We start from the raw sequence: 55,406 nt of genomic DNA, 5'->3' as shown, positions 1-55,406 counted from the left end.
CGCTCGAAGTCGGGACATGGTCGCTGGAAGCTATCCAGATCCGCGACTTCGCCAGCGATCGCCATCACACCGTCGACGACACGCCGGCCGGCGGTGGCGCCGGCATGGTGATGCGCGCCGATGTGCTGGCCAAGGCGATCGACCACACCTCGCCGTCCGGCGATCCGCGGCCAAAATTGCTGATGAGCCCGCGCGGCAAGCCGTTGACGCAGGCGCGGGTGCGCGAGCTGGCTGCCGGGCCGGGCGCCGTCATCGTCTGCGGCCGCTTCGAGGGTGTAGACCAGCGATTGATCGAGGCGCGTGGGCTGGAGGAAGTCTCGATCGGCGATTTCATCCTCTCCGGTGGCGAGCCGGCAGCCCTGGTGCTGCTCGATGCCGTGGTCCGGCTGTTGCCCGGTGTGATGGGCAATGCGGTATCAGGCGAGGAAGAAAGTTTTGAGAACGGTCTGCTCGAACATCCGCATTACACGCGACCGCAGGAGTTCGAAGGCAGGCCAATCCCCGACGTGCTGGTTTCCGGCAATCACAAGAAGATCGCCGCCTGGCGCCGCGCAGAGTCCGAGAGGCTGACGAAGGAGCGGCGGCCGGATTTGCTCGCCGCTCAGCCCTTGGCAAAATAGTAGACGGCGAGAAACAGGCCGACGGCGATGACGAAGCCGCGTACTGCGTTTTGCGGCACGCGCTTGGCGATCCAGACGCCGGCATAGCCGCCGAGCGCGCCGCCGGGGATCATGACGATTGCCTGAGGCCAGGCAACAACGCCGCCGGAAACGAAGACCAGTATGGCAACGGCGGCGATGACCACGGCCAGCATGTTCTTCAGCGCGTTCAGCCGGTGATAGTCGCCGGATTGCGTCAGGCCGAGCGTCGCCAGCATCATGACGCCCATGCCGGCGCCGAAGAAGCCGCCATAGATGGCGGTAGCGAACTGCGCCAGCGAACCGGCCAGAGAGCCGACCGTGGCTTCATGCCCAGGCTTCGGCGTTGGTTTCAGCCACGGCCCGGCGGCGAACAAGGCGGTTGCGGCCAGCAGCAGCCACGGCACGAGGGCGCGGAACGACGGATTTGAGAGCGCCAGCAGGATGAGCGCACCAGCCAGCGCGCCCAAAGCCGAGATCAGGCAAAGCAGCAGCGCGCCGCGCCAGAAATGCTTGATGTCGGTCCAGTAAGCCAGCGTCGAGGTGATGTAACCGGGAAACTGCGTTACCGAGGACGTGGCGTTGGCGACGATCGGCGGCAGGCCGGCCAGCGTCATGGCGCCGAAGGTTATGAAGGTGCCGCCGCCGGCAACGGCGTTGACGGCGCCTGACAGAAAACCCGCGAGGAAGAGCAGGACTGCGTCGAAAACAGACATTGTGAGGCCGCCGGACAAGTGTGCTGCTCCCGGATTAGGAAGCTTGAAGGGCCGGCGCAACCCTGCACTGGACGATTGCGTGGTGGCATGCGACCAAAAAAGACAGGGCCAAGGCGTGACAAGTCAGTGAAATAGCTGTATGTGCCCGCCCGTACTGGCGAGAAAAATCTCCCGGACCCGTCAACAATGACGGTGTAGTCGCCCCTGCCCAATGTTTCGAAGACAAGATGTCTCGGGGACAAAGGGCATAGCCGAGCGGTCAATGGAACTGCAAGGCGAGTGTCGGACGCTCTGACTGTCGGAAGAACAAGAAGTGGACTATTGAGATGGATATCATCCGTCAGCTCGAGGCCGAACAGGCCGCCAAGATCGAAGCCAAGCGCAAGCTTCCCGAGTTTCAGCCCGGCGACACCGTGCGCGTCCAGGTCCGCGTGACCGAAGGCACCCGCACCCGCGTCCAGGCCTATGAGGGCGTCGTCATCGCCCGCGCCGGCGCCGGCTTCCAGGAAAATTTCACCGTCCGCAAGATCTCCTACGGCGAAGGCGTCGAGCGCGTTTTCCCGGTCTACTCGCCGATGGTCGAAGGCGTCGAGATCGTGCGCCGCGGCAAGGTGCGCCGCGCCAAGCTCTATTATTTGCGCGACCGTCGCGGCAAGTCGGCCCGTATTTCGGAAAACACCGGCGTGCGCGCCCGCAAGCTGAACGATGAGGAGCGCGACGCGCTGAACGCTGAGAAGGCCCGCATCGAGGCCGAGAAGATCGCCGCCGTGCAGGCGCTGGCAGCCGAGAAGGCCGCGCAGGAAGCCGCCGAGAAGAAGGCCGCCGACGAAGCCGCCAAGGCCGCCGACGAGGCTGCAAAGGCCGCGGAAGCGACCCCGGCCGAATAGATCTCGACCAAGGATTTTGAAAAGGCGGCTTCGGCCGCCTTTTTTCGTTTCACCAGACTGTGAACGATTGCCGGCCGAGAGTTGCGCCACGGCTGTTGACTCGAATTATCTTGTACACTAAATGATCGGATACAAAGCAAATGGAGAACTGACATGGCACTCTACACCACACAGGCTCGCGTCACCGGCGGCCGCGCCGGCCACGGCGAGACCAGCGACGGCCTGCTGAAGGTCGACCTCGCTTTGCCGAAGGAGCTCGGCGGACAGGGTGGCGCCACCAATCCCGAGCAGCTGTTCGCGGTCGGCTATGCCGCCTGCTTCGAAAGCGCCATCCGCTTCGTCGCGCGCAAGCAGAAGCTGCCGCTGGACGATGCGGCGGTGAGCGCCACCGTCAGCCTGCTTCCCAATGGTGAAGGCTTCAAACTTGGTGTCGCACTGGCCGCGGAGACCAAAGGCCTTGATCAGGCGGCGGCGGAAGCGCTTGTATCGGCAGCGCATCAGATTTGCCCCTATTCCAATGCGATCAAAGGCAATATCGAGGTGGCGCTTTCGACCGTGGCGCTTCCGGCAAAGGCAGCATGACGACGAAGACCGAAACCAGGGCCAGCGAAGTCCCGGCGGACACCGCCGGGAGGATCGCCGTTCCGCGCCTCGACCAGCAGCTCTGCTTCGCGCTCTATTCGGCGAGCGGGCTGATGACCAAGCTCTATCGGCCGCTGCTTGACCCGCTCGGCCTGACCTATCCGCAATATTTGGCGATGCTGGCGCTGTGGCAGCATGCGCCGAGCACGGTCGGCGAACTCGGCGAGGCGCTGGGGCTGGATTCGGCGACATTGACGCCTCTGCTCAAGCGGATGGAAGCGGCTGGTCTCGTCACCCGCCGTCGCGATCCGGCCGACGAGCGCCGCGTGCTGGTCGAACCGACTGCCAAGGGCCAGGCGCTGCGCGCCCGCATCAAGGACGTATCCGCAGGCCTTGCCTGCGCCATGCCGCTGGAAGTCGAGGAGCTGAAGTCGCTGCACCGGACCTTGACCGGATTTGTCGCCAAGCTGCGTGAGGCTACGTCACCATCCTGATCCGTCATCTGACGGGTTCCCGTGTCCAGGAGGGGCCTGGTTTGCCGGCGGCGCAATCACGGAATAAATTCCGACCACGGGGCGTTCTAAAACCGCGTTGGTTGAAGGCATTGGAATCCGCTTTCACCGGACGCTGAGCACCGGACCGGCTTGCAAGCCGTCTGCGGACGGCTAAAGTCGCGCCTGGATTTTCATGCGAGCCCGGCTGCAAGCGGGCTTCTCATCCTGGAGCGTGTCATGACCAAATCGAAGCTGCTGCTGGCCGCCCTCGCGGCCTGTTTCCTCGCGCCCGTCGCTGCATGGGCGGCCGATGCGCTGCCCGATCTCGGCGGCAAGAAGGTCGTGGTGGTGACGGAAAACGCCTATCCGCCGTTGCAGTTCATCGACGCCAAGACCGGCAAGCAGATCGGCTGGGAGTATGACGCGATGGACGAAATCGCCAAGCGGCTGAACTTCAAGGTGGAGTACCAGAACACCTCCTGGGACGCGATGATCCAGGCGGTTTCCGACAACCAGTACAACATTGGCATGACCGGCATCACCATCAAGGACGACCGAAAGGAGAAGGTCGATTTCTCCGACCCCTATATGCGTTCGGAGCAGTTCATGCTGGTGCGCGCCGATGAAAGCCGCTTCACCGACGCCAAGACCTTCGCCGCCTTCAAGGACGGGTTGATCGGCGCGCAGGCCGGAACGACGCCGTTCTACACCGCCGTCTACAGCGTGCTCGACGGCAATGAGCAGAACCCGCGCATCAAGCAGTTCGAGACCTTCGGCGCTTCGGTGCAGGCACTGAAATCCGGCGACGTCGATGTCGTCCTGACCGACGGCACCGCCGGCAAAGGCTATGTCGATGCCTCCGGCGGCAAGCTCAAGCTGATCGGCGGCCCGCTCGGCACCGAGGATTTTGGCTTCATCTTCCCGAAGGGCTCGGACCTGGTGAAGCCGGTCAACGCGGCGATCGCGGCGCTGAAGGCCGACGGCACGATCGAGGCGCTCAACAAGAAGTGGTTTCTCGACTACAAGATGGGGCAGTGATGTCCGACTCCTTACCCTCCCCCTTGTGGGGAGGGTCGATCCGCGAAGCGGAGCGGGGTGGGGGTGCCAGCGCCGGCGCTTTGTCACCACCCCCACCCCGGCTCACCAGCTTTGCGATGCAAAGCTTGTTCGCCGACCCTCCCCACAAGGGGGAGGGTGAAGCGCCCTGATGGCCACGCCCCACGCCTCAACCCCAAAATCCGATTTCCCCTGGTGGCTTGCCGCCGCGATCGCGCTCGCCGTCGTCGCTGCGCTCTCCATTGCCGCCAGCGATCTCTACGCCCAGGTTTTTGCCACCGTCGCCAAAGGCATCGGCATCACCATTCTTGTCACCGTGGTCGCCTTCGCGCTGGCTTCCGCCGTCGGGCTCGGCATTGCGCTGATGGGGTTGTCGGGGTCGCGTTGGCTCAAGCAGATCGCTCGTTTCTATGTCGAGATCATCCGCGGCGTGCCGATCCTGGTGCTGTTGTTCTGGATCGCCTTCGCCGGCGCGCCGGCCTTCGTGGCTGCGTGGAATGCGCTGACCGCGCCGCTGCAAAACGCCGGCTATCTCGGCGAGCTTTTGGTGCGCGACGTGTCGCTGTTGTGGCGTGCGATCATGGCGCTGACCATCGGTTATTCCGCCTTCATCTCCGAGGTCTTCCGCGCCGGCATCCAGTCAGTCGAGAAAGGCCAGATCGAGGCTGCCAAGGCGCTCGGGCTGACGCGCACGCAGCGCTTCCGGCTGATCGTGTTCCCACAGGCGATCCGCACCATCCTGCCGCCGCTCGGCAATGACTTCGTTGCCATGGTCAAGGATTCCTCGCTGGTCTCGGTGCTCGGCGTCGCCGACATCACGCAGATGGGCAAGATCTACGCCGCCGGCTCGTTCCGCTTCTTCGAGACCTATTCGATCGTCGCCTATATCTATCTCATCCTCACTGTCAGCCTGTCGCTGGCACTGCGGGGGCTGGAGCAACGACTGCGGCGGGCGCAGCAGGAATAGAAGTCCGACGCGGGCACGGCTACGATCGCGGAGGACAGGATTCCGGAGGATGCAGGCGATGACGATCGACAAGGCCAATGCGGCGCTGGGCACCGTCTATTCGGCCGACACGCCGGAAGGGCTGGCCAAGGCCTATGCGGACTGGGCCGCGACCTATGACAGCGAAACCGCTTCGCTAGGCTATCTGCTGCCGTTCCTGATCACCGCCTGGGTGGCGCGCCATGTGCAGGTGGGCGATGGACCGCTGCTCGACGCCGGCTGCGGCACCGGCCTGTCGGGCCCGTCATTGAAGGCGCTGGGTTATCACGACATTGCCGGGCTCGACCTCTCCGACGACATGCTGAAGATCGCCGGCAGCCGCAATGCCTATGGCGATCTGAAGCAGGCAATGCTCGGCGGGCCGCTGCCCTGGCCAGACGGGCATTTCCGCGCCTTCTTCTCGACTGGCGTGTTCACCATCAGCCATGCGCCGGCGTCCGGCCTGCGCGAGCTTGTCCGCATCACCAGAAAAGGCGGCCACGCCATCTTCACCGTGCGCGACCAGGTGTTTGACAGCGGCGGCTTCCAGGCCGTGTTCGACGGGCTGGAGCGGGCCGGGAAATGGCGGCCGGCCGAGCAAAGCCCATGGTTCCGCTGCTATGCGATCGCCGAGCCGGACGCGCTGGTGAAGACTTTTGTGTTCGAGGTGCTTTGAGCGCCGCCCTCTTCGCCTTCTCTCACAAGGGGAGAAGCGAAAACACGCCGCAATTGCCGAAAAGCCAAAACATTGGTATGAGCCACGCCATGGAAGAGCTTTTTGGCGATCCGGCCTATAAGGGTTTCGTGCTGCAGGACAGAAAACGCCTGCCGTCGCGTTTCTCTTCGCGCATTTCCGGCGCGCTCACCAGCCAACTTAGCTAAGCCGCTTTCGCCGGGCCGAAGGCTTCGGCGCGTCTGCCCTTCCCCTTTTTGCAAATCGACGGATTTACGCACATGAGCGCACCGCGCACCCTCTACGACAAGATTTTCGACGACCATGTCGTCGATCGCCAGGATGATGGCACCTGTCTGCTCTACATCGACCGCCATCTCGTCCATGAAGTGACCAGCCCGCAGGCCTTCGAAGGTCTGCGCATGACCGGCAGAAAAGTCCGGCATCCGGAAAAGACGCTGGCCGTGGTCGATCACAATGTCTCGACCTCGCCCGAGCGCAAGTTCGGCATCAAGAACGAGGAAAGCCGCATCCAGGTTGAGGCCTTGGCCAAGAACGCTAGGGATTTCGGTGTCGAATATTATTCCGAGAACGATATCCGCCAGGGCATCGTCCACATCATCGGGCCGGAGCAGGGCTTCACGCTGCCTGGCATGACGATCGTCTGCGGCGACAGCCACACCTCGACGCATGGCGCCTTCGGCGCACTGGCGCATGGCATCGGCACCTCAGAGGTCGAGCATGTGCTGGCGACGCAGACGCTGATCCAGCGCAAGGCCAAGAACATGCTGGTGCGTGTCGATGGCCAGTTGCCGGAAGGCGTCACCGCCAAGGACATTATCCTCGCCATCATCGGCGAGATCGGCACCGCCGGCGGCACCGGCTATGTCATCGAATATGCCGGTGAGGCGATCCGCGCGCTGTCGATGGAAGGCCGCATGACGATCTGCAACATGTCGATCGAGGGCGGCGCGCGCGCCGGCCTGATCGCGGCCGACGAAACCACCTTCGCCTATGTCAAGGGCAAGCCGCGCGCGCCGAAGGGCGCGTCGTGGGACGCCGCGCTCGAATACTGGAAGACGCTGCAGTCCGACGAGGGCGCGCATTTCGACAAGGTGATCGTGCTCGACGCGGCCAAGCTGCCGCCGATCGTCTCCTGGGGTTCCTCGCCCGAGGACGTCGTTTCGGTGCAGGGCGTCGTTCCCAATCCGGAAGAGATCACGGACGAGAACAAGCGGACGTCAAAGATCCGCGCGCTCGACTATATGGGGCTGACGCCGGGCACGAAGATCACCGACATCACGCTCGACCGCGTCTTCATCGGCTCCTGCACCAATGGCCGCATCGAGGATCTGCGTGCGGTGGCCAAGGTGGTCGAAGGCAAGACGGTGAGTGCGCATGTCGATGCGATGATCGTGCCGGGCTCCGGTCTGGTCAAGGAACAGGCGGAGGCCGAGGGTCTCGACAAGATCTTCATTGCCGCCGGTTTCGACTGGCGCGAGCCGGGCTGCTCGATGTGCCTGGCCATGAACGACGACCGGCTGAAGCCGCATGAGCGCTGCGCCTCGACCTCGAACCGCAATTTCGAAGGCCGGCAGGGCTTCAAGGGCCGCACCCATCTGGTGTCGCCAGCCATGGCGGCGGCGGCGGCGATCGCCGGCCATTTCGTCGACATCCGCGACTGGAAATAGCGCAGACTGGTTCAAGCCTGATCTACCCCGAACGGCAAAACCGTTCGGGGTTTTGTTTAAAGCGCACCGCTCTAAGACCCTTGGGGTATTATGCCCTAGCCGGCACGCCGGATGATTTCATGAAATTCCTCCCGGCTGCCGGGTTCGTCGGCCGCGACCACCAGCGCCAGTTCGCGCTCGTCGAAGATCTTGAACCACTCGTCCCATTCGACCAGCTCGTAGCCGCCTGCGTTGACCGGGCGTTCAGGTTGATCCTGGTCCTGATAGGCGTGCTGGCCGAAGACGAGCCTCAGCAACGGCTGCGTTCCGGTTTCGGGCGATACATCGACGATCGCCGGAAATCCGGCGCGCCCTGCGGCCCATGAGCGAATTGCTTCGTGGTCGGTCAGCGTGATCGTGTCGGCCATGAATAACTTCTCCTTGATTGCTGTCACGAAACGCCTGCCTCAGGTCCCGGTTCCGTGCAGCAGCTTCATGAGTGGCGACTTGCATATTCGTCCCGGCTTAACCGCTTGTTGGGGCTTGCGCTCTAAGGTCTTCCCTGACGTCAAGCGGGGAAGTCACCGTCTTTTGGACACCGGCCTGTTCATAGCGCTGCTCAATCCGACGATCGCGCTGGCGCTCGGCGCGGCGTTCCTCGTGCTGTGGTTCTACCAGCGCCACCGGCCCTATCTGGCTGTGCTCGGCACGAGCTATTGCGTGTCCGGGCCCGGCTTCCTGCTGCAGTATTTCACGCTGCCCGGCGGCATCGTGCTGACCAAGCTGGTCTCCAACCTCTGCTTCACGCTCGCCGCCTGCTGCCTCGTCGGTGCGATCATCTCGCGCTACGGCAGGCGCGTGCCCTATATCGCGATCGGCATTCTGGCGGGTGGCGGGATGGTCGCATTCTGCTGGTTCCTGTTCGTCCAGCCGGACTTAACTTGGCGCATCCTGTCGATCAATTTCGGCTTTGGCGGCCTCAGCGTGCTGGTCGCCGCCGAGCTGCGCGCCGTGCGCAAGAACGGCCCGACGGAAAAAATCCTGTTCGTACTGTCGCTGCTGTCCGGGCTGAACTTCATCGGCCGCACGCTGCTCGTCGTCATCTCGCACGGGCCGTTCACCAGCTATGACGGGTTTTATGGCTCGTCCTACTGGACGACGGCGCTTTTGACGCACGCGCTGCTGTCGTTGCTGATCGCGCTCTGCCTGTTCTCGGCAGCTGCGCTCGACGTGATGAAGGCGCTGAAGACCGAGACGCACACCGATCCGCTGTCTGGCCTGCTCAACCGCAGGGGTTTCGAGGAGCGCGCCTTGCTGGTGCTGCAGCATTGCGCTGTTACCAAGGTGCCGGTCGCGCTGGTGCTGGCCGATCTCGATCACTTCAAGGCGCTCAACGACAAATACGGGCATGCCGCGGGCGACCAGGTGATCGCCGACTTCGCCGCCAAGCTTCGCGCGGCCGCCGGCACGCGTGCGGTTGCCGGCCGCATCGGCGGCGAGGAGTTCGCCGTGCTTCTGTCGCTGAGCGATCTTGCCACGGCGCGGCTGTTTGCCGAAGCCGTGCGCACGCACTATTCGGCCGGCAGTGTCGACGGGTTGCCGCCGGGCACCAGGGTGACCGCGAGCTTCGGCGTCGCGGCACGCACCGGCGACGAAGGGCTGGAGCCGCTGATGCGGCGCGCCGACGAAGCGCTCTACAAGGCCAAGAAGAACGGCCGCGACAGTGTGCGATTGTCCTATGAGCGGGCGGAAACGGTGTTCGTCCCGGATACAGGCAGCGTCGGTTAGCGTCTCGCTTAAACGGCCTCTCGGCCGTGCCGGATCATCAGCGGCAAGGGCTGAGGTTGGGCATTTCGCCATCGGAGAGGCCGTACATATAGGAGCGGCCCTTCACGAACACCGGCGGCTGGTAGCAGCCACGCCTGGAGATGTGATCCGCCTCGTCTTCATAAAGGACTTCCGGTTCCGCTTCCGGCTGCCCGGCGCTGGTGTAGTCGGACAATTTCTTGGCCAGCCTGCCTTGGCCGACAATGATGCGCTTGTAGCCGGCGGCGCTGTCGATGACGAGATTGCCCAGGGAATCGGCATAGACGCGGTCATGATGGCGCGACCAGGCCATTGCCGGGGCGGCGAAGCCGAGACTGGCTGTCGCCAGCACAAGCGCCGCAAGGCGCGCTCTTCCTGAATTCGAAAGCATGGTGTCCTCTCTGCTGTGGACCCGATCGAATCGGAAATTAACCTTTTCTTAACCTTTGTTAAGAGGGCAGGCGCATCCGGCGGCGATCTCTCGCCAAACATGGTTAATATCCGACGGGATGGAAAACCCGGGCGTCATCATTCGGCCATGCTTGCCCGCACCATCGGCCGCGACGCACACAACTACGCTGACGTCGGGTGAGCTTGATCTTGGTGGAACATCGCGGCTAGTTAGCCGCGCAGGAGGACAGCATATGGCGTTACGCCGGACGTTTCGGGTGACGCTGTTGTCGATCCCCTTGCTGACTGCCGCAGCCTGCGTGCCGCAGAACGGCGCGCCGACGGCGGTGAATACCGTACCACCCACTGTCGCGCCCGCGCCGGCTCAGCAGTCCGCCGCACCTGTGGCGCCCCCGGCTTCCGCAACGGCTCCGACAGCACCTGCCGCACCTTCAGCCAAGATCGTCACCGATCTTACCGCGCCGCGGTCTGCTGTCGGCACGGCAACTTACAGATGCGGCAATGGCGGCATGATCACCATCCAGAACCTCGGCACGGCGTTGCGTGTTGTCAGGCCCGACGGCACGACCGAGGAGTTTGCCGCATCACCCGCCAACCAGTCCAGCCGCTACCAGGAAGCCGCGTCGCATGACGCAATCGTGATCGACGCGCGCGAGGCGCTGGTGATGAAGAGGGGCTCGACACCACAGACCTGCAAACGATAGCCTGGCGTCGATTGCAAAGGAAATGCCGCACTGCAGCGAACGGTGCGCCGGCTTTCGACGGCGGCCAAATCGATTGAAGCGAAACAGCAGCCTTTTGTCAGACTAAATGACGTTTTCAAAACGATTTTCCGGCTTTGACGCGGTGCAAAAAGAGCATTAGAAACCGGCTGTCTGAAGTCATATATCGAGGCGGTGAGTGCCGCTTTCCACCGCGGCTCCGGACATCGAACTGGGGCAGCCATGAGCAAATCACCAGCCACCCGAACCGCCAGACGTGAACGGCCGCTCTCGCCGCACCTGACGATTTACCGCCCACCGATCACCATGACGATGTCGATCATTCACCGCATCACTGGCGGGGCGCTGTATTTCGGCACGCTGCTGGTCGCCGCGTGGCTGATGGCGGCGGCGAGTTCGCAAGGCGCTTTCGATTGGATCAACTGGGCCTTCGGCACCTGGCTCGGCCGGCTCATCCTGTTCGGCTACACCTGGGCGCTGATGCACCACATGCTGGGCGGCGTGCGCCATCTCGTCTGGGACACCGGCGCCGGGCTGGAGAAACACACGGCATCGAAGATCGCCTGGGCGACGCTCGCCGGTTCCATCCTGCTCACGCTGCTGATCTGGGTCGCCGGCTACATGGCGCGGGGAACCTTGTGATGAGCGGCACGAACAACAACGATATGCGCACGCCGCTGGCCAAGGTCCGCGGTCTGGGCTCGGCCCGCGAAGGCACCGGGCATTTCTGGCGACAGCGGCTGACGGCCATTGCCAACATCCCGCTGATACTGTTCTTCGTCGGGTTCCTGATCGCGCTCAATGGCGCCGGCTTCGCCGAGGTGCGGGCGGCGCTCGCCAGTCCGTTCGTGGCGCTGGTGTTGGCGCTGGTGCTCGTTTCCGGTCTCACCCATATGCGTGTCGGCATGCAGGTCATTATCGAGGATTACGTGCATGCCGAAGGCATGAAGCTGGCGCTGATCGCACTCAGCACGTTTTTCACCATAGCGGTCGGCGTCGCCTCGATCTTCGCCCTGCTCAAACTGGCATTCGGAGGCTGATTTGGCCAAGGACGCGAAATCGGCCACCGGCTATACCTTTGTCGACCACAAGTTCGACGTGGTGGTCGTCGGCGCCGGCGGCGCCGGCCTGCGCGCCACGCTCGGCATGGCCGAGCAGGGCCTGCGCACGGCCTGCATCACCAAAGTGTTCCCGACCCGCTCGCACACGGTGGCGGCACAAGGCGGCATTGCCGCGTCGCTGTCCAACATGGGTCCGGACTCCTGGCAGTGGCACATGTACGACACCGTCAAGGGTTCGGACTGGCTGGGCGACGTCGACGCCATGGAATATCTGGTGCGCGAGGCACCGGCGGCGGTCTACGAGCTCGAGCATTACGGCGTGCCGTTCTCGCGCACCGAAGAGGGCAAGATCTACCAGCGGCCGTTCGGCGGACACATGATGAATTATGGCGACGGCCCGCCGGTGCAGCGCACCTGTGCTGCCGCCGACCGCACCGGTCACGCCATCCTGCACACGCTCTACGGCCAGTCGCTGAAGAACAATGCACAGTTCTTCATCGAGTATTTTGCGCTCGACCTGATCATGGAACCGGACGGCACCTGCACCGGCGTCGTCGCCTGGAACCTCGACGACGGCACCATCCATCGCTTCTCCGCCAAGATGGTGGTGCTGGCGACCGGCGGATATGGCCGCGCCTATTTCTCGGCGACGTCGGCGCACACCTGTACAGGCGACGGCGGCGGCATGGCGGCACGGGCCGGCTTCCCGCTGCAGGATATGGAGTTCGTGCAGTTTCATCCGACCGGCATCTACGGCGCCGGCTGCCTGATCACCGAAGGCGCGCGCGGCGAGGGCGGCTATCTCGTCAATTCCGAGGGCGAGCGCTTCATGGAGCGCTACGCGCCGTCGGCCAAGGACCTGGCGTCGCGCGACGTCGTCTCGCGTTGCATGACGCTGGAGATCCGCGAAGGCCGCGGGGTCGGCAAGAACAAGGACCATATTTTCCTGCATCTCGACCATCTCGATCCGGCCGTGCTGCATGAGCGGCTGCCGGGCATTTCGGAATCGGCCAGGATTTTCGCCGGCGTCGACCTGACCAAGGAGCCGATCCCGGTGCTGCCGACGGTGCACTACAATATGGGCGGCGTGCCGACCAACTACTGGGGCGAGGTGCTGAACCCGACGGTCGAGAATCCTGACCGGGTGTCACCCGGGCTGATGGCGGTCGGCGAGGCCGGCTGTGCCTCCGTGCACGGCGCCAACCGGCTGGGCTCGAACTCGCTGATCGATCTGGTGGTGTTCGGCCGCGCCGCCGCAATCCGCGCCGGCCAGGTCATCGACCGCAACTCGGCGATCCCTTCGCCCAACGAAGCCTCGGTCGAAAACATCATGGACCGCTTCGACCGGCTGCGCCACGCCAATGGCTCGACGCCAACCGCCGTTCTGCGTGAGAAAATGCAAAAGGCGATGCAGGAAGACGCCGCCGTGTTCCGCACACAGGAGTCGCTCGAAAACGGCTGCAAGCGCATTTCGCAGATATGGACCGAGCTCAAGGACCTGAAAGTCTCCGACCGGTCGATGATCTGGAATTCCGACCTGGTCGAGACGCTGGAGCTGGAAAATCTGATGGCCAACGCCATCACCACGGTCTACGGCGCCGAGGCGCGCAAGGAGAGCCGCGGCGCGCATGCGCGCGAAGATTTTTCGGCCCGAGACGACATTATCTGGCGCAAGCATACGCTGGCCCGGCTAAGCGAGGACGGCCAGGTGAGCCTCAGCTATCGTCCCGTGCACACCGAGCCGCTGGTGGCGGAAAAGGACGGCGGCATCAGTCTTGCTAAGATCGCGCCGAAGGCCAGGGTATACTGACCATGGTGCCGAAGCCCGTCATCCGAAAGGATCTGAGGTAATGGTCGAACTCACGCTTCCCAAGAACTCCAAGGTGCAGCCGGGCAAGACCTGGCCGAAGCCGGAGGGCGCCACCAACCTGCGGGAATACCGCATCTACCGCTGGTCGCCCGACGATGACGAGAACCCGCGCATCGACACCTATTTCGTCGACATGGACGATTGCGGGCCGATGGTGCTCGACGCGCTGCTCTGGATCAAGAACAAGATCGATCCGACGCTTGCCTTGCGCCGCTCATGCCGCGAAGGCATTTGCGGCTCCTGCGCCATGAACATCGATGGCTCCAACACGCTGGCCTGCACCAAGGGCTGCGACGACATTTCCGGCGCCGTCAAGGTCTACCCGCTGCCGCATATGCAGGTGGTCAAGGATCTGGTGCCCGACCTCACCAATTTCTACGCCCAGCACGCCTCGATCCAGCCATGGCTGAAGACAGTGTCGCCAGAGCCGGCCAAGGAATGGCTGCAGAGCCATGAGGATCGCGAAAAGCTCGACGGGCTCTACGAGTGCATCCTGTGCGCCTGCTGCTCGACCTCGTGCCCGAGCTATTGGTGGAACGGCGACCGCTATCTCGGCCCGGCGACGTTGCTGCAGGCCTATCGCTGGCTGATCGACAGCCGCGACGAAGCCACGGGCGAACGGCTCGACGATCTCGAAGACCCGTTCCGGCTCTACCGCTGCCACACCATCATGAACTGCGCCCAGACCTGCCCGAAGGGGCTCAACCCGGCCAAGGCGATTGCCGAGATCAAGAAGATGATGGTGGAGCGGCGGGTTTAGTTGAGGCGAGTTCGCTCGCGGCAATCTCGAACGCGGCGATCCTTCGCGCGCCCCTCTGTCCTGCCGGACATCTCCCCCACGGGTGGGGAGATTGGCCGTCATCGCGGCTTTCGCCAATCTCCAAGGTTGAAGGATGGCGCGCTGTCGGCGAAGCTGCCGATCTCCCCCCGCGTGGGGAGATATCCGGTAGGACAGAGAGGTGGGCGCTGTCTCGCCGGCGCTAGAAAGGATACTCAACCCAATGAGCGAAGAGCTTCCGATCCTTAATCCGGTCGAAGTCCGTGTGCTCGGCTGCCTGATCGAGAAGAAGGAGCTGACGCCGGATGTCTATCCGCTGACGCTGAATGCAGCACTTGCAGCCGCCAACCAGAAGACGGCGCGCGAGCCTGTGATGGCGCTCGAGCCGACAGAGGTGCATCGGACGCTGAAGCTGCTCGAGCAGAAGGGGCTGGTGCGTCAGATGTTCGGCTCGCGCGTCGAGCGCTATGAGCATCAGATGGCGCAGCGCTTCTCGCTGACGAGGCCGCAGACTGCGGTGATCGGCCTGCTTTTGCTGCGCGGGCCGCAGACGGCGCATGAGTTGCTGGCGCGAGCTGAGCGCATGGCGCGGTTTTCGTCGATCGAAGACCTGCGCGCTGAACTCGACATGCTGATCGGCCGCCGACCGCCGCTGATCCAGGAAATACCGCGCGGGCCAGGCCAGCGCGAGGACCGCTACGTGCATCTGCTCGCAGGACCGGTGGACGTCGCGGCGTTATCGGTGCAGCGGAGCGCGCCGGCCTTGCCTGCTTCCGACCTGGAAGCGAGATTGGAGGCTCTGGAGCAGGAAGTCGCAGCCCTTCGCGCCCGGCTTGATGCGCTGGGCGCCTAATAGTTATCCGAGACGTTGGTGGGACAGCACCCCCCTCTGGCCTGCCGGCCATCTCCCCCTCAAGTGGGGAGATCAGATGTCACGCCGGCCTTCGCCAATCACGAACGTCGAAAGAAAGTGCCAGCTACCGAGCTTCCAATCTCCCCGGGAGATGCCCGGCAGGGCAGAGGGGGGCGCGAAGAATCGCTACCCCGGGCAAAATCGGCGGATCACCCCAGCTTCGCGTCGAGCGACACTGCGATGGCCCCCAGCGCCTTCGAAACCGGGCACTCCGCCTTGGCCTTCTCGGCCAGTTCCTTGAACTTCGCCGCATCAATGCCCGGTACCTTGCCGATCAGGGTGATGGCGCTGCCGGTGATGCCGGTGCCGGGCACCAGCGTCACCACCGTCTTGGCGTCGAGCTCGGTGGCGGGCGTGCCGTTCTCGGCCAGGAAATGCGACAGCTGCATGGCGTAGCAGCCGGCGTGTGCCGCCGCGATCAACTCTTCGGGATTGGTGCCGGATTTGCCGCTCTCGTCCTCGAAGCGAGCCTTGAACGAATAGGGCGTGCCCTTCAAGGTGCCGCTCTGGCTGTCGAGCGTGCCCGTGCCCTCCTTCAGATTGCCTTTCCAGACGGCGTTTGCGGTGCGGTCCATAAGATTCTCCTTGATTACAGCGACAGCGCCGGCCACGCGGCGTTCCCTCCAACAATAGCGCGGCGGCAGGGGAAGACCACCGCGCTGTTTCGGCCGGATGCGACGCCGGCGAGCCCTGCAAATCTCTTCTGAAAAATGTGCGTGCAAAAATGTCGACTTGCATCGGCGCCGGCCGTCCTGCGAGCGTCCACGGATTCTCGTGGCGGATGGAGATCCAAGATGAACAATCCGTTTTCTGCCCATTGGAACGACGCCGACAAAAGCGCGCGTTTACGCGAGATCGAGTGCTCGCGATCTTCCGGCTTCGGCCGGCTGCTTGCTGCGGTCGCCGTGATCGGCATTGCGGTCTGCGTGCTCGACCACGCTGCTGCCGGCAAGGATGCCGCCGGCACCGTGATCGCCTATGGGTCGTCACAGCAAGGGAGCTGGAAATGAAATATGTCTGTCTGGTCTACGGCGAGGAAAAGGACCTCCATGCCATGACGCCGGAGCGTCTGGCCAAGCTCGACGCCGATTCGATGGCCTATGACCGGTCATTGGACCAGCAAGGCAAGCTGATCATCGCGCAGGCGCTGCAATCGGTGAAGACGTCGAAGACGGTGCGGCGGCGCCAAGGCAAGCGGCTGATCACTGACGGTCCGTTTGCCGAAACCAAGGAGCAGTTGCTTGGTTTCGTCATGATCGAAGCCGACACTCTCGACAAGGCGCTGAAGATCGCCGGCAAAATTCCGCTGGCTGAAATCGGCACCGTCGAAGTCAGGGCGATCTACGACGTGCCGGGGTCATAGGCGGCGGTGACGTCATGCAGGCCGGCGGATCATATCCGCCGCCTTCTCGGCGATCATCACCACTGGCGAGGCGGTGTTGCCGGAGACGATGCGCGGCATGATCGACGCGTCGATGATCCGCAGCCCCTCGATACCGGTCACGCGCAGGTCCGGGCTGACGACGGCGCGGTCATCGATGCCCATCCGGCAGGTGCCGACCGGGTGGAAGATGGTCGTGGCGATCGAGCCGATCTGGTGCAGCAGGTCCTCGTCCGACTGGTGGGCGAGACCAGGCAGGATTTCTTCCGGATGGAAGCCGGCAAGAGCCTTGGCGGTCATGATGCTGCGCGCCTGGCGCACCGAACGCAGCGCGATCTCGCGGTCGCGCGCCGTAGAGAGGTAGTTCAGCCGGATCTCCGGCTGCACGGCCAGCTCGCGCGTCGTAGCGTGCACCGAGCCGACGCTCTCGGGCCGCAGATTGCAGACCGACATGGTGATTGCCGGGAACGGGTGCAGCGGGTCGCCCAGCCGGTCGGTAGACAAGGGCTGGACGTGGTACTCCAGGTCCGGCGTCGCCATCGACGGATCGGATTTCGAGAACATGCCGAACTGGCTCGGCGCCATCGACATCGGTCCCGAGCGGCCAAAGGCATATTGCAGCGCGATCTTCGCCTTGCCGCTCAGGCTGTTGGCTAGCGTGTTGAGCGTCAGCGCCGACGACACTTTGTAGACAGTGCGGATCTGCAGATGGTCCTGAAGGTTCTCGCCGACATCGGGGCTGGCGTGAACCACATCGATGCCGAGCGCGGCGAGGCGATCCGGCTCGCCGACCCCGGAAAGCTCCAGCAGTTTCGGCGTGTTGATCGAGCCGGCGGTCAGCAGCACCTCGCTCCTGGCCTTTGCCTCGATGGTTTGGCCGCCGACGCGATAACAAACGCCGATAGCACGCTTGCCCTCGAACAACACCGTCTCGACATGCGCGTTGACGACCAGCCTGAGGTTCGGCCGCCGCAGCGCCGGGCGCAAGAATGCCTTGGCTGTGTTCCAGCGCACGCCCTTGCTCTGGTTGACTTCGAAGAAGCCGGACCCCTCATTGTCGCCGTCGTTAAAATCCTCGCGCGGCATGATGCCGAATTCCTTGGCCGCCTCCTGCACGGTGTTCAGGATCGGCCACGACAGGCGTTGCCGCGCCACTTTCCATTCGCCGCGGGAGCCATGCAGCTCGGTCTTGCCGCCATGATGGTCCTCGGATTTGAGGAAGTAGGGCAGCACATCGTCCCAGCCCCAGCCGACATTGCCCATCTGCCGCCAGCCATCGTAGTCCGCCGCCTGTCCCCGCATGTAGATCATGCCGTTGACCGAGGTGCAGCCGCCCAGCACCTTGCCGCGGGGATAGACCAGCGAGCGGCCGTTCAGGCCGGCTTCGGGGGCAGTCTTCATCATCCAGTCGGTGCGCGGATTGCCGATGCAATAGAGATAGCCGACCGGGATATGCACCCAGTGATAATTGTCGCTGCCGCCGGCCTCGAGCAGCAGCACGCGCGTCGCCGGGTTTTCGCTCAGGCGATTGGCCAGCACGCAGCCGGCGGTGCCTGCGCCGACAATGATGTAGTCGTAGTCGCCATCGAGCCGTTGGGTCATTGCGGTGGTTTACTCGGCGGTGTTCTACTCGGTTCTGCGGCGTGTTCGGCCCAGAACGATCGCAGCGTATCGGCAAGGCCGCAATAGGCGCGATAACGCCTGTTGTAATGGTCCTGCATGGCCGGGTTCGGACGGTAGGCGGCGCTTGACCGGGTCATGGCGTCGACGCCGGCCTCATAGTCGGCGAACAGGCCGGCCGCGACCCCGGCGCCGATCGCCGCACCAAGTGCGCCGGTCTCGCGTGCTTCAGGGACGGTGATCGGCACGCCAAGCCCGTCGGCGAAGATCTGCGGCCAGTGCTCGCTGCGCGAACCGCCGCCGGACAGGACCGCTTTGTCGAAGCTGACACCGGCGTCCTTCAGAACATTGATGTGGCGCCGGTGCTCGAACATCACGCCCTCGAACAGCGCGCGCAGCATATGGCCTTCCCTATGCCAGCCGGCGAGGCCGTAGAAGCCGGCGCGGAACTCCGCCCCTTGTCCCGACCCGTAGAGAAACGGGTGGAACATCGGATCGTCCCAGGTTGGCGTCACCGCGCCGACAGCCGCGTTGCAGTGGCCGAACGGATCGTCATGATGGGCACCGCGCTCGATGCGAAGTCAGCGTTATCGCTAAGCGGTTGCATCATTAGTGCCCGTGACGAGCGACCTGAACCCAGGACGTCCGATCTCGGCGTCTGGATGATTAGGGGGCCAGCTCTGTTTTCTCATCAGATACAATTCTTGCGTGTTGAAGCAACGCCGGAGTTCTCCTATCGTCGCCGCAATTTTCGGGGGAATTCGACATGCCTTTCCTGATTGCTATTCTCGGCGTGCTGGGAGCCGGGGCGTTCTGGTGGTATCGCATGAAGGCCATGAACGAAGCCGCGCGCGAGGTCGCCGACGTCGTCGGCCGCGTCCAGGGCAACATAAGGCGCAAGAAGCTGCGCAAGCAGGCGGCGCTGTCGCCGCTGACGGCGATCGACGATCCGGTGGTGGCGGCGGCAACGCTGATCACCGCACTGGCAGCGGAGCACGGCCCGATCCTGCCGAAGCGTGAAACGGTCATCCGCCAGGTGATCTCGCAGATTGCGGACAACCAGAAGAAGACCGATGAAGCCGTCGTCTACGCCAAATGGGCCGCGGCGCAGATCGACGACACGACGATCGTCATCGACAAGCTGGCGCCCTTCCTGCGCGAGCGCCTCGATCCGCATGAGCGCGAAGACCTGCTGCAGATGCTGGATCGTGTTGCCAAGAGCGGCGAGCAGAGTTTCAAGGTCGCCGACCAACGCATGCTGCGACTGCGGCAGAAGCTGGGGTTTGAGGTCAACTGAGAAACAGCCCGGGCGCATGTCATTCTGGATAGCGAGCGTGGTAGGATCGGCTGCCGCTTACCTTATCGGCTCTACGCCTGCCGGCTACCTGGCGGGGAAACTGCTTAAGGGCATCGATATCCGGGAGCACGGCTCCAAGTCCACCGGTGCGACAAATGTATTGCGCACACTCGGGAAATGGCCAGCATTGGTGGTGCTTCTGGTGGACGTGCTGAAAGGGGCGGCAGCGGTCATCTTTGCCCGTTGGTTTTGTTTCTGGTCTTCCGCAACGCCGCCGTCGGCAATATCTGATATGCCCGTTTGGGCTCCTTGGGTTGTATGCCTGGCCGGACTCGCTGTTTTGCTTGGGCATAGCCGTTCGATCTGGCTGAATTTCACCGGCGGCAAATCGGCTGCGACGGGGTTGGGTGTTTTGTTGGCGATGTCCTGGCCTGTGGGTCTAGGCGCGGCGACGGCATTTGCCGTGGTGTTGGCAGTTTCCCGAATTGTGTCCCTGAGTTCGATGCTGGCGGCGCTCACCGCGATCGCCCTCGTCGGCGGCATGGAACAACCATTGCCCTACCGGTTGCTGGTCATCGCCGGCGGCATCTACGTGATCGTGCGCCACCGCGCCAACATTGCGCGGCTGATGTCAGGAGCCGAGCCGCGTCTATGACAAAGCGGCACTCATTCCCGGCCTAAATCGCCTCACCCTTGAGCAGCCGTGGTGTGCCGTTGGACAACCCCGACGCCTGGCGGATGAAGAACTCCTTCAGCCTGGGCATCCGTTCGACAAGGCCGAGGCCTATGTCGCGGAGCTGGCGCAGCGGGCCGATGTCGTTGGAAAACAGCCGGTTCAGCACATCTGTGGTGACGCCCATCTGCACCGTGTCGAAGCGGCGCCATTGCTGGTAGCGCTCGAGCACGTCGAGCGCGCCGATATCCTGTCCCAAGCGATCGGCCTCGACCACCACTTCAGCAAGGGCCGCCACATCCTTGAAGCCGAGATTGAGGCCCTGGCCGGCGATCGGGTGGATGCCGTGCGCGGCGTCGCCGGCAAGCGCGATGCGCGGGGCGACAAAGGCGCGCGCGATGGTCAGGCCGAGCGGCCAGGCGCGCGGCTTGTCGGTGACGCGGATTTCGCCGAGCTTCAGGCCGAAGCGCAATTCAAGCTCCTGCTCGAAGACGAGGTCGTCGCCCGAGACCAGCTTTTCGGCATCCTCGGAACGTTCGACCCAGACCAGCGACGAACGGTTGGTGCCGTCCTCGGTCGGCTTGAGCGGCAGCGTTGCAAACGGGCCGGCCGGCAGAAAATGCTCTTCGGCGCGGCCATTGTGCGGGCGCTCATGCGCCACCGTGCAGACGATGCCGGACTGGCCATATTCCCATTTCACCGTCTTGATGCCGGCCATGTCGCGCAATTTGGAATTGACGCCGTCGGCGGCGACCAGCAGCCGCGCCTCAATCGCCGCGCCGTCGGCCAGATGCACGGTGATGCCGGCGCCATTGCCGTCGAACGATGCGACCGCGACACCTTCGATGATGTCGATGCCGAGCTTTTGCGCGCGGCGGCGCAAGGCGCTGTTCAGGTCCTTGTTGGCGACCATGTGGGCGAACGGTTCGCCCGGCGCGACCTCGCCATCGAAGGTGAGAAACACCGGACGCACCGGATCGGCGGTGCGCGAATCGGTGACGATCATCTCGGTGATCGCCTGCGATTGCCCGACGATTTCCTGCCAGACGCCGAGCTGGTCGAGCATGCGGCAGGCGGCGGCGGCGATCGCCGAGGCGCGGCGGTCCTTCTGCCAGACGCCGGCGGGGGCAGCATCAACGACCGCCACGGCGAGGCCCGGCCGCGCCTGTTTCAGCGACACGGCGGCGGCGAGGCCGACATAGCCGGCGCCAGCGACCAGCACGTCGAGCGGGGTTTTTGCGTCCGGGTTGCGGTTCGCCATGTCAATTCCTTTCGAAGTCTCGACCATCCCCGCCCACTGGGGCATTCCGGCCTTGACTGCCCGCCATTCCTGTCGGAAACCGCCATAGCATCTTACGGCGAGGTCACGAAGCATGACGGCGGCCATGGACGAGCTTCTCAGCATTCTCGACCTCGAGCAGCTGGAACACAATCTGTACCGTGGTCGCAGCCCCAAGCTCGACTGGCAGCGCGTTTTCGGCGGCCAGACCATCGCCCAGGCGCTGGTCGCCGCGCAGCGCACCGTCGAGCCCGAGCGCCACGTGCATTCGCTGCACGGCTATTTCATGCGGCCCGGCGACACCAAGGTGCCGATCGTCTACGAGGTCGACCGCATCCGCGATGGCGGCTCCTTCACCACGCGGCGCGTGGTGGCGATCCAGCACGGCCAGGCGATCTTTTCGCTGGAAGCCTCGTTCCAGCAGGACGAGGTTGGCCTTGAGCATCAGCTGCCGATGCCGCGCGACGTGCCGCCGCCCGACAGCCTGTTGTCGCAGCGCGAATTGCTGGGCAAGTTCGGCGAGGCGGTGCCGGACGGCATCAAGCGCTACTGGGAGCGTGACCGGCCGATCGAGATGAAGCCGGTGATGCTGAAGCATTACACCAGCCGCGAAAAGCTGGAGCCGCAGCAGAACATCTGGATCCGCACCACCGGCCCGGTGCCGGCCGACCGCGGCATCCAGGCGGCGGTGCTTGCTTACCTCTCCGACATGACGCTGCTCGACACCTCGACCTTTGCGCACGACCGCGCCATTTTCGACCGCGACATCCAGGCGGCGAGCCTCGACCATGCGATGTGGTTCCATCGCAGCCATCCGCTCGATGACTGGATCCTGTACACGCAGGACAGCCCGTCGACGCAGGGGTCGCGCGGCTTCACCCGCGGCTCGCTGTTTGCCCGCGACGGCACCCTGATCGCCTCGGTTGCCCAGGAAGGCCTGATCCGGCTGAAGCGGCCGCCTGCGGAATAGGCATTTTCGAAAAATTGCCTACTTTTTAATCAGTGACTGTCCGTTGACAGTGCGCACCGTGGCGCCGGGACTCGAGCGATCCGTTTATTTACAATGAGTTAACACCCTGCTTCCGCAACTGGCACGGAGCTTGAATCCTGTTGGGCACTCTCCGGGCTTTTTGGGATCGGTGAAGGTGTGCAAACGCGGGGGACCGCAACAGCAAAGGGTGAAACCTTATGAAAATCGTGATGGCAATCATCAAGCCGTTCAAGCTCGACGAGGTGCGCGAAGCGCTCACCGCCGTCGGCATCCAGGGCCTGACCGTCACCGAAGTCAAAGGCTACGGGCGTCAGAAGGGACACACGGAAATCTATCGCGGGGCGGAATACGCGGTCAGTTTCCTGCCGAAGATCAAGATCGAAGTCGCGGTTAGCACAGACCTGGTCGACAAGGCCGTCGAAGCCATCACGGCGGCGGCCAAGACCGGCCAGATCGGCGACGGCAAGATCTTCGTCTTCGGCATCGATCAGGCGGTGCGCATCCGTACCGGCGAAACAGACACCGACGCACTTTGAGCGGCGAACACGTATTCCAATGGAGAGTTCAATGAATATACCTTCCACCTTGAAGTCAGTGGCGCGCTCCGCGCTGCTGGGCTCCTTAGCGCTCGGAGCATTGGGCACGGTTGCTGCCTTCGCGCAGGAGGCGGCTCCCGCCGTCGCGGCGGCAGCGCCAGCAGCGCCGGCTTTTACCGTCGACAAGGGCGACACCACGTGGATGATGATTTCCACCGTGCTGGTGCTGTTGATGACCATTCCCGGCCTTGCGCTTTTCTACGGCGGCCTGGTTCGTACCAAGAACATGCTGTCGGTGCTGATGCAGGTCTTCACCATCACCAGCGTGGTCATGATCATCTGGGTCTTCTACGGCTACAGCCTCGCCTTCACCCCGGGCAACGCCTTCGTCGGCGGCCTTTCGAAGATGTTTCTCTCCGGCGTCAACGTATCGACGCTTTCGGAAACCTTCAGCAAGGGCGTCGCCATTCCTGAACTGGTGTTCGTCGTCTTCCAGATGACCTTCGCCTGCATCACGCCCGCCCTGATCGTCGGCGCATTCGCCGAACGCGTCAAATTCTCCGCCTTGATCCTTTTCGTTATCCTATGGGTGACGTTAATCTACTTCCCGATCGCGCACATGGTCTGGTTCTGGGGCGGCCCGAGCGCCTATGCCGACCCGTCCGGCCTGATCTTCAGCTTCGGCGCCATCGACTTCGCCGGCGGCACGGTCGTTCACATCAATGCGGGCATTGCCGGTCTCGTCGGCGCGCTGATGATCGGCAAGCGCATCGGCTACAAGAAGGACATCATGGCGCCGCACTCGATGACGCTGACCATGGTCGGCGCTTCATTGCTGTGGGTCGGCTGGTTCGGCTTCAACGCCGGTTCGAACCTCGAAGCGAACGCCTATGCGGTGCTGGCGATGATCAACACCTTCGTCGCCACGGCGGCGGCGGCGGTGGCCTGGATCGTGCTTGAATCGCTGCTGCGCGGCAAAGCCTCCATGCTCGGCGCTGTTTCGGGCGCGGTCACCGGCCTCGTCGCGATTACGCCGGCTGCAGGTTTTGCCGGCCCGATGGGCGCTATCGTGCTTGGCATCGTTGCCACCTTCGTCTGCTACTTCTTCGTCTCGGTGGTGAAGAACACGTTCGACTATGATGACAGCCTCGATGTCTTCGGCGTCCACTGCGTCGGTGGCATCATCGGTGCGCTAGGCACTGGCATTCTGGTCAATCCCGCCCTCGGCGGCGCCGGCATCGTCGACTATTCGACGGCCGACTTCGCCGCCGGCTATGCCGGCACGGCCACGCAGCTGCTGGCGCAGGGCAAAGGCGTCCTGGTAACCCTGCTGTGGTCGGGCATCGGCAGCGCAATCCTCTACAAGGTCGTCGACTTGATCATCGGTCTGCGTCCGACAGCCGACGCCGAGCGCGAAGGCCTCGACCTGACTTCGCATGGCGAAGCGGCCTACCACTCGTAAGCCTTGCGGGGCGGCCCCGGCCGCCCCGCATTCTCCCATCCCGTCGTGACGCTCCCGAAAGGAGTTCACGCTTTGAGGTCCGGGTCATTCCGGGCCTCTCTTTTTGGCAACCGTGCTGGCAGGCCTCGGTCCCTGCGCAATCACCTTCTAGTGATGGCCGCCGGCGGGGAGACGTCGACCGGATTGGTTCCGAACTGTTGAGACTGCCTACAGTGGAGTGAGCAAGATCGTGGCACCGGCTGCCGTATAGTTAATGCAGCCTTAACCTTCCCCCCGATAGTCTGACATCCGAATCTGCCGGAGTGCGTCATGCGCCCGGCCAGTCCATGACAGACGGGGAACGAAGCATGCGTTCAGGGGCTTCAGCACCGCTCGCGCTGACCGATACGGGGCACGGCATCCAGGCATTCGCGCGGCGCCAGGTTGGGCGGCTGGTCGGCGCCGGCCTGTTTGCGCTGGTCGCCTTTGGCGTCGCGGCGCTGGCGACCTGGAACGTCGCCGATCCCAGCTTCTCGCACGCCACCGACAACATCGTCACCAACGCCATGGGCTATGCGGGCGCGGTATTCTCCGACCTCGCCATGCAGTTCTTCGGCCTTGCCGCGGTCGCCGCCCTGGTGCCGGCGGTGATCTGGGGCTTTCTCCTGTTTTCGGCGCGCGGCGTCGACAGGCTGCCGAAGCGCGGCCTTGCCTGGTTCGGCTTCGCGCTGCTCGCGGCGGCGATGGCCGGCTGCGTGGTGCCGCCCAAGACGTGGCCGTTGCCGACCGGCCTCGGCGGCGTGTTCGGCGACATGGTGCTCAATATTCCGGGCCTGGTCATTGGCGGCTACCCGACCGGCATCGTTGCCAGCGTCATTGCCATGGTGCTCATTGCGCCGGCGCTGTGGCTGTTTGCCTATGGCTCGGCGCTGATTGCGCGCAAGAACGGCTTTGCCGTCATGGAGCGCACCGCGGAGCCCGATCCCCGAGAGGACGATCTGCTCTTCGACGAAGACGAGGACGAGGGCGACGAGGGGATACTGGCGCTCGGCGCCGTTACCCACTGGTGGCTGTCTTTCCGCGCCTGGATGCATCGCCGGGCTGTGCGCCGCCAGCAGGAGCGCGACGAGTTCAAGCCGGAGATGGAGCAGCGCTCCACCGCATGGCGCCGCGCCGCCGAACGGGTCGAATCGGCGGAATTCGCCGAAGCGCGGATGAGCCCGGATGGCCGCGCCCGCGTCGAGCCGGAATTCTTCGCCGCCATGGTCAATGACCGCAGCGTTTCCGTCGATCCGGACGATGACGACGTCCTCGATGCCGGTTTCGACAATGGCGACCAGGAGGTCGAACTCGACGACGAGCCGGTCCAGCGCCGTGCCGCGCCGAACGCCAAGGTGCAAAACTTCCGGTCAGATGCGGCGACCCGCGTCGCCGCACCTGCGCCGCGTCCCGCTCCCGGCGCGCGCGTTCAGCGCGAGGCGCAGACCTCGCTGATCGGCTCGGAAACATTCGAAATGCCGTCGCTGCATTTCCTGTCGGAGCCGAAGAACGTGGTGCGCGACGCCAGCCTGTCCAAGGACGCGCTGGAGCAGAATGCGCGCCTGCTCGAAGGCGTTCTGGAGGATTTCGGCGTCAAGGGCGAGATTATCGCGGTACGGCCCGGCCCGGTGGTCACGCTCTATGAGTTGGAGCCGGCGCCCGGCATCAAATCGTCGCGCGTCATCGGCCTGTCCGACGACATCGCCCGCTCGATGAGCGCGATTGCCTGCCGCGTCGCCGTGGTGCCCGGCCGCAACGCCATCGGCATCGAATTGCCGAATGCCAAGCGCGAGACCGTCTATCTCCGGGAGATCCTGGCCAGCCGCGATTTCGAGACGACCAAGTCCAAGCTGGCGCTGGCGCTGGGCAAGACCATCAATGGCGAGGCGGTGATCGTCGACATCGCCAAGATGCCGCATGTGCTGGTCGCCGGCACCACCGGCTCCGGCAAGTCCGTCGCCATCAACACCATGATCCTGTCGCTGCTCTACAAGCTGACGCCGCAGGACTGCCGGCTGATCATGATCGACCCGAAGATGCTCGAACTCTCCGTCTATGACGGCATCCCGCACCTGCTAACGCCGGTGGTCACCGACCCGAAGAAGGCGGTGGTGGCGTTGAAATGGACCGTGCGCGAGATGGAGGACCGCTACCGCAAGATGTCCAAGGTCGGCGTGCGCAACATCGACGGCTTCAACGCGCGCGTGCAGTTGGCTGAAAAGAAGGGCGAAAAAATCTCGCGCACCGTGCAGACCGGCTTCGACCGCCAGACCGGCGAGGCGATCTACGAGACCGAGAACCTCGATCTCGAGCCGATGCCCTACATCGTCGTCATCATCGACGAGATGGCCGATTTGATGATGGTCGCCGGCAAGGACATCGAAGGCGCGGTGCAGCGCCTGGCACAGATGGCGCGCGCGGCCGGCATCCATGTAATCATGGCGACGCAGCGTCCGTCGGTCGACGTCATCACCGGCACCATCAAGGCCAATTTCCCGACCCGTATCTCCTTTCAGGTGACGTCGAAGATCGACAGCCGCACCATTCTGGGCGAGCAGGGCGCCGAGCAGCTGCTCGGCATGGGCGACATGCTGTACATGGCCGGCGGCGGCCGCATCCAGCGCGTGCACGGCCCGTTCGTCGCCGACGACGAGGTCGAGAAGATCGTCGCCCATCTGAAGCTGCAGGGCGTGCCCGAATATCTCGACGCCATCACCGAGGATGACGGCGAGGACGATGACGAGCCGTCGGGCAAGGGCGGCGCTGGTGGTGGCGGCAACAGCAATTTCGAGGATTCCGACGATCCCTACGACCAGGCGGTCTCGGTCGTGCTGCGCGACGGCAAGGCGTCGACCAGCTATATCCAGCGCCGGCTCGGCATCGGCTACAACCGCGCCGCCTCGATCATCGAGAAGATGGAGAAGGAAGGCATTGTCGGCCCGGCCAACCATGCCGGCAAACGCGAAATCCTGGTGCCGACCGAGGACGACAAGTTCTGATCAGCCGATACGGCCCGGCGGCAACCTTGAACCTTTTGGCGCGTTACAGCGACTGAGCGCTGTCCGGCCCGCCAAACTTAAGTCTAACTGGGGGTCCACGGACTGCAACGAGACACACACCACACGAGAGTGACCGGCATGAAAAACGATCTTTCCGCGATCAGCGATTTCGCTCCAAACCGTCGCCAGTTGCTCGGCCTTGGCCTGATGCTTGCCGGCGCCGCGGCCATCAACGTCGTGCCGGGGTTCCAGCTCCTGGCCTCGGCGCAGGCGGCGGTGCCGCCGACGGCGCAAAAGATCGCCGACCATTTCTCCTCGGTCAAATCGATGAGCGGCGAGTTCGTCCAGTTCGGCCCCAACAACCAGCAGACCGGCGGCAAGTTCTTCCTTGAGCGGCCAGGCAAGATTCGCTTCAACTATGACGGCAAGTCGAATTTCCGGGTGATTTCCGACGGCAAGTCGGTGGTCATCCTCAACAAGCGGCTGAAAACGTCCGATCTCTATCCGTTGTCGAAGACGCCGCTGAAGCTGTTGCTCGACACCAAGATCGACCTCTCGGGGGGCCGCGTCAAATCGATCAAGGAAGAGAGCGACCTCACCACCATCCAGCTTGCCGACAAGTCGGTGTTCGGCAATTCGAAGATCACCATGATGTTCGATCCGAAATCCTATGATCTGCGCCAGTGGACCATCACCGACGCGCAGGGCAAGAACACCACGGTGATGATCTACAACACCAAGGAAGGCGTCAGCTTCCCTGCGGACACCTTTGCCATCGACTATGCGGCGAACCGCGAGCTGAACACCAACCAGCGCTAGATGCGGTGAGGCCGGCCTGCCAATGGCGATCTCCTGCGCTTCCGGTGCTCACGTGGTTTAAGTACGCTCCGCTCCAGTTCTCGGAGACCACCATTTTCGACTCGGCCTGACCTGAATCAGGGCCGCCGCCCGCAAAGGCTGGCTTGTGTTTGTGGCGCTCGGCTGGCAGTAGATCGGCGACCTTGTTCGGATCGCCGCATGCCCTTCTCCATCGCCACCTGGAACATCAACTCCGTGCGCCTGCGCATGCCGATCGTCGAGCGGCTGCTGACGGAGCAGGCGCCCGATGTGCTTTGCCTGCAGGAGACGAAGGTTCCCGACGAGCTGTTTCCGGAAAAGGCGTTCCGCAAGGCCGGCTACGAGCACATCGCATTCCATGGCCAGAAGGGCTATCACGGCGTCGCGACGGTGGCGCGGCGGCCGATCGAGATTGTCGAGAAACGGCGCTTCTGCGAGATCGATGACAGCCGGCATCTGTCGGTCAAGGTGCAGGCCGGCGGCAAGGCAATCCTGGTCCACAATTTCTACGTGCCGGCCGGCGGCGACGAGCCCGATCCGGAGATCAACCGCAAGTTCCGCCACAAGCTCGATTTCGTTGCCGAGATGAACGCCATCCACGCCGCGCATGACCAGGTGTCGGCTTCGATCCTGGTCGGCGACCTCAACATCGCGCCGCAGGAGCACGATGTCTGGTCGCACAAGCAATTGCTCGACGTCGTCAGCCACACGCCGGTCGAGACGCAAAATTTCGACGCGATGCGGATCGCCGGCGACTGGGTCGACCTGATGCGGCTCGACGTGCCGCCAGAGCAGAAGCTCTACACCTGGTGGAGCTATCGCGCGCGGGACTGGGAAGCCTCGAACCGCGGCCGCCGGCTCGACCATGTCTGGTCGTCACCGAACCTGGTGCCGAGCTTTGCCGGCTATGAGATCCTGCGAGAGGCGCGTGGCTGGGAGCGGCCCTCGGACCATGTGCCGGTGATTGCGCGGTTCGACCTGGATTAGGCGGGCCGATATTCAGGTGAGGCCGGCCTGCAAATGGCCGATACCTGCGCTTCCGGTGCTCGCGTACTTTGAGTACGCTCCGCTCCGGTTCTCGGTATCAGCCATTTTCGACTCGGCCTGACCTGAATCTCGACACACCCAAGCGTGAGCGCGGTCGCGGGGACCTACCCGCCAAACCTTGGCGCCAGCTTCTCGATGCGGGCGATCATGGCCTGGAAATCATCGAGGATGCGCTGGTGCAGTTTCACCGCCACCTCGGGATATTCCTCCAGGATGCGGCGAAACATCTTGCGGCTCAACCTTATCACTTCCGAATCGGTCTCGGCCGAGGCGCTGGTCAGCCGTCTTGAGTCGGCGATCAGCGCCAGTTCGCTGAGGATCGTGCCGGGGCCGGCGGTGCCGATCGGGATGCGGTCGCCATCCTGCTCCCGGTAGAGCACGATGCGGCCACTGACCACGATATAGGCCGAGTCGGCTTCGTCATCCTCGCGGTACAGCTTGCGGTCGGCCTGCAGATGGGTGGCTTCGGCGCCGAAGGCGAGCAGGCGCAGCTGTTCCTGCGTGAAACCCTCAAAGAGCTTCACGGCGGACAGGATGCGGATGTCGTCATCCAGCGCCATCTCTAGCTGCGTCCCCGAACGGTCAGTCCAATCCCTCCCTTAGAGCGCCGCGTGTCCAATTGAACGCGCAAAGGACGCTCTAACACTTCAATCTGCGCAGCGGGCCGATCCAGGCTCCCCCAGCCGGATCCTCCCCGAAACAGTCCCGCCCCGACCGCTTATTGAACAATGAAAAGTTTAAGGAACCAGCTTGTAGCCGCCGCTTTCTGTCACAAGAATTTCAGCATTGGAAGGATCGCGCTCGATCTTCTGGCGCAGCCGGTAGACGTGAGTTTCGAGCGTGTGCGTTGTGACGCCGGAATTGTAGCCCCACACTTCCTCGAGCAGGACGTCGCGCGTCACCACCTTCTGGTCGGCTCGATAGAGATATTTGATGATCGAGGCTTCCTTCTCGGTCAGCCGCACCTTGCCGCCGCGCTGGTCGATCAGAAGCTTCTGGCTGGGCTTGAACGTGTAGGGCCCGACCGAAAAGGTGGCGTCTTCGCTCTGCTCGTGCTGGCGCAGTTGTGCGCGTATGCGGGCGAGCAGCACGGCGAAGCGGAACGGCTTGGTGACATAGTCGTTGGCGCCGGCCTCGAGGCCCAGAATTGTGTCGGAATCGGTATCGTGGCCGGTCAGCATGATGATCGGCGCCTTGTAGCCGCCCTTGCGCAGGATCTTCACCGCCTCGCGGCCATCCATGTCGGGCAGCCCGACGTCCATGATGAGCAGGTCGATGAGCCCGCCGCGCGCCGCGGCGACGCCTTTGGCGGCGGTCGCTTCCTGCAAGACGTCGAATTCTTCGTAAAGGGCCAGTTGCTCGACGAGGGTTCCGCGCAGGTCGTCATCGTCGTCAACGATCAGAATGGTACGTGATGTCATGGATCAATCCATTGTTTTGAAAAGAATTTTCAGTTGACCGCCCCCCATTTATGCGGAAGCTGACCGGCGCAACAGTCCGATCACAGTGATTTGTTCCGTGACACGATCATACAAGAAAAAACGCGATCGCAATGCAGCCGGCGCAATTTTGCCGAAAGGGCTGCGTGTGCTGGTGGTTCGGGCGAGGCCGGGCAACCCCAGCCAGGGGATATTGCAGGCCGGCAGCAAGGTGTTTGCCTGCGCGCTCGGACGCGGCGGCATCTCAGCCAACAAGCGCGAAGGCGACGGTGCGACGCCGCTTGGCGAGATGCGGATTTTGTCAGGATATTTTCGGGGCGATCATTTCGCGGCCGGCCGCAAAACCCGGCTGGCGATGGCGCCGATCGGCGCCGATCTCGGCTGGTGCGAGGTGCCGGACGACCGCAACTACAACCGGCCGGTGAAAATCCCCTATGGCGCCAGCCATGAGCGAATGCGGCGCGACGACCGCCTCTATGACGCCTGCCTGGTGCTCGACTGGAACATGGCGCCGCGCCGGCGCGGCCGCGGCAGCGCCATCTTCTTCCATCTGGCGCGCCCAGGCTTCACACCGACGCAAGGCTGCGTGGCGGTGACAGCGCGGACAATGGCGCGGCTGTTGCCGCTGGTGTCGGACCGGACGGTGGTGAGGGTGGTGAGGTAGGGAGTAGGGAGTAGGGAGTAGGGAGTAGGGAGTAGGGAGTAGGGAGTAGGCTGGTGTCGGCGCCGTTTCAATCCTTCACTACTCACTACTCACCATTGCCTAACGCCTTCTCGGCTTCTGCCACCCAGTGTCCAGCAATCCAAGCCGGCCGAGTTCCCGGTCCACGGCCCGCGTCACGTCCTTGCGCTGCGCGCCGACGTCGCGCAACTGGCGATCCGACAGATCCTCCACGTCCTGGCGCGGCAGGTTGATGGCGACTTTCGCCTGGCGAAGCCAGTCCGTTACGGCATGCAACCAGTTCGAGCGAGCTGCTGGCGAGTTCAAAACGAAGATGGACATGATGCGCTCCCGTGTTCCGCCGGATATCAAATCCGGCTTGATGGTGTTTCGATGGATGCATCATGCCGCATTGAAATCCATGAGAGAAACGAGTAGTTCTTTTCGGATCGTGAAGTTTTATTTGAGGATACGTTGATGTCCCGTCTGTTGCCCGGAACGCGCGCGCTGAGGACTCTGGAAGCCGCCGCCCGCCACCTCAATTTCACCCGCGCTGCCGACGAGCTCGGGCTGACGCCGGCGGCGGTCAGCCACCAGATCAAGGAAATCGAGGATCAGCTCGGGCTGGTGCTGTTCACGCGAACCAGTCGTACCATCCGGTTGACCGAGGCAGGTACGGTGCTGTTCGAGGCCTCGATCGATGCGCTCGACCTGCTCAACCGGGCGGTGTCGCGGGCGCGCAAGCTGACGCGCGGCACGGCATTGCTGAAGGTGACGCTCGACGCGCAGTTCGCGTCAAAATGGCTGATGCGGCGCGTCGACGATTTTCGCAAACTTCAGCCCAGTATCGAACTGAGGTTCGACATCGGCTACGAAGTGCGCGATTTCGAACTCGACGACGTCGATGTCGGCATCCGGTTCGGGGTCGGCAAGTATCCGGGGCTTCGCGCCCATCGCCTGTTCGACAACATCCTCATTCCGGTGTGCAGCCCGAGCCTGCTGACCTCCGGCCCGCCGCTGCGCGAACCGCGCGACCTCTTCAACCACACGCTTGCCCATATCGAATGGTCGCGCCAAGGCGTGACATGGCCGAACTGGCGCATGTGGATGGCCGCGGCCGGCATCAACGATTTCGACGACAGCCGGACTATCGTGTTTGGAACCTCTACCGATGCCGTGCAGGCGGCGCTCGACGGCAATGCCGTGGCGCTCGCCGAGTTCGCCATGGTGGCAAACGACCTTTCCCAGGGAAGGCTGGTGCAGCCCTTTGAACTCGGTCTGCGCGTGGGGCCGGAGTTCGGCTACTTCCTGGTCTATCCCGAGAGCACTGCCAACGATCCGCGCATCATCGCTTTCCGCGAATGGATCCTCGACGAAGTCGCCAGGACGCAGACCTGACGACTTCTGCAGGCCTCAGCTGGCGACGACCGGCGCCCCGAACCAGCCGATCACCGCGCCGATGATCAACAGCACGCCGAGCCAGTGGCCGCCGTCGATCAGGGTCAGGTCCCAGCCGAAATTCTCATAGCGATGGTTGGCCATCAGCGTCGTGGCGACGAAACCCAGCCAGAGGACGAAGCCGAAGACCAGCCCTGCGACAAGGACCGGCTCGCCGCCGGTCATCGCGCCGACGACCAAGGCCAAGACCAGCGCCATGATCAGCTCGGCGATGAAGGAGATGATGAAGGGCAATATCGATTTCTTTGACGTTGACGGATCGATCCTGGCCGCCCTCATCCAAGGCTTGCTGAGGGCCGTGTACCAGACGGCGCCAAACAGCCACGCCGCGACGGCCGCGACAACCACCGCCAGCCAGTTCACCACTGAAAAGTCCATAAAGTCCTCCCCTCAAGCATGCAGCCCAAAGCCTGACGGTTCTGGGATAACGACATGCGTATTCTTCAAATCAATGCGCGATGGAACGCCTGTTCGGCAATGCCGTCAAGCGAAGCGCCACACCGTGGTGCGCTTGACCAGGGCGTCCTCCAGCGCCCGCGTCACCGCCACTTCGTAGACTGCGAGCGGCTCCAGTCCCGCCTTCGGCATGTAGGAGCGGCCCGGATCGCCGACGAGGATGTCAGCGCCGCGCGCCTTCAGTGTCGAAAACCACGGCATTAGCGTGTCGGCGAAGGGTTTGTCGTAGAAGACGTCGCCGGCCAGCACCACGTCCCAGCCGGCGTCGGTGCCGATGCAGTCCGTGCCGCAAAACTCGATGGCAACGCCGTTGGACTTGGAATTGAGGCGGACCGCCGTTTCGCAGAACGGGTCGATGTCGGCGGCGATCACGTGCGCCGCACCCGCCTTGGCTGCGGCGATGGCGACAAGGCCGGAGCCGGAGGCGAAGTCGAGCACGCGTTTGCCCCGCACATCCGACGGATTGTCCAGCACGTAGCGGGCAAGGCCCTGACCGCCGGCCCAGGCAAAGGCCCAGAACGGCGGCGGCAGGCCGATTTCGATCAGCTCGTTCTCCGTGCGCTGCCAGAGGTCATGCGCTTCGTCGGCAAGATTGAGGACAATCTCCGGCACATGCGGCGGCGACATAAGCGCCGTGTTGTCGAGAATGAACTTTTTCGCGCTGTTCGGCGTGAGGACCGTCACGGAGCCGGCGTCAGGCCGCCCATGCGGCAGACTTCCTTCCATTCGGCCGGCGTCACCGGCTGTACGGAAAGCCGTCCAAGCCGCACCAGCGCCATCTCGGCAAGCTTCGGATTGGCCTTGACCTGCTCCAGCGTCGGCGGGTTCGGCACGTCCTTGAAGGCGCGGATGTCGACGCATTCCCAGCGCGGATCGTCGGTGGTGCTGTCGGGGTGGGCAAGCCCGCAGACCTCGGCAATGCCGACGACGTTCAGCCCTTCATTGGAGTGATAGAAGAAGCCGAGATCGCCGATCTGCATCGCCTTCATGTTGTTGCGCGCTGCATAGTTGCGCACGCCGTCCCACTGCGTGCCGGCCTTGCCCTTGGCCTTCAGCGCCTCGAAGGAGAAGACCGAAGGTTCGGATTTGAACAGCCAGTAGTTCATGTCTTTGCTCCAACTACTATTTTTTGCGCAATTCCGGACGGAAAACCGTTACACACTTTTTCCTGGGATCGCTCTAGGCGCCGCCGGAACTAACTAGCCGCCGGCTTGTTGAAGGTCCAGTTCCACTGGCGGATTTCGACACTTTCGAACAGCCCGGCCTTGGCATAGGGGTCGGCAGCCGACAGCGCCTGCGCACCGGCGAGATCGGGCGCTTCGACGACGACGAGGCTGCCGTTGGGCTTGCCTTCGGCGTCGAGGAACGGGCCGGCAAAGGCCAGTTTGTTGTCGGCGTTCAGGCCTTCGAGAAAGGCGACGTGGACCGGCCGCGTGTCGACCCGCACCTGTAGGCTGCCGGGCTTGTCCTTGCAAATCAACGCAAACAGCATGTTAAACTCCGGTTTGTTAGGGGATCAGAGGTCGGTTTCGGTCTTCAGCGGCCGGGTCATCAATGCCGTGACAGCCTGCCGAATGGTGATCGTGCCGTCCAGTATCGCCGACACCGCAGCGATGATCGGCGCGTCGATGTGGCGCTCGGTGGCGATGCGGGCGGCGATCGCCGCCGTCGGCACGCCTTCGGCGAGCGGCAGTCCCGACAAGGGCTTACCTTGCCCCAGCGCCAGCCCATAGGCGAAATTGCGCGACTGGGCCGAAGAGCAGGTGAGCAAAAGGTCGCCGAGGCCGGAAAGCCCCATCAGCGTCTCCGGCTTGGCGCCGAAGGACGCGCCGATGCGGCGCAGTTCGACGAAGCCGCGTGTCACCATGGCGGCCTGCGCGCTGGCGCCGAGCCCAGCGCCGGTGACGGCGCCAGCGGCAATGGCGAACACATTCTTCAAAGCGCCGCCGATCTCGACGCCGATCAAATCGTCGCTGGAATAGCAGCGCAGATTCTGCGCCGAAAAGCGCGAGGCAAGCTCGGCCGCCAAGGCGTCGTCGCGTGCAGCAACCACGACAGCGGTGGGCAGACCCCTGGCGACGTCGGCGGCAAAGCTCGGACCGGACAGGGCCGAAACCGGAGTTTCGGGCAGAATCTCACCAACGATCGCCGACAGCAGCGCGCCGGTGTCGCGCTCGATGCCTTTGGCGCAGAGAACCAGCGGGATGCCTTTCGGCATATGGGGCTTTGCCGTCGTCAGCATGGCGCGCAGCGCCTGCGCCGGCGCCACGGCCAGCGCGCAATCGGCATCGGTCAGGGCCGTGCCGATATCGCTCGTCGCCGCAATGCCTGTTTCAATGGCGATGCCGGGGAGATAACGCGGGTTCTCGCCGCGGCGGATCGCGGAAACCGTCTCTTCGTCGCGGGCGTAGAGCCGGACATCGTGACCGGCGCGCAGCATCGCCAGCGCTAGCGCCGTGCCCCAGGCGCCGCCGCCGAGCACGGCGACGCGCCAGCCGGTTCTGTCCCTGCCGCTTGTGTTGCCGGCGCTCATGCTTTTGCTCCGCGCCGGCCGGAGCCGACCATCGGGGCCGAAATGCTGTCCAGCGGCCAGCGCGAACGCGGCACGAAATCGAAGCCGTTCTCTTGCGACAGGCCTGCCCGCAACCGCTCGATCCCGGCCCAGGCGATCATCGCCGCATTGTCGGTGCACAGTTTGAGCGGCGGCGCGACAAAGGCGAAGCCGGCCTCGGCGCACTGCTTCTGCAGCGTCGCCTTGATCGCTCTGTTGGCGGCGACGCCACCGGCAACGACCAGCGCCGGCTTGGCCTTGTCCGGAAATTCGTCACGGAAGCGGGCAAGCGCGCGGGCCACGCGGTCGCCCAGCGCATCGGCTACTGCCGCCTGGAACGAGGCGCAGATGTCGGCGACATCCTGCTCAGTCAGCGGCTGGATGGCGGTCGCCGCCTGGCGCACCGCAGTCTTGAGGCCGGAGAAGGAGAAATCGGGCTGCGCCGAGCCCTTCATCGGCCGCGGAAGGGCAAAGCGCGCCGCATCGCCCGACATTGCCGCCTTTTCGACGTTCGGGCCGCCGGGATAGGGCAGGCCGAGCATTTTGGCCGTCTTGTCGAAAGCTTCGCCGAGCGCGTCGTCGATGGTCGTCGCCCAGCGCTGGTAGTCGCCAACGCCGCGCACGGCGACGATCTGGGTGTGGCCGCCGGAAACCAGCAGCAGCAAATAGGGAAAGTCGAGCCCGTCGGTCAGCCTTGCGGTCAGTGCGTGGCCTTCGAGATGGTTGATGGCGATCAGCGGCTTGCCGGCGGCCGCTGCAATCGCCTTGGCCGTCATCAGGCCGACGATCAGCCCGCCGACCAGGCCGGGGCCCGCAGTGGCGGCAATGGCGTCGATGTCGGCCAGGGCTACGCCCGAATCCGCAAGAGCGGCCTCGACAATGCCGTCCAGCGCCTCGACATGGGCACGCGCGGCGATCTCCGGCACGACGCCGCCGAAGGCGGCGTGCTCCTCGATCTGGCTGAGCACGATGTTGGACGCAATCACCGGCACGGAATCGCCGTCCAGCGTCACCACGCTGGCGGCGGTCTCGTCGCAACTCGTCTCAATGCCCAGAACGCGGATCAATTCGTCGCTGTCTCCAGAGATTGTGTCGCCGGACTTTCCTAGTTAGTAGAGGCGGGCCTCGTTAGGGAGAGCGCCGGAAACGCAAAGCCAGCCGGGGGTTATCACGGACCGCGCGCCATGCAAACTTTGAAAATAGGAACACGCGGCAGCCCGCTGGCGCTCGCCCAGGCGCATGAGACGCAGGCGCGGCTGATGGAAGCGCATGGCATGCCGGCGGAAGCCTTCGAGGTCGTCGTCATTTCGACCAGCGGCGACCGCATCCAGGACCGGCCGCTGTCGGAAGCCGGCGGCAAGGGGCTGTTCACCAAGGAAATCGAAGAGGCGCTGCTGGCCGGCACGATCGATATCGCCGTGCATTCCTCCAAGGACATGCCGACAGTGCTGCCGGTCGGGCTGGAGCTGTCCGCCTTCCTGCCGCGCGAGGATGCGCGGGACGCCTTCATCGGCAAGGCGGTGGAGCGCATTGTTGATTTGCCGCAAGGCGCCAAGGTCGGGTCGTCTTCGCTCAGGCGTCAGGCGCTGATCCGGCGCATGCGGCCGGACCTAGACGTGGTCATGTTCCGCGGCAATGTGCAGACCAGGCTGCGCAAGCTGGAGGAAGGCGTCGCCGAAGGCACGATCCTCGCTTATGCCGGGCTGAAGCGGCTCGGGCTCGGCCATGTCGTCACCGATCTGATGCCGCTCGATGCTTTTCCGCCGGCGCCGGGACAAGGCGCAATCGGCATCGAAACCCGCATCGGCGACAGCGAGGTCGAAAAGATGCTGGTGGCCATCCATGATGTGTCGACAGGCCAGGCGCTGGCCTGTGAGCGCGCCTTCCTGGCGGCGCTCGACGGCTCCTGCCGCACGCCGATCGCCGGCTATGCGACGATATCGGGCGGCAGGCTGGTTTTCGCCGGGCTGATCATTTCGCCCGATGGCACGCAATCGCATGAGGTCAAGGCCGAAGGCTTGGCGCTGGATGCCGCTGACATCGGCACGGACGCGGCCAGGATGGTGCGGGTCAAAGCGGGCGAAACCTTCTTCGACGGCTGGGTCTGATATGCGTGTCCTGGTGACGCGGCCGCAACCTGGGGCGTCGCGAACCATGCGGCGGCTGCAGGAATTGGGATTTGAGCCGCTCCTTCTGCCGCTGACCGGAACGGTGACACTGCGGGTTGGCGCCGATGCTGCGAGCGACAATGCCGTGGCCGTCGCTGTGACCAGCGCAAATGCGGTGCGGCATGCGCCGAAAGAACTCATTCGTGCGCTCGCCGCCTTGCCTTGCCATGCCGTCGGACGCAGGACGGCTGAAGCGGCACGTTCGACAGGGTTCTTGTCGGTCAGCGAAGGGGCGGGCGACGCCGAGCGGCTGGCCGAGGCGATTGCTGCCGGCCTTTCCGGCAAGGCGGTCGTCTATCTCACAGGGCGCGTGCGGTTTCCGGCCTTCGAGGCGCGGCTGCGAAAGGCCGGCGTCGAGGTCCGCACCGTCGAAACCTACGACACGATTTCGCTCGATTATTCCGATGCTGAAATCCGTACACGCCTGTCCGATCAGGCTGTCGACGCGGTGCTGCTCTATTCAGCCAAGGCGGCGGCAGCGTTGCAGGCCTTGGCCAGCCGGGCGGAACTGCGCGATCTCTTTGAAAACATGCAGGCTTTTGCGCTCTCCGAGCGCGTGGCAGCGGCGTTTGACAATGCCGCCGGCAAAAAAATACGCATTGCGCGGGAACCGCAGGAGGAGGCGCTGCTTGAGCTGTTGCACCGCGGCGACTGAGCGCCGTGTCATCACGCCGCCCCTTTTCACCTGATGATGATGTGCTAGACCATTTTTCAAACCATCACGCGCCGTCGGGCGCCCAGATGAAGCAGGATTGCGGAGCCCAGGCATGGTCAAGACGCCGAAGATGCGACATTCGAAAAGCCACCGCGAGCCGGTGACCATCGAACTCGAACCCGGCGCTGTCTCGCGCATTGCCGATGCGGATGCCGCCAAGACGGATGTCGCCAACTCGGACGACGTCGAGGCCCCGGCAGGGTCGGTTGCGGCTGAGGATGCCGCCGCCATGGCCAATGCGCAGCCGGAGACGCCTGACGAGCCCGTTCATGCCGATCAGGCCGATCTCGAGCCGTGGGAGCACTCCGATGCCGCGGCGCAGGCCGCTCCCGAAAGCGCCGATGCGAAGGCGTCCACCCAGGCGGAGCAGCCTTACCCCACCGCTTCGGATGCGCCACCGCGCGCCAGAACCTCCGACTACAGTTTCGAGGATGCCTCGCCCAAGCCGGGTGCACCCAAGGAAACCCCAAGGACAGCCGGGAACCAGCCCATGGCCGCGCAACCGAAGCGCACGAACGGCATTGCCGCCGGCATCATCGGCGGTGTCATCGCGCTGGCTGCCGCCGGGGGGCTGCAGTTTGCCGGCGTGCTTGGCGCTCCGGGCTCAGGGGCGGGCACGGTCTCGCTCGACGGCGTCAATGGCGAGATCGCTTCGCTGAAGCGCGAAATCGCCGACCTCAGGGAAGCCAGCGGCAATGGCGCCGCAACGGCCAAGGTCGACGGTCTGTCTTCGGCGCTGGATCAGGTCAAGGCCGATGTCGCATCGCTGAAATCGGCGGTCGAAAGGGGCGGCGCCGGCGACAATGCCGGGCTTGCCTCGCTTGGCGACAAGGTCAAGCAGATCGAGACCGCGGTTGCCGCCCTTGGCCAGACCGGTGGTGCAGCGCCCGTCGATCTCGCGCCGCTCAATGAAAGACTGGCGGGCCTCGACGCACTGGTGAAATCGGCCGGTGAGGCAGCCAAGACGCAGGAAGGCAAGATCGCCGCGCTGGAGCAGTCGGTGACGCAGCTCGCCGGCAAGGTCGATGCGCAGGCCTCGCAGCCAAAGATCGCGATGGCCATCGCCGCTTCGGCCTTGAAGGCGGCGCTTGACCGCGGCGCGCCGTTCGCCGCCGAGTTGGAGACCTTCGCGGCGATCTCGCCCGATGCACCGCAGATTGCAGCGCTGCGCCCCTACGCTGAAAAGGGCGTCCCGACCCGCACCGAGATCGCCGGCGAGGCCGACGCCGCGGCCAGTGCGATGGTCGCGGCGGCAACGCCGGTCGATGAAAATGCCGGCTTCTTCCAGAACCTTTTGTCGAGCGCCGAATCGCTGGTCAAGGTCCGGCCGATCGGCGCCGTCGAAGGCGCCGGCGCGCCGGAAACCGTGGCGCGCATCGAAGTGGCGGTCAATCAGGGCGACTACGCCAAGGCGCTCAGCGAATACGCAACGCTGCCGGATGCGGTCAAGGCTGCTGGCGCCTACTTTGCCGGCAAACTGAAGGCGCGCATCGACGTCGAGACGCAGGTCGACGCGCTGATTGCAGGTGCGATGAAGGCATGAGGACGACACGATGATCCGCATTCTCATCTTTCTCGCCGCCGTCTTCGCGCTCGGCCTCGGCTTTGCCTGGCTGGCCGATCGTCCCGGCGAGATGGTCGTCACCTTCAACGGTTACCAATACCAGGTCAGCCTGATGGTGGCGGCGGTGGCGATCGTTGCCGTCGTCGCAGCGGTGATGATCGTCTGGTGGCTGATCAAGTCGCTGTGGAACAGCCCGTACACGATCTCGCGCTATTTCCGCGTCCGCCGCCGCGACCGTGGCTATCAGGCGCTGTCGACCGGCATGATCGCAGCCGGCGCCGGCGATGGCGCGCTGGCCCGCAAGAAGTCCAAGGAAGCCGCCAAACTGATCCGCTCCGACCAGGAGCCGCTGATCCAGCTGCTCGAAGCGCAAGCCTCGCTGCTCGAAGGCGACCATGAGGGCGCGCGCGAAAAATTCGAGGCGATGCTCGACGATCCCGAAATGCGGCTGCTTGGCCTGCGCGGGCTCTATCTCGAAGCCGAGCGGCTCGGCGACCGCAACGCGGCGCGTCACTATGCCGGGCGCGCCGCTTCCGTCGCGCCGCAACTGGCTTGGGCCGCCGAATCGACGCTGGAGGATCTGACCGGGCGCGGCGACTGGGACGGCGCGCTGAAGCTGGTGGAGGCGCAGAAGTCGACCAGGCAGATCGAACGCGACGCCGCCAATCGCCGCCGCGCTGTGCTGTTGACCGCCAAGGCGCAGGCGCTGACCGATAGCGACCCCAATGCAGCCAAGACAGCGGCACTCGAGGCCAACAAGCTCGCGCCCGATTTCGCACCGGCCGCGGTTGCAGCCGCCAATCTTCTGTTCAAACAGAACGATGTGCGCAAAGGCTCGAAGATCCTTGAGGCAGCCTGGAAGGCGGAGCCGCATCCCGAGATCGCCGAGCTCTACACCCATGCAAGGCCGGGAGATGCCGTGGTCGATCGTCTCAACCGGGCGAAGAAGCTGCAGGAGCTGAAGCGCAACAATGCCGAATCGTCGATGACGGTGGCGCGCGCCGCGCTCGATGCGCAGGATTTTTCCACCGCCCGCCGCGAGGCGGAAGCGGCGATCCGCATGGATCGCCGGGAAGGCGCTTACCTGCTGCTGGCCGATATCGAGGAGGCAGAGACCGGCGACCAGGGCAAGATCAGGCAATTGCTGTCCAAGGCGGTCAGGGCGCCGCGCGATCCGGCCTGGGTCGCCGACGGCGTCGTCTCCGAACGCTGGGCGCCGGTGTCGCCGGTCAGCGGCAAGCTCGACGCTTTCGCCTGGCGCGCACCGATGGAGCGGCTGGGCCAGCTCATCGACAGCCATGAAGACGAAGCCGATGTGCCGGTGCTTGCGGCACCCGCCAAGCCGGCAAAGGAAGCCGAAGTGATCGATCATCCCGCCGTTGCCAAGACGATCAGCGAGGCGCCGACCGAGCCGAAGCCCGCTGTGGGCGACGACCAGGTCACGCCGGTCACCGCCGCCGCTTTCGCCGCAATACCAAACGACGCCGAACCCGTCGAACCTGCCGAGGAACTGGCTCGGCTGCCCGACGACCCCGGCGTCGACCCCGATGACGAAGCGGAGAAGTCACCGCGCCGCTTCCGCCTGTTTTGATCCCTGAAGCATGATCCCAAAAAGTGGATACCGGTTTTTGGAAAAGATCATGCTCCAATAATGTGAAGTGAGTACCATGTTCGAACGCGTCCTGGCCTTTCTGAAAGACCTGCCCTCCGGGGCTGGGGCTCGCGCGAATGCGGACGATCCGCGCGTTGCGGCGTCGGCTTTGCTCTATCATGTGATGAATGCCGACGGCGTGCGCCAGGATGTCGAGTGGGAGCGGTTCAAGCAGGTGCTGGCTGACAGCTATTCGATCAGCGGCGACGAACTCGATGCGCTGGCTGCCGCCGGCGAGCGCGCCGACAATGAGGCGATCGACCTCTATGCCTTCACCAGCGTCTTGAAGCGCCATCTCGACGCCGAGGCTCGCAAGGCTTTCATCGGCCTGATGTGGGAAATCGTCTATGCCGACGGCGAACTGCATGAGTTGGAGGACAACACCGTCTGGCGCGTTGCCGAACTGATCGGTGTCGAGCGCCAGGATCGCGTCGAGGCGCGCCGCAAGGCGGCGGCCGCCGCGCCCGGCGCCAGCGGAACGTCGAGCGACGAATAGGATTCCGCCTTTCCATGCCGCCCAGACCGAGCTCGAAACCAAAAATCCTGATCGTGCTGCATCAGGAGACTTCGAGCCCCGGCCGGGTTGGCCACATGCTGCTCGAGGAAGGTTTCGACCTCGACATCCGCCGGCCGCCTCTCGGCGACAGCCTGCCGGAGACGCTGGAGGGACACGCCGGCGCCGTGGTGTTCGGCGGGCCGATGAGCGCCAATGACGAAGATGAGTTCGTCCGCCGCGAGACCAACTGGCTCAATGTTCCGCTAAAGGAGAACCGGCCCTTCCTCGGCATCTGCCTTGGCGCGCAGATGCTGGCCAACCATCTCGGCGGCAAGGTCGAGGGGCATGGCGAGGGGCTGGTCGAGATCGGCTGGTATCCGCTGAAGCCGACCGAAGCCGGCAAGAAGCTGCTGCCCTGGCCTGACATGGTCTACCAGTTTCACCGCGAAGGCTTTTCGCTGCCCAGGGATGCGACGCTGCTGGCGACGGCGGAAACCTACCCCAACCAGGCGTTTCGCTATGGCGACAATGCCTGGGGCATCCAGTTCCATGGCGAACTGACCAGGATGATGATGCAGCGCTGGGTGGTGCGCGGCGCACATCGTTTCGAACTGCCCGGAGCGCAGCCCGGCCGCGACCATCTCGGCGGCCGGCTGATCTGGGATATGCACCTCAAGCGCTGGCTGAGCGAGTTTTTGAGCCTGATCTTCGGAAAGCCTACTGAGGGATAGAGCAAATCCAACTACTATGAACGGCCTAGCTTGCCCAAAGACGACTTACCTCTGGGAGGCGTGTACGATGGATCCGGGACCTTAGCCCGTTCCCGCAGATTTGGATTGCGCCCCAAACACTCCGATGGATCGAAAAACTCCGTGGCGCATTTAAGCTTCGGCTAATAACGGCCCCAGGAGAGAACCAATGAAGAAGACGCTGCTCATTTTGAGCCTACTCATTCCGCTCGCGGCATGCTCCCGCACCGAACAAGGCGCTGCCGTCGGTGGTTTGGGTGGCGCAGCTGTAGGCGCAGCAGTGGCCGGCGACCCGGTAAAAGGGGCCGTTGTTGGAGGTGCGGTCGGAGCGCTGGCCGGGGCGGTCATCGGGCACGCCAGCGAAGCCGGCCAGTGCAGATATCGCGGTCGGAACGGTCGAGTTTACGTTGCTCAGTGCCCGGACGGCTACTGATCTCAAAGGCGCGTGATCTCTTTCGATCACGCGCCTGCTCGGGGTAGGATAACTGAATGGCATATAACAGCAAAAGACTGCTGGCTTTCTGGTTCGCCGTTGTCAGCGCTGTCGCGATAAACGCCGAACTTTCGACCGCGGCCTTGGCCGCACCTGTAGAAGCGAAGACGATTGCCGATCACTTCTCATCGGTAAAGTCCATGTCCGGGGACTTTGTCCAGTCGGGCCCAAGAGCGGAAAGGACCAAAGGGAAATTTTTCCTCCAGCGGCCGGGCAAGATCCGGTTCAACTATGCAGGCCAATCAGGGGTCAGCGTAATTGCAGATGGAAAATCCTTGGTGGTCTATAACAAGAAGCTCAAGACATCGCGGCTTTATGCTCTCTCGAAGACGCCGCTCAAGCTGCTCCTCGACAATCAGGTCAACTTTTCCGGCAATCGCCTCAAAAGTATCAGGGACGATGGCGCCCAGGTGATCATCAGGCTGGCCGACAAGTCGGCCTTCGGCAATTCGAATATCACTATGGTGTTTGACAGGGAATCGCTCGATCTACGCAGATGGACCCTGACTGACGAGAGGGGCCTTACCTCGACAGTCACCATATCCAACGTGAAGCAGGGCGTTCGCGCTCCTGCGGGCACCTTCACTATCAACTATGCTGCAAACCGTGAATTCAACACCAAAACGAAATAGTCGGCAGCGCCACGAACTGCCCGTGTAACACTACTCGGCGGCCGTCTCGGACGGCACCTCTGCCGGTGCCGAAGACTCGGCCTCGGCATGCGGCTTGCGCCGTGAGAACAGCGACCTGAGCGTGACGTAGAACACCGGCGTCAGGAACAGGCCGACGAAAGTGACGCCCAGCATGCCGGAGAACACCGCGGTGCCGAGCGACTGGCGCATTTCCGCGCCCGGGCCCGTCGCGATCATCAGCGGCACGACGCCGAGGATGAACGAGAAGGCGGTCATCAGGATCGGCCGCAGCCTGAGCCGGCAGGCTTCGACGGCAGCCTCGGCTGCCGACAGGCCGCGTTCCTGGGCCTGCCGCGCGAACTCGACGATCAGGATCGCGTTCTTGGCGGCAAGCCCGATCAGCACGATGAGGCCGATCTGCACGAGGATGTTGTTGTCCAGCCCTCGGAACGACACGCCGAGCAACGCTGCGAGCACGCCGAGCGGCACCACCAGCACGATGGCGAACGGCAGCACCCAGCTTTCATATTGCGCCGCCAGCGCCAGGAACACGAACAGCACCGACAGTCCGAAGATATAGACAGCGGCATTGCCGGTGTTGCGCTCCTGATAGGCGAGTTCGGTCCATTCGTAGGAGGTACCGGCCGGCAACGTCTGTGCCGTGATCGCTTCCATCTTGGCAAGCGCATCGCCGGTGGAAACACCGGGCGCGGCGTTGCCCTGCAGCGGCACGGAGACGTACATGTTGTAGCGCTGGACCAGCGCCGGGCCGGTGACGTCGCGGATCTCGATCAACGTGCCCAGCGGAACCAGCGCGCCGGTCGCCGAGCGCACCTTCAGTTTCAAGATGTCGGCGCGATCGAGGCGGAACGCCTGGTCGGCCTGCGCGCGCACCTGGTAGACGCGCCCGAAAGCGTTGAAGTCGTTGACGTAGGCGGTGCCCAGATTGATCGACAGCGTCTCGAAGATGTTGGGGATCGGCACGTTCAGGATGCGCGCCTTGTCGCGATCGATCGCCAGGAAGAATTGCGGGCTGGACGCGGAGAAGGTGGTGAACACGCCGGTCAGCCCCGCCGTCTTGTTGGCCTTGCCGGCAATTTCATAGGCAAGCGCCAGGATCTGCCGCATGTCGGCGCTGTTGCGCTCCTGGATCTGCAGCTTGAAGCCGCCGGCATTGCCGACGCCGCGGATCGGCGGCGGCGGCAGTGCGATAATGAAGGCTTCCTTGATGCTTTGCAGGCTGCCGAACAAATTGCCGATGACCTGGGTCGCGGACTGGCCGGCTTCCAGTCGCTCGTCAAACGGCTTGAACCTGGCGAAGATCACGCCCGCGTTGCTGGCATTGGTAAAGGTGGCACCGGAGAAGCCGGCGAAGGCGACCGCGTAGTCGACGCCCGGCGTTTTCTGGATGATCTGCGACGCCTGCTGGATGACGGCATCGGTCCGCGATAGCGAGGCGCCGTCCGGCAACTGGACGACGACGATCGCATAGCCCTGGTCGAGCGACGGAATGAAACCGCGCGGCACCGTCTGAACCATATAGACCGTGGCGTAGATGAGGGCCGCGAAAACGGCCAGCGTGGCGGCGATCGCTATCCGCGAGCCGACCAACACGCGCACGATGCTCGAATACCAATGGGCGACCTTGTCGAAGCCGCGATTGAAGCCGTCGGCGAGCGCCCGTCCGAACCGCGCCAGGAAAAAGCGCGGCGGCGCCGCAGCAGTGTGGTGCGGCTTGAACAGCAGCGCGGCCAAGGCCGGCGAGAGCGTCAGCGAATTGAATGCCGAGATCGCCGTCGACACCGCGATGGTGATCGCAAACTGCAGGTAGAACTGCCCGGAAATGCCGGGAATGAAGGCTGTCGGCACGAACACGGCTATCAGCACCAGCGAGATCGCGATGACCGCCGTTCCGACTTCGTCCATGGTCAGATGCGACGCCGGATTGGGCGCCAGCCCGCTGGCGATATTTCGCTCGACGTTCTCGACCACGACGATCGCATCGTCGACGACGATGCCGATGGCCAGCACGAGGCCGAACAGCGTCAGCATGTTGAGGGAGAAGCCGGCGGCGTAAAGCACCGCCAGCGTGCCGATCAGCGACACGGGGATCGCCACGATCGGCACGATCGCCATGCGCCACGATTGCAGGAAGACGATGATGACGATGATGACCAGAACCATCGCCTCGAGGATCGTCTTGTAGACCTCCTGGATCGACTCGGCGACGAACTCGGTCGGATTGTAGACGATGTCGTAGCTCAATCCCTTCGGGAAGTCCTGGGAAAGCTCCTTCATCTTGTCCTGGATCTCCGCGGCTGCGGCGAGCGCATTGGTGCCTGGCCGCTGGAAGATGGCGAGCGCCACCGCCGGTTTGCCGTTGAGATAGGAGTTGGTGACGTAATCCTTGGCGCCGAGCTCGATGCGCGCCACGTCCTGCAGCTGGATCAGGCGGCCGTCTTCGGCCGATTTGACGATCACGTATCGGAAGTCCCGTGCGTCGTTGAAGCGGCCTTGCGTGGTGACCGTGTACTGGAACGCCGTGCCGGTATTGGTCGGCGGCGCGCCGATGGAGCCGCCTGACACCTGGACGTTCTGGTCGCGCAGCGCCTGCACCACATCGCCCGAGGTCATCCCCAGGGCGGACAGTTTTTCCGGATCGAGCCAGATGCGCAGCGAATATTCGCGTTCGCCAAAGATGATGAGGTCGCCGACGCCGTCCAACCTGAGCAGTATGTCGCGCACCCGCGAGCGGGCGTAGTTCGAGACGTAGAGCTGGTCGTAGGTATTGTCGGGCGACAGCATGTGCACGACCATCATCAGGTCGGGCGAGCTCTTGATGGTGGTGATGCCGAGGCGGCGGACTTCTTCGGGCAGGCGCGGCTCGGCGACCGACACGCGGTTCTGTACCAGCACCTGCGCCTGGTCGAGATCGGTGCCTAGCTTGAAGGTGATGGTCAGCGCCATCGCCCCGTCGCCCGACGAATAGGACGACATGTAAAGCATGCCCTCGACGCCGTTGATCTCCTGCTCGATCGGCGTTGCCACCGTCGCTGCCACTGTCTCGGCGTCGGCGCCCGGGTACTGGGCGCGAACGACGATGGTCGGCGGCGCGATCTCGGGATATTGCGCGATCGGCAGCTGGGTATAGGCAATCCCGCCGAGGATCAGCAGGACGATCGAAACCACCGATGCGAAGATCGGACGGTCGACGAAGAAATGGGCGAACCTCATTGCTGCAACCCGGCGGTCTCGACCTTGGGCGGCAACGTCACCATCTCGACTTTCACCTTGGTGCCGGGCCTGGCGTGCATCAGCCCGTTGACGATGATCGTCTCGTCGCCGGTCAGGCCCGCGCGGATCACCCGGTAGCCGTCGAGAAGCGGGCCGGTGCGCACGGGCTTCGCCGACACCATCCCGGCCTCATCCACCAGGTACACGATGCGGCGATCCTGATCGGCGCCGACCGCCTCGTCGGGCACCAGGACGCCGCTATGCGGCAGCGACCCCGGCACGTTGATGCGCCCGAACATGCCTGGCTGGAGAACGCCGTCGGCGTTGGCAAACCTTGCACGCACCCGCATGGTGCCGGTCGCGTTGTCGATCCGGTTCTCGGCAAAATCGAGCTTGCCCTTGAATACCGCCTCCGCGCGGTCGGCGACGCGAACCACCACCTCGAGCCCGCCGGCGCCTTCCTGCATGCTGCCGCCGCGCTCCTTCGCGTCGCGGGCGTAGCTGAAATACAGGCGCTCATCGACGTCGAAATAGAAGTCGATCGGATCGCGCGTGACGATAGTCGTCAGCAAGGTGGAATCCGGCTGCACGAGGTTGCCGACCGACACCAGCCGGCGGTCGATGCGGCCGGACAAGGGCGCCTTGATCTCGGTGAACTCCAGGTTCAGGTTGGCCGTCGTCAGCGCAGCCGTCGCGCCTTGCATCTGCGCCTGCGCCGAAAGGTATTCCCGCCGACGGTCGTCGACCGTCGCGGCCGAGATATTGCCGGTCTTGGCGAGTTCATCGGCGCGATCCAACTGCATCTTGGAGAATTCGAGCAGGGACTTGGCGACGTCTACTTGCGACTTGGCGGCATCGTAGGCCGCCTGGTACGGACGCTGGTCGATGGTGAAGAGCAGGTCGCCCTTGTTGACCAGTGCGCCGTCCTGGAAGCTGATGTTGTCCAGATAGCCGCTGACGCGCGAACGGATGGCGACCTCGTCGACGGCTTCGAAGCGCCCGACGAACTCGTCGTCTTCGACGATTTCACGCACCACCGGCTTGGCCGCCGTCACCACCGGCAGTTGCTGGTCCTGCGCAAACGCGTTGCTGCTGAAAGCCATGCCGAGCAGGAATGCCACTGGGACGGCGGAGCGGGCCAGCCAGCCGACCGATCGGCTGGGTCGCCCGCTTGCGTCGCGATGCGATTGCCGATTCCCTGAAGTGTCCATTTGCGTCCCCGCTAGCTGGACCCGGAGGTCGGGTGGTTCTCTTCTATATTTAAGGTTTCTCGTCGAGACCAGAGCACTGCAGTATTGTGCATGGCAACATAATCATTTTCCATATGGACTGAAATGTCCACCCTGTGGCTGCCCCGCCATCTGGCTAGTTCGCCCAGAACCGGCCCATCCGCTTCCGGCCCATCTCAGCCGTCATCGGCGCAAGCTGATTTGGACCGAGCGCCGGATCCTGCGGCTTACTCGATCAGTTGCGGCTGTTGAGATGCCGCACCCTTCGCAGTTGCGGAAACAGCACCGCCCACAGTCCGGCGACGGCAATCGCACCGACGCCGCCGATCACCACCGCCGGCACGGTGCCGATCAGCGCCGCCATGGTGCCGGCGCGGAACTCGCCGACTTCGTTGGAGGCGCCGACGAAGACCTGGTTGACGGCGTTGACGCGGCCGCGCACCTCGTCGGGTGTCCACAGCTGGATCAGCGTCTCCCTGATATAGACGCTGAACATGTCGGTGGCGCCGAGGCCGGCAAGGGCCAGGATCGACAGCCAGGTGATGGTCGAGACGCCGAACAGCACGGTGAAGGCGCCGAACCCGGCGACGAAGCCGAGCATGATCTTGCCGGCATTGTCGCGCAGCGGATGCCCGGCAAGCCAGACCGCGACACAGATGGCGCCGATGCCGGGCGCCGAGCGCAGCAGGCCGAGGCCCCACGGGCCGAGTTCCAGAATATCGCGGGCATAGACCGGCAGCAGCGCCGAGGCACCGGACAGAAGCACGGCGAAGAGGTCGAGCGAGATGGCGCCCAGGACGATCTTCTCGCTCCAGATGTATCGGAAGCCGGCAAACAGCGTCTCCATCGTCGGCTTGTCGGTGGCGCTCTGCTGGGCCGGTTTCGGAATGGTGAAGATCAGCAGACCGGCCACCAGCATCAGCACGGAGGCAACGGCGTAAGCGGCTTCGGCCGAGACGCCATAGAGCAGGCCGCCGGCGACCGGGCCGACAATGGTCGCCGTTTGCCAGGCGGACGAGTTCCAGGCGATCGCATTGCCGAAATCTTCCGGCGGAACAAGGTTGGCGAACAGCGACGACGAGGCCGGCCCATAAAAAGCGCGCGCCAGGCCGAACATAGCCAGCACGATGAAGATCGGCAGCGGGCTGACGAGACCGCGCAGCGTGAAGTACAACAGGACAAGCGCACAACCTGCCTCGACTACCGTCGCCAGCGCCATGATCAGGCGGCGGCCGAAACGGTCGGCGACAACGCCGGTGACCAGCACCAGCAGCAGCGACGGCAGGAACTGGACGATGCCGACAATGCCGAGATCGAAGGGATCGCGCGTCAGATCATAGATCTGCCAGCCGACGGCGACGGACACGATCATGGTGGCGAAGGTGGTCAGGAAACGCGCCGCCCAATAGCTCAGGAAGGAGCGATGGCGGAAGGCGGCGTAACGCCGGTCAGGCGGTGTATGGGAATGGGATGTCATGGATACAGGCCCCGTTGCTTGCATTGGCCGGCGGGGCACTTCCCGGAAATGGGCGCTGTTCCGGCCAATGAAACTTATCAAAGTTCGGGGCGCGTATGCGTGAAAATCGGGCCTGGATCAAGCGGTTTTCCAGCCGCTCGCCCGATTGCACGCGGACGTTACTGCCTCAGCGCGGCGGTGATGGCGTCGAGGCCGCCCTGTAATTCCGCCTCTTTCGGCCAGCCGAAACCGACGCGGAAGAAGCGCTTGGGCATATCGAACCAGTGGCCGGGACCGACATAGGTGCCGTGGTTTTCCAAGAGATTGACGTAGAAACGGTCGAGGTCGAAGTCTGGACTGACATTGAGCCTTGGAAATCCGACGACGCCGCCTTGTGGCCGCACCCAGTCGACCAGCGGCTCGCGGTCGATCCAGTCTTGCACAATGTCGCGGCGTTTCGCCATCTCGGGCAGCAGCGCGCCCAAGAAAGCGTCGCGGCGCCCCAGCATGCCGCGCGCAATGCCTTCGTCGATGACGCTGCCGCAAATGCCGATCTGCTCCTTGGCGGCGAGGAAGCGCTCCTGCAGTTCGGCATCGCTGGTGATCAGCCAGCCAATGCGGATGCCGGGAATGCCGAAGGCTTTCGACAGCGACGAGACGCTGATCGCCTTGGGGCTGAGAGAAGCCGCCGCCGGCAGGCGCTGTCCATAGGAGAGGTCGCGATAGGTCTCGTCGACCAGCAGATGGCAGCCGCTCGCTTCAGCCAGCGCAATCAGCGCGTCGAGATCGGCCCGGCCCATCATCGTGCCGGTCGGGTTGTGCGGGCAGGTGACGCTGATCAGCTTGGTGTTCGGTTGCATGCTGGCGGCGACGCGGCCGAAATCGATGGCAAAGCCTGCGTCGAAATCGAGATCGACATAGGAGATGGCGCAGCCGATCGCCTTGGGGGTCTCGATGTTGGTGGCGTAGTTCGGCCGGACGACGACAAGGTGGTCGCGCTCCGACAGAAGCGAGGTCGAAATGATGAAGAGCGCGCCCGCCGCACCGGCGGTCACAAGAACATCGTCAGGCGAAATGCCGGAATCCTGCGCCGCGATCAGCGCCCGCAACTCCTTGTCGCCGCGATGCTCGCCGTAGAACAGCGTGAGATCCGGCAGCGACAGGCCGACGTCGGAGAGTTTCTGATCGGCGATCGAGCTTTCGGAGAGATTGAACCGAATGCGATCGTAGCCGTATTCCTCCGGCGCCTCTTTCTCGATCACCATTCTGGCGTAGTTCATGGCTGCTCCCCCAAAGTCCTGACACTCAGAGGTACAAGCCATAAAAGCACGAAGCCTGCCAAGGCTCATTCGCCGGCAGGCTTCTGTTCCAGTCGTCCAAACGATTGGCTCAGGGCCGAGGCGCTGATCCCACTCAGGCCGGAACTTTGGCCTTCCGACCCTTGGCTTTCGCCGGCGCGGCCACTGCAGCCTTGCGGCCGAGGCCGATCGACTTGGCCAGCTCGGAGCGCGACGCCGCGTAGTTGGGGGCAACCATCGGATAGTCGGCCGGCAGGCCCCATTTGGTACGATAGGCTTCCGGCGTCAGGTTGAAATGGACGCCGAGATGGCGCTTCAGCGATTTGAATTTTTTGCCGTCCTCGAGGCAGATGATGTAGTCCGGCGTCACCGACCGCTTGGGATTGACGGCCGGGATCTGCGGCGCCGCCACTGGGGCCGGCGGCTGGCTGAGCCCGCCGATCGACGCCGCAACGCTGGCGATGAGATCGCTCAGGCCGGCAACGGGCAAGCGGTTCTTCTCGACGTAAGCGGACACAATATGGGCGGTAAGCTCGAGCAGGTCGATGTCCTTGTCAGAGTCGTTGCTGTCGTCGGCCAATTTATCTCTCCGTCGCTAGGGGGGTGGCGGAAACTCCCAGAGTGGTTCCAGCGGAGCCGGAAATCCGCTCTAGTCATTTGTCTTGCCGCATATGTGCGGTTGCGCCAGATGATTCCATCCGGTGCCACCGATCTAATCGCCAAATCTGCGTAACGCAATGACTTCGTATCGCGCCACACGTCATTTTGAACAACTATACTGAATTTTAATACTATCAGACGATGAGCGCCTTGTCGCGCCATAGTCGAAAACCGCCCTCGAAAGCGCGCGTATTGTCGCCGCGCCTGGATGTGGCGGGCAATTCATCCAGTCTGTCGACATTGCCGCCGCCGATGACGACATAATCCGGCTGCAGCGCCGCACGCAGCCGCCCGACGACGTCGAAAACGTATTTGCGCCATTTCTTCTTGCCGTATTTCTCCAGGCCGCGCTCGCCGACATAATCTTCGAAACTGCCGCCCTTGCGGTACGGCAGATGCGCCAGTTCCATCGGCTGGCCGACATTGTTGAGGATCATCGCCGCGCCCAGGCCGGTGCCGAGGCCGAGGAACAGCATGCGCCCGCCATCGTAGCTGCCGATCGCCTGCAGCAGCGCGTCGTTGACGACCTTGACCGGCTTGCCGAAGGCGGCGGCAAAATCGTAGCCGTCCCAGCCCTTGCCGAGATTGGCGGGATCGAGCGAAGGCCTGTTGTGCCTGACCGGGCCGGGATAGCCCATCGAGATCACGTCATAGGGCAGCCCTTCGGCCAGCGTCTTCACCGTGGCGACCATCTGCTGCGGCGTCAGGTCCGGTCCGGAATCGGCCCGGCGCATCTCGCCGCCTGCGCTGGTGAGGATTTTCACATGCGAGCCGCCGACATCGATCGTCAGCACGATCGGTTCCGCCTTGGCCTTCGCGGGCCTGGCTGCCTTGGCCATGTCGTTTCCTCCGCTCACTTGGCGCGTTCCCCGTTTCAGGGAAACGGGGGAATGCTCCAAGTCTTTGTTTTTACGCAATTCCGGACGGAAAGACCGCTCGCACTTTCCTGGAATTGCTCAACTCGGATTGATCCAGCCGTTGGGCGGCCCGAAGCTGGCCATGGCGTCGGCCGGCCCCCAGGTCTTCGGCTCATACATATGCGGCGGCGTGGTGTCGCCGAGCACCGGGCCGACAATGCGCCAGGCAAGCTCGCTGGCATCCTGGCGGGTGAACAATTGGCCATTGCCGTTCATGGCATCGCCGATCAGCCGCTCATAGGGCGGCATGTCGCCCTTCGAATCGTCGAGCGCGGTGAGCTCGACCTGCTCGCCGACCATGTCGTCGCCGGGCGCCTTGCGCTGCGCGCCGATCGAGATCGCCACCTGCGGGTCGATGCGGAAGCGCACGTAATTGGCGTCGCTGGGCTTGATCGGATCGAAGACGTCGAGCGGCGGCCGCTTCAGCCGCACGATCACTTCGGTCACATGCACCGGCATGTTCTTGCCGGTGCGGATGAAGAAGGGCACGTCCTGCCAGCGCCAGGTGTCGACCATGAAGCGCACCGCGGCAAAGGTTTCGACCGGCGAGTTCGGCTTCACGCCGGGTTCAGCGAGGTAGCCGGTGAACTGGCCGCGCACGACGTCGTCCTTGGTCAGCGTGCGGATGGCGCGCAGCACCTGCACCTTCTCGTCGATCAGATCGTCGGCCGAGCGGCCGACCGGCGGTTCCATGGCGAGCAGCAAAAGGATGTTGAGCAGATGGTTCTCGATCACGTCGCGGATAGCGCCGACATCGTCATAGAATTTGCCACGGCCTTCAACGCCGAAGTCCTCGGCCATGGTGATCTGTACGCTTTCGACGAAGTTGCGGTTCCAGATCGGCTCGAGAAAGGAATTGGCAAAGCGGAAATAGAGCAGGTTCTGGATCGCCTCCTTGCCGAGATAGTGGTCGATGCGGAAGATCGACTGCTCTTCGAACACCAGATGCAGCACGCGGTTCAGCCAGCGCGCCGATTGGAGATCGTGGCCGAACGGCTTTTCCACCATCAGCCGCGCGCCATGCGCGGTACCGGATTGCTCCAGCCCCTGGACGACGGTCTCGAACATGGTCGGCGGCACCGCCATATAGTGCAGAGGCCGCTGCGCCGAGCCGAGCGCCGTCTTCAGCTTCTCGAAGGTCGCGCCGTCGCGGTAGTCGCCGCTGACATAGCGCAGCAGACTGGCGAATTTGGCGAAGATCTTTTCGTCGATCTTGCCGAGAGCGTTGACGATGCCGTCGCGGGCCCGCGCCTGCAATTGGTTGATGTCCCAGGCATCGAAGGCGACGCCGATCACCGGCTCGGTCAGCGTCCCCTTGGCTACCATCTGGTAGAGGGCCGGAAATATCTTCTTGTGGGCAAGGTCGCCGGTTGCTCCGAAGAGCACCAGCGTGTCGGACCGTTCCGGGCTCATCTTGCGCGTCTCCCCTGCGGCCTTCACTTGCCGGCCTTCGGCTTTTCGACATGGCCGCCAAAGGCATAGCGCATGGCCGACAGCAGCTTGTCGGCGAATTCGGATTCGCCCTGCGAGGAGAAGCGGTCGAACAAAGCCGAGGACAGAACCGGCGCCGGCACGCCGGTGTCGATCGCCGCCTTCAGCGTCCAGCGTCCTTCGCCGGAATCGGAGACGCGGCCGCCGAACTGGGCCAATGCCGGGTCGCTCTTCAGTGCGCCGGCGGTGAGGTCGAGCAGCCACGAGCCGATCACACTGCCATGGCGCCAGACCTCGGCCACTTGCGGCAGGTCGATGTCGAACTGATAGTATTGCGGGTTTTCCAAAGGGCTGGTCTCGGCGTCCGCCGTGCGCTGTCTTTTGCCGGCATTTGCCGATTTCAAAATGTTCATGCCTTCGGCATAGGCGGCCATGACGCCATACTCGATGCCGTTATGGATCATCTTGACGAAATGGCCGGCGCCGCTCGGTCCGCAATGCAGGTAGCCAAAGGGTGCGGTTCCACCCGCCTTGTCGGGCGTGGCGCCGACATCGGCGCCGGGCGCCAGCGTGGCGAAGATCGGGTCGAGGTGTTTGACCGCCGTGTCGGGGCCACCGATCATCAGGCAATAGCCGCGCTCCAAGCCCCAGACGCCGCCGCTGGTGCCGACATCGACATAGTGCAGGCCCTTGGCCGCGAGCTCGGCCGCCTGGTCGACAGCGTCGTGATAATAGGAATTGCCGCC

The 55,406-nt window shown here is 63.9% G+C and carries 59 protein-coding genes and 1 pseudogene (2 of these 60 running past the window's edge); 36 read left to right on the top strand and 24 right to left on the bottom strand.

Annotated elements, in window-relative coordinates:
- A protein-coding gene (gene trmD / locus NKI64_RS03975) for a tRNA (guanosine(37)-N1)-methyltransferase TrmD (RefSeq protein WP_023670527.1) crosses the window boundary here: on the top strand, positions 1–620 show its 3' portion. Its footprint begins 79 nt before the window's first position; only the last 620 of its 699 coding nucleotides appear in the window; the start codon falls outside the window, past its left edge; its stop codon occupies positions 618–620.
- Here the strand turns inward: trmD and NKI64_RS03970 are convergent.
- Positions 602–1,354: a sulfite exporter TauE/SafE family protein gene (locus tag NKI64_RS03970; RefSeq protein WP_023683874.1), complete on the bottom strand. Its 753-nt coding sequence runs from the start codon at positions 1,352–1,354 to the stop codon at positions 602–604. The two genes, trmD and NKI64_RS03970, sit on opposite strands and share 19 nt — an antisense overlap.
- 326 nt (positions 1,355–1,680) lie before the next feature.
- Here NKI64_RS03970 and rplS point away from each other — a divergent pair, with 326 nt between their 5' ends.
- From rplS to leuC, 8 genes are all read left to right on the top strand, one after another.
- Positions 1,681–2,241: a 50S ribosomal protein L19 gene (gene rplS / locus NKI64_RS03965; protein WP_023670525.1), complete on the top strand. Its 561-nt coding sequence runs from the start codon at positions 1,681–1,683 to the stop codon at positions 2,239–2,241.
- Positions 2,242–2,394: 153 nt separating this feature from the next.
- Positions 2,395–2,823 carry an organic hydroperoxide resistance protein gene (locus NKI64_RS03960; protein ID WP_023694503.1) on the top strand — a complete coding sequence of 143 codons (429 nt, stop codon included), beginning with the start codon at positions 2,395–2,397 and terminating at the stop codon, positions 2,821–2,823.
- Positions 2,820–3,317: a MarR family winged helix-turn-helix transcriptional regulator gene (locus NKI64_RS03955; protein WP_023683877.1), complete on the top strand. Its 498-nt coding sequence runs from the start codon at positions 2,820–2,822 to the stop codon at positions 3,315–3,317. The genes NKI64_RS03960 and NKI64_RS03955 overlap by 4 nt, the downstream gene beginning before the upstream one ends.
- 237 nt (positions 3,318–3,554) lie before the next feature.
- Complete coding sequence (locus NKI64_RS03950) at positions 3,555–4,355, top strand: transporter substrate-binding domain-containing protein (protein ID WP_023687705.1); 801 nt, start codon at positions 3,555–3,557, stop codon at positions 4,353–4,355.
- Positions 4,356–4,524: 169 nt separating this feature from the next.
- Entirely contained in the window at positions 4,525–5,340 is an 816-nt protein-coding gene (locus NKI64_RS03945) for an amino acid ABC transporter permease (protein ID WP_023710216.1), read from the top strand.
- Between the two features lie 58 nt (positions 5,341–5,398).
- On the top strand, positions 5,399–6,034 hold the full coding sequence (locus NKI64_RS03940) for a class I SAM-dependent DNA methyltransferase (RefSeq protein ID WP_352666545.1): 636 nt from the start codon (positions 5,399–5,401) through the stop codon (positions 6,032–6,034).
- A complete protein-coding gene (locus tag NKI64_RS03935; RefSeq protein WP_197031338.1) occupies positions 6,031–6,240 on the top strand; it encodes a hypothetical protein in 210 nt (69 codons plus the stop codon). The genes NKI64_RS03940 and NKI64_RS03935 overlap by 4 nt, the downstream gene beginning before the upstream one ends.
- A gap of 72 nt (positions 6,241–6,312) precedes the next feature.
- Complete coding sequence (leuC, locus tag NKI64_RS03930) at positions 6,313–7,722, top strand: 3-isopropylmalate dehydratase large subunit (RefSeq protein ID WP_023670518.1); 1,410 nt, start codon at positions 6,313–6,315, stop codon at positions 7,720–7,722.
- A gap of 95 nt (positions 7,723–7,817) precedes the next feature.
- Here the strand turns inward: leuC and NKI64_RS03925 are convergent, their stop codons facing one another.
- On the bottom strand, positions 7,818–8,129 hold the full coding sequence (locus NKI64_RS03925) for a hypothetical protein (protein WP_023670517.1): 312 nt from the start codon (positions 8,127–8,129) through the stop codon (positions 7,818–7,820).
- Positions 8,130–8,292: 163 nt separating this feature from the next.
- Between NKI64_RS03925 and NKI64_RS03920 the strand changes: the two genes are divergently transcribed.
- Complete coding sequence (locus tag NKI64_RS03920) at positions 8,293–9,489, top strand: GGDEF domain-containing protein (protein ID WP_352666543.1); 1,197 nt, start codon at positions 8,293–8,295, stop codon at positions 9,487–9,489.
- Positions 9,490–9,526: 37 nt separating this feature from the next.
- On the opposite strand, the gene NKI64_RS03915 is transcribed toward NKI64_RS03920, so the two are convergent.
- Positions 9,527–9,898: a hypothetical protein gene (locus NKI64_RS03915; RefSeq protein ID WP_023687709.1), complete on the bottom strand. Its 372-nt coding sequence runs from the start codon at positions 9,896–9,898 to the stop codon at positions 9,527–9,529.
- Between the two features lie 253 nt (positions 9,899–10,151).
- Here NKI64_RS03915 and NKI64_RS03910 point away from each other — a divergent pair, with 253 nt between their 5' ends.
- The 6 genes from NKI64_RS03910 to NKI64_RS03885 all read left to right on the top strand — a co-directional run bounded on the left by NKI64_RS03910 (position 10,152) and on the right by NKI64_RS03885 (position 15,202).
- Positions 10,152–10,622, top strand: a complete 471-nt coding sequence (locus tag NKI64_RS03910; protein WP_023687710.1) for a hypothetical protein — start codon at positions 10,152–10,154, stop codon at positions 10,620–10,622.
- A gap of 240 nt (positions 10,623–10,862) precedes the next feature.
- The gene (gene sdhC / locus NKI64_RS03905; protein ID WP_023683884.1) at positions 10,863–11,282 is read left to right on the top strand and encodes a succinate dehydrogenase, cytochrome b556 subunit; all 420 of its coding nucleotides are present in this window, start codon (positions 10,863–10,865) and stop codon (positions 11,280–11,282) included.
- On the top strand, positions 11,282–11,680 hold the full coding sequence (gene sdhD / locus NKI64_RS03900) for a succinate dehydrogenase, hydrophobic membrane anchor protein (RefSeq protein ID WP_023683885.1): 399 nt from the start codon (positions 11,282–11,284) through the stop codon (positions 11,678–11,680). Before sdhC ends, sdhD begins: the two co-directional genes overlap by 1 nt.
- Before the next feature lies 1 nt (position 11,681).
- A complete protein-coding gene (sdhA, locus tag NKI64_RS03895; protein WP_023687711.1) occupies positions 11,682–13,511 on the top strand; it encodes a succinate dehydrogenase flavoprotein subunit in 1,830 nt (609 codons plus the stop codon).
- Positions 13,512–13,551: 40 nt separating this feature from the next.
- Positions 13,552–14,331, top strand: a complete 780-nt coding sequence (locus NKI64_RS03890; protein ID WP_023670510.1) for a succinate dehydrogenase iron-sulfur subunit — start codon at positions 13,552–13,554, stop codon at positions 14,329–14,331.
- 241 nt (positions 14,332–14,572) lie between these two features.
- Positions 14,573–15,202, top strand: coding sequence for a YceH family protein (locus tag NKI64_RS03885; protein WP_352597653.1), 630 nt, complete (start codon positions 14,573–14,575; stop codon positions 15,200–15,202).
- A 209-nt stretch (positions 15,203–15,411) separates the two neighbouring features.
- Here the strand turns inward: NKI64_RS03885 and NKI64_RS03880 are convergent, their stop codons facing one another.
- Positions 15,412–15,837: an OsmC family protein gene (locus NKI64_RS03880; RefSeq protein ID WP_023745404.1), complete on the bottom strand. Its 426-nt coding sequence runs from the start codon at positions 15,835–15,837 to the stop codon at positions 15,412–15,414.
- A gap of 219 nt (positions 15,838–16,056) precedes the next feature.
- Between NKI64_RS03880 and NKI64_RS03875 the strand changes: the two genes are divergently transcribed.
- Positions 16,057–16,272, top strand: coding sequence for a hypothetical protein (locus NKI64_RS03875; RefSeq protein WP_352666540.1), 216 nt, complete (start codon positions 16,057–16,059; stop codon positions 16,270–16,272).
- On the top strand, positions 16,269–16,625 hold the full coding sequence (locus NKI64_RS03870) for a YciI family protein (RefSeq protein WP_352666538.1): 357 nt from the start codon (positions 16,269–16,271) through the stop codon (positions 16,623–16,625). The genes NKI64_RS03875 and NKI64_RS03870 overlap by 4 nt, the downstream gene beginning before the upstream one ends.
- Positions 16,626–16,637: 12 nt before the next feature.
- Here NKI64_RS03870 and NKI64_RS03865 read toward each other — a convergent pair whose 3' ends face one another.
- Positions 16,638–18,245, bottom strand: a complete 1,608-nt coding sequence (locus tag NKI64_RS03865) for a GMC family oxidoreductase (RefSeq protein WP_023742127.1) — start codon at positions 18,243–18,245, stop codon at positions 16,638–16,640.
- A pseudogene (locus NKI64_RS03860) lies at positions 18,242–18,832 on the bottom strand (FGGY-family carbohydrate kinase); the annotation flags it as partial. The gene NKI64_RS03865 and the pseudogene NKI64_RS03860, both read right to left, overlap by 4 nt.
- A gap of 197 nt (positions 18,833–19,029) precedes the next feature.
- On the opposite strand from NKI64_RS03860, the gene NKI64_RS03855 reads away from it, so the two are divergent.
- Together NKI64_RS03855 and plsY are read left to right on the top strand one after the other, a co-directional pair.
- Complete coding sequence (locus NKI64_RS03855) at positions 19,030–19,560, top strand: hypothetical protein (RefSeq protein ID WP_352666536.1); 531 nt, start codon at positions 19,030–19,032, stop codon at positions 19,558–19,560.
- Positions 19,561–19,576: 16 nt separating this feature from the next.
- A complete protein-coding gene (plsY, locus tag NKI64_RS03850) occupies positions 19,577–20,215 on the top strand; it encodes a glycerol-3-phosphate 1-O-acyltransferase PlsY (RefSeq protein ID WP_023670502.1) in 639 nt (212 codons plus the stop codon).
- Positions 20,216–20,237: 22 nt separating this feature from the next.
- Here the strand turns inward: plsY and NKI64_RS03845 are convergent, their stop codons facing one another.
- Positions 20,238–21,494, bottom strand: a complete 1,257-nt coding sequence (locus tag NKI64_RS03845) for a ubiquinone biosynthesis hydroxylase (protein WP_023726060.1) — start codon at positions 21,492–21,494, stop codon at positions 20,238–20,240.
- A gap of 112 nt (positions 21,495–21,606) precedes the next feature.
- Between NKI64_RS03845 and tesB the strand changes: the two genes are divergently transcribed.
- The 6 genes from tesB (at position 21,607) to xth (ending at position 29,342) form a co-directional block, all read left to right on the top strand.
- Complete coding sequence (gene tesB / locus NKI64_RS03840) at positions 21,607–22,482, top strand: acyl-CoA thioesterase II (RefSeq protein ID WP_352666533.1); 876 nt, start codon at positions 21,607–21,609, stop codon at positions 22,480–22,482.
- 218 nt (positions 22,483–22,700) lie between these two features.
- On the top strand, positions 22,701–23,039 hold the full coding sequence (locus NKI64_RS03835; RefSeq protein ID WP_023670499.1) for a P-II family nitrogen regulator: 339 nt from the start codon (positions 22,701–22,703) through the stop codon (positions 23,037–23,039).
- A gap of 31 nt (positions 23,040–23,070) precedes the next feature.
- Entirely contained in the window at positions 23,071–24,501 is a 1,431-nt protein-coding gene (locus NKI64_RS03830) for an ammonium transporter (RefSeq protein WP_023670498.1), read from the top strand.
- 347 nt (positions 24,502–24,848) lie between these two features.
- Positions 24,849–27,518 (top strand): DNA translocase FtsK, encoded by a 2,670-nt coding sequence (locus tag NKI64_RS03825; protein ID WP_352666531.1) that lies wholly within the window; start codon positions 24,849–24,851, stop codon positions 27,516–27,518.
- A 138-nt stretch (positions 27,519–27,656) separates the two neighbouring features.
- Positions 27,657–28,337 carry an outer-membrane lipoprotein carrier protein LolA gene (locus NKI64_RS03820; protein ID WP_352666529.1) on the top strand — a complete coding sequence of 227 codons (681 nt, stop codon included), beginning with the start codon at positions 27,657–27,659 and terminating at the stop codon, positions 28,335–28,337.
- Positions 28,338–28,535: 198 nt separating this feature from the next.
- Positions 28,536–29,342 (top strand): exodeoxyribonuclease III, encoded by an 807-nt coding sequence (xth, locus tag NKI64_RS03815; protein ID WP_352666527.1) that lies wholly within the window; start codon positions 28,536–28,538, stop codon positions 29,340–29,342.
- Between the two features lie 164 nt (positions 29,343–29,506).
- Here xth and NKI64_RS03810 read toward each other — a convergent pair whose 3' ends face one another.
- Positions 29,507–29,962: a cyclic nucleotide-binding domain-containing protein gene (locus NKI64_RS03810; RefSeq protein ID WP_023730228.1), complete on the bottom strand. Its 456-nt coding sequence runs from the start codon at positions 29,960–29,962 to the stop codon at positions 29,507–29,509.
- 177 nt (positions 29,963–30,139) lie between these two features.
- The gene (locus tag NKI64_RS03805) at positions 30,140–30,823 is read right to left on the bottom strand and encodes a response regulator transcription factor (RefSeq protein ID WP_023670493.1); all 684 of its coding nucleotides are present in this window, start codon (positions 30,821–30,823) and stop codon (positions 30,140–30,142) included.
- Between the two features lie 145 nt (positions 30,824–30,968).
- Here NKI64_RS03805 and NKI64_RS03800 point away from each other — a divergent pair, with 145 nt between their 5' ends.
- Positions 30,969–31,505, top strand: coding sequence for a L,D-transpeptidase family protein (locus NKI64_RS03800; RefSeq protein WP_196813612.1), 537 nt, complete (start codon positions 30,969–30,971; stop codon positions 31,503–31,505).
- A 99-nt stretch (positions 31,506–31,604) separates the two neighbouring features.
- Here NKI64_RS03800 and NKI64_RS03795 read toward each other — a convergent pair whose 3' ends face one another.
- The gene (locus NKI64_RS03795; RefSeq protein ID WP_023670491.1) at positions 31,605–31,844 is read right to left on the bottom strand and encodes a hypothetical protein; all 240 of its coding nucleotides are present in this window, start codon (positions 31,842–31,844) and stop codon (positions 31,605–31,607) included.
- A 135-nt stretch (positions 31,845–31,979) separates the two neighbouring features.
- On the opposite strand from NKI64_RS03795, the gene gcvA reads away from it, so the two are divergent.
- A complete protein-coding gene (gcvA, locus tag NKI64_RS03790; protein ID WP_023683901.1) occupies positions 31,980–32,900 on the top strand; it encodes a transcriptional regulator GcvA in 921 nt (306 codons plus the stop codon).
- 15 nt (positions 32,901–32,915) lie between these two features.
- Here the strand turns inward: gcvA and NKI64_RS03785 are convergent, their stop codons facing one another.
- From NKI64_RS03785 to tsaD, 6 genes are all read right to left on the bottom strand, one after another.
- Entirely contained in the window at positions 32,916–33,338 is a 423-nt protein-coding gene (locus NKI64_RS03785) for a DUF1761 domain-containing protein (protein WP_023710206.1), read from the bottom strand.
- 105 nt (positions 33,339–33,443) lie between these two features.
- Positions 33,444–34,142 carry a class I SAM-dependent methyltransferase gene (locus tag NKI64_RS03780; protein WP_352666525.1) on the bottom strand — a complete coding sequence of 233 codons (699 nt, stop codon included), beginning with the start codon at positions 34,140–34,142 and terminating at the stop codon, positions 33,444–33,446.
- Positions 34,097–34,522 carry an EVE domain-containing protein gene (locus NKI64_RS03775; protein ID WP_023683904.1) on the bottom strand — a complete coding sequence of 142 codons (426 nt, stop codon included), beginning with the start codon at positions 34,520–34,522 and terminating at the stop codon, positions 34,097–34,099. The genes NKI64_RS03780 and NKI64_RS03775 overlap by 46 nt, the downstream gene beginning before the upstream one ends.
- Before the next feature lie 89 nt (positions 34,523–34,611).
- Positions 34,612–34,908 (bottom strand): YciI-like protein, encoded by a 297-nt coding sequence (locus tag NKI64_RS03770; RefSeq protein ID WP_023670486.1) that lies wholly within the window; start codon positions 34,906–34,908, stop codon positions 34,612–34,614.
- Positions 34,909–34,932: 24 nt separating this feature from the next.
- The gene (locus NKI64_RS03765; RefSeq protein WP_352666523.1) at positions 34,933–35,949 is read right to left on the bottom strand and encodes an NAD(P)H-dependent glycerol-3-phosphate dehydrogenase; all 1,017 of its coding nucleotides are present in this window, start codon (positions 35,947–35,949) and stop codon (positions 34,933–34,935) included.
- Complete coding sequence (gene tsaD / locus NKI64_RS03760) at positions 35,946–37,031, bottom strand: tRNA (adenosine(37)-N6)-threonylcarbamoyltransferase complex transferase subunit TsaD (protein WP_352460335.1); 1,086 nt, start codon at positions 37,029–37,031, stop codon at positions 35,946–35,948. Before tsaD ends, NKI64_RS03765 begins: the two co-directional genes overlap by 4 nt.
- A gap of 120 nt (positions 37,032–37,151) precedes the next feature.
- Here tsaD and hemC point away from each other — a divergent pair, with 120 nt between their 5' ends.
- The 8 genes from hemC (at position 37,152) to NKI64_RS03720 (ending at position 44,435) form a co-directional block, all read left to right on the top strand.
- Positions 37,152–38,075 carry a hydroxymethylbilane synthase gene (gene hemC, locus NKI64_RS03755; RefSeq protein ID WP_023705005.1) on the top strand — a complete coding sequence of 308 codons (924 nt, stop codon included), beginning with the start codon at positions 37,152–37,154 and terminating at the stop codon, positions 38,073–38,075.
- A 1-nt stretch (position 38,076) separates the two neighbouring features.
- Positions 38,077–38,790 (top strand): uroporphyrinogen-III synthase, encoded by a 714-nt coding sequence (locus NKI64_RS03750; RefSeq protein WP_352666521.1) that lies wholly within the window; start codon positions 38,077–38,079, stop codon positions 38,788–38,790.
- Positions 38,791–38,902: 112 nt separating this feature from the next.
- Entirely contained in the window at positions 38,903–40,393 is a 1,491-nt protein-coding gene (locus NKI64_RS03745; protein ID WP_023694473.1) for a COG4223 family protein, read from the top strand.
- 10 nt (positions 40,394–40,403) lie between these two features.
- Positions 40,404–42,005: a heme biosynthesis protein HemY gene (locus NKI64_RS03740; RefSeq protein ID WP_023694472.1), complete on the top strand. Its 1,602-nt coding sequence runs from the start codon at positions 40,404–40,406 to the stop codon at positions 42,003–42,005.
- Positions 42,006–42,081: 76 nt separating this feature from the next.
- Positions 42,082–42,561 (top strand): tellurite resistance TerB family protein, encoded by a 480-nt coding sequence (locus NKI64_RS03735; RefSeq protein ID WP_352666518.1) that lies wholly within the window; start codon positions 42,082–42,084, stop codon positions 42,559–42,561.
- Between the two features lie 14 nt (positions 42,562–42,575).
- On the top strand, positions 42,576–43,292 hold the full coding sequence (locus NKI64_RS03730; RefSeq protein ID WP_352666516.1) for a glutamine amidotransferase: 717 nt from the start codon (positions 42,576–42,578) through the stop codon (positions 43,290–43,292).
- A 187-nt stretch (positions 43,293–43,479) separates the two neighbouring features.
- Positions 43,480–43,743, top strand: coding sequence for a YMGG-like glycine zipper-containing protein (locus tag NKI64_RS03725; RefSeq protein WP_023670477.1), 264 nt, complete (start codon positions 43,480–43,482; stop codon positions 43,741–43,743).
- Positions 43,744–43,799: 56 nt separating this feature from the next.
- Positions 43,800–44,435, top strand: a complete 636-nt coding sequence (locus NKI64_RS03720) for a LolA family protein (protein WP_023828722.1) — start codon at positions 43,800–43,802, stop codon at positions 44,433–44,435.
- Positions 44,436–44,465: 30 nt separating this feature from the next.
- On the opposite strand, the gene NKI64_RS03715 is transcribed toward NKI64_RS03720, so the two are convergent.
- The 8 genes from NKI64_RS03715 to gnd form a co-directional block, all read right to left on the bottom strand.
- Positions 44,466–47,669, bottom strand: coding sequence for an efflux RND transporter permease subunit (locus NKI64_RS03715; RefSeq protein ID WP_023745388.1), 3,204 nt, complete (start codon positions 47,667–47,669; stop codon positions 44,466–44,468).
- Positions 47,666–48,772 (bottom strand): efflux RND transporter periplasmic adaptor subunit, encoded by a 1,107-nt coding sequence (locus tag NKI64_RS03710; RefSeq protein WP_050589163.1) that lies wholly within the window; start codon positions 48,770–48,772, stop codon positions 47,666–47,668. Before NKI64_RS03710 ends, NKI64_RS03715 begins: the two co-directional genes overlap by 4 nt.
- Positions 48,773–49,133: 361 nt before the next feature.
- A complete protein-coding gene (locus tag NKI64_RS03705; RefSeq protein WP_023730214.1) occupies positions 49,134–50,375 on the bottom strand; it encodes an MFS transporter in 1,242 nt (413 codons plus the stop codon).
- 158 nt (positions 50,376–50,533) lie between these two features.
- Positions 50,534–51,634 carry a pyridoxal phosphate-dependent aminotransferase gene (locus tag NKI64_RS03700; protein ID WP_023687742.1) on the bottom strand — a complete coding sequence of 367 codons (1,101 nt, stop codon included), beginning with the start codon at positions 51,632–51,634 and terminating at the stop codon, positions 50,534–50,536.
- 133 nt (positions 51,635–51,767) lie between these two features.
- Complete coding sequence (locus tag NKI64_RS03695; protein ID WP_023687743.1) at positions 51,768–52,232, bottom strand: Ros/MucR family transcriptional regulator; 465 nt, start codon at positions 52,230–52,232, stop codon at positions 51,768–51,770.
- A gap of 214 nt (positions 52,233–52,446) precedes the next feature.
- The gene (locus NKI64_RS03690) at positions 52,447–53,151 is read right to left on the bottom strand and encodes an ROK family protein (protein ID WP_023715876.1); all 705 of its coding nucleotides are present in this window, start codon (positions 53,149–53,151) and stop codon (positions 52,447–52,449) included.
- A gap of 117 nt (positions 53,152–53,268) precedes the next feature.
- The gene (zwf, locus tag NKI64_RS03685; protein ID WP_023687745.1) at positions 53,269–54,642 is read right to left on the bottom strand and encodes a glucose-6-phosphate dehydrogenase; all 1,374 of its coding nucleotides are present in this window, start codon (positions 54,640–54,642) and stop codon (positions 53,269–53,271) included.
- 23 nt (positions 54,643–54,665) lie between these two features.
- A protein-coding gene (gene gnd / locus NKI64_RS03680) for a phosphogluconate dehydrogenase (NAD(+)-dependent, decarboxylating) (protein WP_023670467.1) crosses the window boundary here: on the bottom strand, positions 54,666–55,406 show its 3' portion. The gene runs 273 nt beyond the window's last position; the window shows 741 of its 1,014 coding nt (coding positions 274–1,014); its start codon lies off the right edge, out of view; its stop codon occupies positions 54,666–54,668.

Source organism: Mesorhizobium sp. M0478, from assembly GCF_040321305.1.
GTDB lineage: Bacteria > Pseudomonadota > Alphaproteobacteria > Rhizobiales > Rhizobiaceae > Mesorhizobium.
This window is presented reverse-complemented; position numbering and strand designations above follow the sequence as displayed.

Coding starts and splice junctions, on each gene's coding strand:
- NKI64_RS03970 (WP_023683874.1), bottom strand. CDS start 1,354: ATGTCTGTTTTCGACGCAGTCCTGCTCTTCCTCGCGGGTTTTCTGTCA.
- rplS (WP_023670525.1), top strand. CDS start 1,681: ATGGATATCATCCGTCAGCTCGAGGCCGAACAGGCCGCCAAGATCGAA.
- NKI64_RS03960 (WP_023694503.1), top strand. CDS start 2,395: ATGGCACTCTACACCACACAGGCTCGCGTCACCGGCGGCCGCGCCGGC.
- NKI64_RS03955 (WP_023683877.1), top strand. CDS start 2,820: ATGACGACGAAGACCGAAACCAGGGCCAGCGAAGTCCCGGCGGACACC.
- NKI64_RS03950 (WP_023687705.1), top strand. CDS start 3,555: ATGACCAAATCGAAGCTGCTGCTGGCCGCCCTCGCGGCCTGTTTCCTC.
- NKI64_RS03945 (WP_023710216.1), top strand. CDS start 4,525: ATGGCCACGCCCCACGCCTCAACCCCAAAATCCGATTTCCCCTGGTGG.
- NKI64_RS03940 (WP_352666545.1), top strand. CDS start 5,399: ATGACGATCGACAAGGCCAATGCGGCGCTGGGCACCGTCTATTCGGCC.
- leuC (WP_023670518.1), top strand. CDS start 6,313: ATGAGCGCACCGCGCACCCTCTACGACAAGATTTTCGACGACCATGTC.
- NKI64_RS03925 (WP_023670517.1), bottom strand. CDS start 8,129: ATGGCCGACACGATCACGCTGACCGACCACGAAGCAATTCGCTCATGG.
- NKI64_RS03915 (WP_023687709.1), bottom strand. CDS start 9,898: ATGCTTTCGAATTCAGGAAGAGCGCGCCTTGCGGCGCTTGTGCTGGCG.
- NKI64_RS03910 (WP_023687710.1), top strand. CDS start 10,152: ATGGCGTTACGCCGGACGTTTCGGGTGACGCTGTTGTCGATCCCCTTG.
- sdhC (WP_023683884.1), top strand. CDS start 10,863: ATGAGCAAATCACCAGCCACCCGAACCGCCAGACGTGAACGGCCGCTC.
- sdhD (WP_023683885.1), top strand. CDS start 11,282: ATGAGCGGCACGAACAACAACGATATGCGCACGCCGCTGGCCAAGGTC.
- NKI64_RS03890 (WP_023670510.1), top strand. CDS start 13,552: ATGGTCGAACTCACGCTTCCCAAGAACTCCAAGGTGCAGCCGGGCAAG.
- NKI64_RS03885 (WP_352597653.1), top strand. CDS start 14,573: ATGAGCGAAGAGCTTCCGATCCTTAATCCGGTCGAAGTCCGTGTGCTC.
- NKI64_RS03880 (WP_023745404.1), bottom strand. CDS start 15,837: ATGGACCGCACCGCAAACGCCGTCTGGAAAGGCAATCTGAAGGAGGGC.
- NKI64_RS03875 (WP_352666540.1), top strand. CDS start 16,057: ATGAACAATCCGTTTTCTGCCCATTGGAACGACGCCGACAAAAGCGCG.
- NKI64_RS03870 (WP_352666538.1), top strand. CDS start 16,269: ATGAAATATGTCTGTCTGGTCTACGGCGAGGAAAAGGACCTCCATGCC.
- NKI64_RS03865 (WP_023742127.1), bottom strand. CDS start 18,245: ATGACCCAACGGCTCGATGGCGACTACGACTACATCATTGTCGGCGCA.
- NKI64_RS03855 (WP_352666536.1), top strand. CDS start 19,030: ATGCCTTTCCTGATTGCTATTCTCGGCGTGCTGGGAGCCGGGGCGTTC.
- plsY (WP_023670502.1), top strand. CDS start 19,577: ATGTCATTCTGGATAGCGAGCGTGGTAGGATCGGCTGCCGCTTACCTT.
- NKI64_RS03845 (WP_023726060.1), bottom strand. CDS start 21,494: ATGGCGAACCGCAACCCGGACGCAAAAACCCCGCTCGACGTGCTGGTC.
- tesB (WP_352666533.1), top strand. CDS start 21,607: ATGACGGCGGCCATGGACGAGCTTCTCAGCATTCTCGACCTCGAGCAG.
- NKI64_RS03835 (WP_023670499.1), top strand. CDS start 22,701: ATGAAAATCGTGATGGCAATCATCAAGCCGTTCAAGCTCGACGAGGTG.
- NKI64_RS03830 (WP_023670498.1), top strand. CDS start 23,071: ATGAATATACCTTCCACCTTGAAGTCAGTGGCGCGCTCCGCGCTGCTG.
- NKI64_RS03825 (WP_352666531.1), top strand. CDS start 24,849: ATGCGTTCAGGGGCTTCAGCACCGCTCGCGCTGACCGATACGGGGCAC.
- NKI64_RS03820 (WP_352666529.1), top strand. CDS start 27,657: ATGAAAAACGATCTTTCCGCGATCAGCGATTTCGCTCCAAACCGTCGC.
- xth (WP_352666527.1), top strand. CDS start 28,536: ATGCCCTTCTCCATCGCCACCTGGAACATCAACTCCGTGCGCCTGCGC.
- NKI64_RS03810 (WP_023730228.1), bottom strand. CDS start 29,962: ATGGCGCTGGATGACGACATCCGCATCCTGTCCGCCGTGAAGCTCTTT.
- NKI64_RS03805 (WP_023670493.1), bottom strand. CDS start 30,823: ATGACATCACGTACCATTCTGATCGTTGACGACGATGACGACCTGCGC.
- NKI64_RS03795 (WP_023670491.1), bottom strand. CDS start 31,844: ATGTCCATCTTCGTTTTGAACTCGCCAGCAGCTCGCTCGAACTGGTTG.
- gcvA (WP_023683901.1), top strand. CDS start 31,980: ATGTCCCGTCTGTTGCCCGGAACGCGCGCGCTGAGGACTCTGGAAGCC.
- NKI64_RS03785 (WP_023710206.1), bottom strand. CDS start 33,338: ATGGACTTTTCAGTGGTGAACTGGCTGGCGGTGGTTGTCGCGGCCGTC.
- NKI64_RS03780 (WP_352666525.1), bottom strand. CDS start 34,142: ATGGAAGGAAGTCTGCCGCATGGGCGGCCTGACGCCGGCTCCGTGACG.
- NKI64_RS03775 (WP_023683904.1), bottom strand. CDS start 34,522: ATGAACTACTGGCTGTTCAAATCCGAACCTTCGGTCTTCTCCTTCGAG.
- NKI64_RS03770 (WP_023670486.1), bottom strand. CDS start 34,908: ATGCTGTTTGCGTTGATTTGCAAGGACAAGCCCGGCAGCCTACAGGTG.
- NKI64_RS03765 (WP_352666523.1), bottom strand. CDS start 35,949: ATGAGCGCCGGCAACACAAGCGGCAGGGACAGAACCGGCTGGCGCGTC.
- hemC (WP_023705005.1), top strand. CDS start 37,152: ATGCAAACTTTGAAAATAGGAACACGCGGCAGCCCGCTGGCGCTCGCC.
- NKI64_RS03750 (WP_352666521.1), top strand. CDS start 38,077: ATGCGTGTCCTGGTGACGCGGCCGCAACCTGGGGCGTCGCGAACCATG.
- NKI64_RS03745 (WP_023694473.1), top strand. CDS start 38,903: ATGGTCAAGACGCCGAAGATGCGACATTCGAAAAGCCACCGCGAGCCG.
- NKI64_RS03740 (WP_023694472.1), top strand. CDS start 40,404: ATGATCCGCATTCTCATCTTTCTCGCCGCCGTCTTCGCGCTCGGCCTC.
- NKI64_RS03735 (WP_352666518.1), top strand. CDS start 42,082: ATGTTCGAACGCGTCCTGGCCTTTCTGAAAGACCTGCCCTCCGGGGCT.
- NKI64_RS03730 (WP_352666516.1), top strand. CDS start 42,576: ATGCCGCCCAGACCGAGCTCGAAACCAAAAATCCTGATCGTGCTGCAT.
- NKI64_RS03725 (WP_023670477.1), top strand. CDS start 43,480: ATGAAGAAGACGCTGCTCATTTTGAGCCTACTCATTCCGCTCGCGGCA.
- NKI64_RS03720 (WP_023828722.1), top strand. CDS start 43,800: ATGGCATATAACAGCAAAAGACTGCTGGCTTTCTGGTTCGCCGTTGTC.
- NKI64_RS03715 (WP_023745388.1), bottom strand. CDS start 47,669: ATGAGGTTCGCCCATTTCTTCGTCGACCGTCCGATCTTCGCATCGGTG.
- NKI64_RS03710 (WP_050589163.1), bottom strand. CDS start 48,772: ATGGCTTTCAGCAGCAACGCGTTTGCGCAGGACCAGCAACTGCCGGTG.
- NKI64_RS03705 (WP_023730214.1), bottom strand. CDS start 50,375: ATGACATCCCATTCCCATACACCGCCTGACCGGCGTTACGCCGCCTTC.
- NKI64_RS03700 (WP_023687742.1), bottom strand. CDS start 51,634: ATGAACTACGCCAGAATGGTGATCGAGAAAGAGGCGCCGGAGGAATAC.
- NKI64_RS03690 (WP_023715876.1), bottom strand. CDS start 53,151: ATGGCCAAGGCAGCCAGGCCCGCGAAGGCCAAGGCGGAACCGATCGTG.
- zwf (WP_023687745.1), bottom strand. CDS start 54,642: ATGAGCCCGGAACGGTCCGACACGCTGGTGCTCTTCGGAGCAACCGGC.